This window comes from Streptomyces sp. NPDC048288, from assembly GCF_043201555.1.
Lineage (GTDB): Bacteria > Actinomycetota > Actinomycetes > Streptomycetales > Streptomycetaceae > Streptomyces.
Genome location: NZ_JBICZD010000006.1, coordinates 1 through 57671, shown reverse-complemented (window position 1 = coordinate 57671; position 57671 = coordinate 1). Strand labels below are relative to the sequence as shown.

General features: G+C 70.7%; 31 protein-coding genes and 1 tRNA gene (1 of these 32 running past the window's edge). 19 read left to right on the top strand and 13 right to left on the bottom strand.

What is annotated here, in order from left to right; all coding sequences use genetic code 11:
• Positions 1-1855, bottom strand: the 5' portion of a protein-coding gene (locus tag ACGFZS_RS22240; protein ID WP_393796998.1) for a molybdopterin oxidoreductase family protein. The gene continues 65 nt to the left of window position 1, outside the view; only the first 1855 of its 1920 coding nucleotides appear in the window; its start codon is at positions 1853-1855; its stop codon lies off the left edge, out of view.
• A gap of 17 nt (positions 1856-1872) precedes the next feature.
• Positions 1873-2844: a 2-dehydropantoate 2-reductase gene (locus ACGFZS_RS22235; protein ID WP_393796612.1), complete on the bottom strand. Its 972-nt coding sequence runs from the start codon at positions 2842-2844 to the stop codon at positions 1873-1875.
• Positions 2845-3055: 211 nt separating this feature from the next.
• Between ACGFZS_RS22235 and ACGFZS_RS22230 the strand changes: the two genes are divergently transcribed.
• From ACGFZS_RS22230 to ACGFZS_RS22215, 4 genes are all read left to right on the top strand, one after another.
• A complete protein-coding gene (locus ACGFZS_RS22230; protein WP_393796611.1) occupies positions 3056-4390 on the top strand; it encodes an OFA family MFS transporter in 1335 nt (444 codons plus the stop codon).
• Complete coding sequence (locus tag ACGFZS_RS22225; protein ID WP_355717584.1) at positions 4359-4493, top strand: hypothetical protein; 135 nt, start codon at positions 4359-4361, stop codon at positions 4491-4493. Before ACGFZS_RS22230 ends, ACGFZS_RS22225 begins: the two co-directional genes overlap by 32 nt.
• 147 nt (positions 4494-4640) lie before the next feature.
• Positions 4641-5588, top strand: coding sequence for a beta-ketoacyl-ACP synthase III (locus ACGFZS_RS22220; RefSeq protein WP_393796610.1), 948 nt, complete (start codon positions 4641-4643; stop codon positions 5586-5588).
• A gap of 149 nt (positions 5589-5737) precedes the next feature.
• Positions 5738-6415 (top strand): GntR family transcriptional regulator, encoded by a 678-nt coding sequence (locus ACGFZS_RS22215; protein ID WP_393796609.1) that lies wholly within the window; start codon positions 5738-5740, stop codon positions 6413-6415.
• A gap of 7 nt (positions 6416-6422) precedes the next feature.
• Here ACGFZS_RS22215 and ACGFZS_RS22210 read toward each other — a convergent pair whose 3' ends face one another.
• The 6 genes from ACGFZS_RS22210 to ACGFZS_RS22185 form a co-directional block, all read right to left on the bottom strand.
• Positions 6423-6806: a VOC family protein gene (locus ACGFZS_RS22210; RefSeq protein WP_393796608.1), complete on the bottom strand. Its 384-nt coding sequence runs from the start codon at positions 6804-6806 to the stop codon at positions 6423-6425.
• Positions 6807-6934: 128 nt separating this feature from the next.
• The gene (locus ACGFZS_RS22205) at positions 6935-8338 is read right to left on the bottom strand and encodes an OFA family MFS transporter (RefSeq protein WP_393796607.1); all 1404 of its coding nucleotides are present in this window, start codon (positions 8336-8338) and stop codon (positions 6935-6937) included.
• Position 8339: 1 nt separating this feature from the next.
• Positions 8340-9728 (bottom strand): OFA family MFS transporter, encoded by a 1389-nt coding sequence (locus ACGFZS_RS22200; protein WP_393796606.1) that lies wholly within the window; start codon positions 9726-9728, stop codon positions 8340-8342.
• Positions 9729-9853: 125 nt separating this feature from the next.
• Positions 9854-12013 carry an acetate--CoA ligase family protein gene (locus ACGFZS_RS22195; RefSeq protein WP_393796605.1) on the bottom strand — a complete coding sequence of 720 codons (2160 nt, stop codon included), beginning with the start codon at positions 12011-12013 and terminating at the stop codon, positions 9854-9856.
• A 4-nt stretch (positions 12014-12017) separates the two neighbouring features.
• Positions 12018-13250 (bottom strand): formyl-CoA transferase, encoded by a 1233-nt coding sequence (gene frc / locus ACGFZS_RS22190; protein WP_362590531.1) that lies wholly within the window; start codon positions 13248-13250, stop codon positions 12018-12020.
• A gap of 12 nt (positions 13251-13262) precedes the next feature.
• Positions 13263-14945, bottom strand: coding sequence for a thiamine pyrophosphate-binding protein (locus ACGFZS_RS22185; RefSeq protein WP_393796604.1), 1683 nt, complete (start codon positions 14943-14945; stop codon positions 13263-13265).
• Between the two features lie 144 nt (positions 14946-15089).
• Here ACGFZS_RS22185 and sucC point away from each other — a divergent pair, with 144 nt between their 5' ends.
• Genes sucC through ACGFZS_RS22170 form a run of 3 tightly spaced genes read left to right on the top strand, consistent with a single transcriptional unit; the run spans position 15090 to position 18654 of the window.
• Positions 15090-16220, top strand: coding sequence for an ADP-forming succinate--CoA ligase subunit beta (sucC, locus tag ACGFZS_RS22180; protein ID WP_393796603.1), 1131 nt, complete (start codon positions 15090-15092; stop codon positions 16218-16220).
• Between the two features lie 11 nt (positions 16221-16231).
• A complete protein-coding gene (gene sucD / locus ACGFZS_RS22175; protein WP_362653294.1) occupies positions 16232-17116 on the top strand; it encodes a succinate--CoA ligase subunit alpha in 885 nt (294 codons plus the stop codon).
• Positions 17117-17118: 2 nt separating this feature from the next.
• Entirely contained in the window at positions 17119-18654 is a 1536-nt protein-coding gene (locus ACGFZS_RS22170) for an aldehyde dehydrogenase family protein (protein ID WP_393796602.1), read from the top strand.
• On the opposite strand, the gene ACGFZS_RS22165 is transcribed toward ACGFZS_RS22170, so the two are convergent.
• Positions 18644-19201 (bottom strand): hypothetical protein, encoded by a 558-nt coding sequence (locus tag ACGFZS_RS22165; RefSeq protein ID WP_393796601.1) that lies wholly within the window; start codon positions 19199-19201, stop codon positions 18644-18646. The genes ACGFZS_RS22170 and ACGFZS_RS22165 overlap by 11 nt on opposite strands.
• A 125-nt stretch (positions 19202-19326) precedes the next feature.
• Between ACGFZS_RS22165 and ACGFZS_RS22160 the strand changes: the two genes are divergently transcribed.
• Positions 19327-19411: transfer RNA gene (locus tag ACGFZS_RS22160), tRNA-Leu, on the top strand.
• A gap of 68 nt (positions 19412-19479) precedes the next feature.
• Here ACGFZS_RS22160 and ACGFZS_RS22155 read toward each other — a convergent pair.
• Both ACGFZS_RS22155 and ACGFZS_RS22150 read right to left on the bottom strand, forming a co-directional pair.
• Positions 19480-20247 (bottom strand): class I SAM-dependent methyltransferase, encoded by a 768-nt coding sequence (locus tag ACGFZS_RS22155; RefSeq protein WP_393796997.1) that lies wholly within the window; start codon positions 20245-20247, stop codon positions 19480-19482.
• A gap of 78 nt (positions 20248-20325) precedes the next feature.
• Positions 20326-21159 carry a PIG-L family deacetylase gene (locus ACGFZS_RS22150; RefSeq protein ID WP_393796600.1) on the bottom strand — a complete coding sequence of 278 codons (834 nt, stop codon included), beginning with the start codon at positions 21157-21159 and terminating at the stop codon, positions 20326-20328.
• Between the two features lie 285 nt (positions 21160-21444).
• On the opposite strand from ACGFZS_RS22150, the gene ACGFZS_RS22145 reads away from it, so the two are divergent.
• From ACGFZS_RS22145 to ACGFZS_RS22125, 5 genes are all read left to right on the top strand, one after another.
• Positions 21445-25002, top strand: a complete 3558-nt coding sequence (locus ACGFZS_RS22145; RefSeq protein ID WP_393796599.1) for a choice-of-anchor D domain-containing protein — start codon at positions 21445-21447, stop codon at positions 25000-25002.
• A 56-nt stretch (positions 25003-25058) separates the two neighbouring features.
• Positions 25059-25673, top strand: coding sequence for a class I SAM-dependent methyltransferase (locus tag ACGFZS_RS22140; protein WP_393796598.1), 615 nt, complete (start codon positions 25059-25061; stop codon positions 25671-25673).
• Between the two features lie 125 nt (positions 25674-25798).
• Complete coding sequence (locus ACGFZS_RS22135) at positions 25799-26785, top strand: hypothetical protein (protein WP_393796597.1); 987 nt, start codon at positions 25799-25801, stop codon at positions 26783-26785.
• A gap of 85 nt (positions 26786-26870) precedes the next feature.
• The gene (locus tag ACGFZS_RS22130) at positions 26871-28721 is read left to right on the top strand and encodes an HSP90 family protein (protein ID WP_393796596.1); all 1851 of its coding nucleotides are present in this window, start codon (positions 26871-26873) and stop codon (positions 28719-28721) included.
• Between the two features lie 2 nt (positions 28722-28723).
• Positions 28724-31729 carry a hypothetical protein gene (locus ACGFZS_RS22125; protein ID WP_393796595.1) on the top strand — a complete coding sequence of 1002 codons (3006 nt, stop codon included), beginning with the start codon at positions 28724-28726 and terminating at the stop codon, positions 31727-31729.
• Positions 31730-31762: 33 nt separating this feature from the next.
• On the opposite strand, the gene ACGFZS_RS22120 is transcribed toward ACGFZS_RS22125, so the two are convergent.
• Entirely contained in the window at positions 31763-32974 is a 1212-nt protein-coding gene (locus ACGFZS_RS22120) for a cytochrome P450 (RefSeq protein WP_393796594.1), read from the bottom strand.
• A gap of 124 nt (positions 32975-33098) precedes the next feature.
• Between ACGFZS_RS22120 and ACGFZS_RS22115 the strand changes: the two genes are divergently transcribed.
• Positions 33099-33752, top strand: a complete 654-nt coding sequence (locus tag ACGFZS_RS22115; protein WP_393796593.1) for a TetR/AcrR family transcriptional regulator — start codon at positions 33099-33101, stop codon at positions 33750-33752.
• 331 nt (positions 33753-34083) lie between these two features.
• Complete coding sequence (locus tag ACGFZS_RS22110) at positions 34084-37392, top strand: GH92 family glycosyl hydrolase (protein ID WP_393796592.1); 3309 nt, start codon at positions 34084-34086, stop codon at positions 37390-37392.
• A gap of 72 nt (positions 37393-37464) precedes the next feature.
• On the opposite strand, the gene ACGFZS_RS22105 is transcribed toward ACGFZS_RS22110, so the two are convergent.
• Positions 37465-39198, bottom strand: a complete 1734-nt coding sequence (locus ACGFZS_RS22105; protein WP_393796591.1) for a carbohydrate binding domain-containing protein — start codon at positions 39196-39198, stop codon at positions 37465-37467.
• 224 nt (positions 39199-39422) lie between these two features.
• Here ACGFZS_RS22105 and ACGFZS_RS22100 point away from each other — a divergent pair, with 224 nt between their 5' ends.
• The 4 genes from ACGFZS_RS22100 to ACGFZS_RS22085 all read left to right on the top strand — a co-directional run.
• The gene (locus ACGFZS_RS22100; RefSeq protein WP_393796590.1) at positions 39423-40076 is read left to right on the top strand and encodes a response regulator transcription factor; all 654 of its coding nucleotides are present in this window, start codon (positions 39423-39425) and stop codon (positions 40074-40076) included.
• A 158-nt stretch (positions 40077-40234) separates the two neighbouring features.
• Positions 40235-40888 (top strand): response regulator transcription factor, encoded by a 654-nt coding sequence (locus tag ACGFZS_RS22095; RefSeq protein WP_393796589.1) that lies wholly within the window; start codon positions 40235-40237, stop codon positions 40886-40888.
• Between the two features lies 1 nt (position 40889).
• The gene (locus ACGFZS_RS22090) at positions 40890-42218 is read left to right on the top strand and encodes a sensor histidine kinase (RefSeq protein ID WP_393796588.1); all 1329 of its coding nucleotides are present in this window, start codon (positions 40890-40892) and stop codon (positions 42216-42218) included.
• A 220-nt stretch (positions 42219-42438) separates the two neighbouring features.
• Positions 42439-57671, top strand: a 15233-nt coding sequence (locus tag ACGFZS_RS22085; RefSeq protein ID WP_393796587.1) for an amino acid adenylation domain-containing protein, incomplete at its 3' end; no start/stop codon positions are given.

Below are 57671 nucleotides of genomic sequence, written 5' to 3'. Positions count from 1 at the left end.
TCCCCGCGATCGGGCAGTTCGCCTCGATCGTCAGCTGGTTGGTGTCCACCTCGTCGGGAAAGTGCATGGTCATGAAGGCGAGACCGGGACGCAGCGCCGTGTCGATCCAGACCGGGGCCACCACCGCGCCCCGCCGCGAGGACACCTGGACCTCCTCGCCGACGGCCACCCCGTACCGCTCGGCGTCCTCCGGGCACAGCTCGACGTACTCGCCGCGGCGCAGCGGGGAGGCGTAACCGCCGCTCTGCACACCGGTGTTGTAGGAGTCGAGGCGACGGCCGGTGGTGAGCCGGATGGGGTACTCCTCGTCGGTGAGGTCGACCGGCGGATCGTGCTGGACCAGCCCGAAGGGGGCCGGCCTCCCGCGCCTCGCCGGGTCCTTCTCCCACAACCGGCCGTGCAGATAGGTCGGTTCGAGCCGGTCGGTGCTGGGACAGGGCCACTGGATGCCCTGGTGCTCGGCCAGCCGGTCGTACGTCATCCCGAAGTGGTCCGGGGAGACCGACCGCAGCTCGTTCCAGACGGCCTCCGCGTCGGCGTACTTCCAGTCGTGGCCGAGCCGGGCGGCCAGCTCGCAGAGGATGTCGATGTCCTCGCGGGCCTCGCCGGGCGGGGTGACGGCCCGGCGCACCCGCTGGACCCGCCGCTCGCTGTTGGTGGTCGTGCCCTCGGTCTCCGCCCAGCCCGCGGTGGCCGGGAGCACCACGTCCGCCAGCTCGGCCGTCCTCGTCAGGAAGATGTCCTGCACGACGAGGAAGTCCAGGGCCCGCAGCCGTCGTACGGCCTGCTCGCTGTCGGCCTCCGACTGGGCCGGGTTCTCGCCGATGCAGTAGACCGCCCTGAGCGAGCCCTCCTCCATCGCCTCGAACATCTCGGTGAGGTTCAGCCCGTAGTGCGGCTGGATCACCGTGTTCCAGGCCGACTCGAACTTCAGCCGGGTGCCGGGGTCGAGGATGTCCTGGAAGCCGGGCAGGCGGTTGGGGATGGCGCCCATGTCGCCGCCGCCCTGCACGTTGTTCTGGCCGCGCAGCGGCTGCAGCCCGGCGCCCCAGCGGCCCACCTGACCGGTGAGCAGGGAGAGGTTGATCAGGGCGCGGACGTTGTCGGTGCCGTTGTGGTGCTCGGTGATGCCGAGGGTCCAGCACAGCTGGGCGCGCTCGGCGCGGGCGTAGGCGTGCGCCAACTCCCGTATCGCCCGGGCCGGTACGCCCGTCACCTTCTCCGCGAGCGAGAGCGTCCAGGGTTCGACGAGCGCCCGGTACTCCTCGAAGCCGGTCGTCGCCCGCTCGATGAACGCCTCGTTGGCGAGCCCCGCGTGGATGATCTCCCGGCCGATCGCGTGCGCCATCGGGATGTCCGTGCCGACGTTCAGCCCGAGCCAGCTCTCCGCCCACTCGGCGGTGGAGGTGCGGCGCGGGTCGACGGCGTACATCCGGGTGCCGTTCCTGATCCCCTTCAGCACGTGCTGGAAGAAGATCGGGTGCGCGAAGCGGGCGTTGGAGCCCCACATCACGATGACGTCGGTCTGCTCGATCTCCTCGTACGAGGAGGTACCGCCGCCGGAGCCGAAGGCGGCGCTCAGGCCCGCCACGCTCGGGGCGTGGCAGGTCCGGTTGCAGGAGTCGACGTTGTTGGTGCCCATCACCACCCGGGCGAACTTCTGGGCCACGTAGTTCATCTCGTTGGTGGCGCGGGCGCAGGAGAACATCCCGAACGCGTCGCGATTGCGCTCCAGACCGCGGGCCGCCCGGTCCAGGGCCTCCTCCCAGGTCGCCTGCCGGAAGGGCTCGTCACGGGAGTCCCGGACCAGGGGGTGGGTCAGCCGGGTGTAGGTCTTCTGCTGCCGTTTCCTCATGCGGCGCTCCTCGACGGTCATGCGGCGCTCCTCAGCGCGAGCAGGTCCGAGATGGCGTGCACGGTGCGCAGGGTGGGCACCTCCACGCCGGTGATCTCCGCCAGTTCGACGACGGCCGCGAGCAGGACGTCGAGTTCCAGCGGCTTGCCGCGCTCCAGGTCCTGGAGCGTGGAGGTGCGGTGGTCGCCGACCTTCTCGGCGCCCGCGAGCCGGCGTTCTATGGAGACCCCGACCTCGCAGCCGAGTGCCTCGGCGACGTCCAGCGTCTCGCGCATCATGATCTCGATGACCCGGCGGGTGCCGCCGTGCAGGCACATCTGCCGCATGGTGGCCCGGGCCAGGGCGCTGATCGGGTTGAAGGAGATGTTGCCGAGCAGCTTGAGCCAGATGTCGTTGCGCAGGTCCGGCTCCACCGGGCACTTCAGCCCGCCGGTCTGCATCGCCTCGCTCAGCCGCAGACAGCGCTGGGAGACGCTGCGGTCGGGCTCGCCGACGGAGAACCGGGTGCCCTCCAAGTGCCTTACCACGCCCGGGGCTTCGAGCTCGGTGGCCGCGTAGACCACACAGCCGACGGCGCGTTCGGGGGCGAGGACGGCGCTGACGGTGCCGCCCGGGTCGACGCTCTCCACGCGGTGGCCGTCGTGGGGGCCGCCGTGCCGGTGGAAGTACCACCAGGGGATGCCGTTCTGGGCGGCGACCACCGCCGTGCGCTCGGACAGCAGCGGCTCGATCAGCGGCCCGCACGCCGCGTACGAGTTCGCCTTCAGGCCGAGGAAGACATAGTCGACCGGGCCGACCTCGGCCGGGTCGTCGGTGGCGTGGGCGTGCGCGGTGAAGTCTCCGCGCGGGCTCAGCACCCGTACTCCGTACTGCCTCATGGCCGCCAGATGGGGTCCACGGGCGATGAGATGCACATCGGCGCCCGCGCGGTGGAGCGCGGCACCGACGTAGGCGCCGATCGCACCGGCGCCGAGGACTGCGACTTTCACGGAACGCTCCGTTCGGTTTGAGGGATACCGCGGAGGTGGTCGGCGGAGAAGGCTGACCGAATCGTGTCGACGAAATATTGTCTACAGTATGGGGTCGTGGCCGACAAGGGTTCCGGCAGCGACCGTTCGGCGCATTCTGGATACCGCTCACCGCATACGATCGAGTCGTCGGGTTCTCAACCACCTGACGTGGCCCTACCGTTCGGGACTCATGAGCAGCCCCCCTGTCGCACCGCCGGGCTGGAGCCGTTGGCTCGTCCCGCCCGCCGCCCTCTCCGTCCATCTCTCCATCGGCCAGGCCTACGCCTGGAGTGTGTTCAAGCCGTCGCTCGAATCCGCGCTGAACCTGAGCGGCACCCAGAGCGCGCTGCCCTTCCAGCTCGCGATCGTGATGCTCGGTCTGTCCGCCGCGTTCGGCGGCACCCTCGTCGAGCGCAACGGACCGCGCTGGGCCATGACGGTGGCCCTGATCTGCTTCTCCACCGGCTTCCTGATCTCCGCCCTCGGCGCCGAGACCAAGCAGTACTGGCTGATCGTCCTGGGCTACGGCTTCGTCGGCGGCATCGGCCTCGGCATCGGGTACATCTCGCCGGTCTCCACATTGATCAAGTGGTTCCCGGACCGGCCCGGCATGGCCACCGGCATCGCGATCATGGGCTTCGGCGGCGGCGCGCTGATCGCCTCGCCCTGGTCCGCGCAGATGCTCTCGTCCTTCGGCAGTGACAACGATGGCATCGCGCTCGCCTTCCTGGTGCACGGGCTGTCGTACGCCGTCTTCATGACCCTCGGCGTGCTGCTGATCCGCGTCCCGCGGACCGAGAAGCCGGTCGCCGACGCGCCGAGCGCCTTCGAGGGCGTGCAGGTCTCCGCGAACAGCGCGATCCGCACCCCGCAGTTCTGGTGCCTGTGGGTCGTGCTCTGCATGAACGTGACCGCGGGCATCGGCATCCTGGAGAAGGCCGCCCCGATGATCACGGACTTCTTCGCCGACAGCTCGACCCCGGTCACGGTGTCCGCGGCGGCCGGGTTCGTGGCGCTGCTGTCCGCCGCCAACATGGCGGGCCGGATCGGCTGGTCCTCCACCTCCGACCTGATCGGCCGCAAGAACATCTACCGGGTGTACCTGGGCGTGGGCGCCCTGATGTACCTGCTCATCGCGCTCTTCGGCGACTCCTCCAAGCCGCTGTTCATCCTCTGCGCGCTGGTGATCCTCTCCTTCTACGGCGGCGGTTTCGCGACCGTCCCCGCCTATCTGAAGGACCTCTTCGGCACCTACCAGGTCGGCGCCATCCACGGCCGGCTGCTCACCGCCTGGTCGCTGGCCGGCGTGCTCGGCCCGCTGATCGTCAACTGGATCGCCGACCACCAGAAGGACGCCGGCAAGCACGGCGCCGACCTGTACACCCTGTCCTTCTCCATCATGATCGGCCTGCTCGTCGTCGGCTTCATAGCCAACGAACTCGTCCGGCCGGTCGACGCCCGCCACCACATTCCAGCGCCGAGGGAGGCCGCCGATGTCGAACGAGAGCAGCCCGCCCAGTCCTGACCGCCGCTGGCTGATCGCGCTCGCCTGGGTCTGGGTGGGCGCGCCCTTCGCCTACGGGGTGTACGAACTCGTACAGAAAGCGACACAGCTGTTCAACGGGTGAACCGGGAGCATGCTCGGGCGTCCGAGGGTCTGCAAGAAGCCGACAACTCGGACGCCCGTTTCCTGTGGCCTTACGTGCCGTCGTACCCGTGAGTCACTGAACAGACTGGTGGGCCCAGACCGAGGCAACGAGGGGGCTCCACCACCCATGAACGGCTCGCGCATCGCCGCCGTCGGCCACTACCAGCCCGCCAGGGTACTCACCAACGAGGACCTGGCGGACATGGTCGACACCAGTGACGAGTGGATCCGCAGCCGGGTGGGCATCCGCACCCGGCACATCGCCGGACCCGACGAACCCGTGGACGAGCTTGCCGCGCACGCCGCCGCCAAGGCCCTCGCCGCGGCCGGTCTCACCCCCGCGGACATCGACCTGGTCCTGGTCGCCACCTCCACCGCGATCGACCGCTCCCCGAACACCGCCGCCCGGGTCGCCGCCCGGCTCGGCATCCCGGGGCCCGCCGCGATAGACGTCAACGTGGTCTGCGCCGGCTTCACCCACGCGCTCGCCACCGCCGACCACACGGTCCGGGCGGGCGCCGCCACCCGGGCCCTGGTCATCGGCGCCGACAAGATGTCCGAGGTCACGGACTGGACCGACCGCACGACCTGCGTCCTGGTCGGCGACGGGGCGGGCGCGGCCGTGGTCGAGGCCTGCGGGCCGGGCGAGGAGCCCGGGATCGGACCGGTCCTGTGGGGTTCCGTCCCCGAGATGAGCCACGCCGTACGGATCGAGGGCACCCCGCCCCGGTTCGCGCAGGAGGGGCAGAGCGTCTACCGCTGGGCCACCACCCAGCTGCCGCCCATCGCGCGGCGCGCGTGCGAGAAGGCGGGCGTGGACCCCGTCGACCTCGCGGCGGTCGTCCTGCACCAGGCCAACCTGCGGATCATCGAGCCGCTCGCGGCGAAGATCGGCGCGGTCAACGCCGTCATCGCGCGGGACGTCACCGAATCCGGCAACACCTCGGCCGCGAGCATCCCGCTGGCCCTCTCCAAGCTGGTCGAGCAGGGGCGGATCTCCGGCGGCGACCCGGTGCTGCTGTTCGGCTTCGGCGGCAACCTGTCGTACGCCGGACAGGTCGTGCGCTGCCCCTGAGGTCCGCCGAGGTCTCCGGAGGGGCGCACACGCCGATGTGATGCGCCCAACTCCCGCCCCGCCTGGCCTTTGTGCACCGTAGACTGTAGACGAAAGACAATCGATACTGGGATGGACTCTCTGCGCGTCTGACGAGGAGGGGGAGACCGATGTTGTCTGCCGGACTGCCGCAGGGCGCGGTGCCGAAGCTGGAACGCCCCGGCCCGCTCCGCGACCGCGTGTACGAGGCACTGCTGGAGCTCATCACCACGCGTGCCCTCCAGCCCGGCCAGCACCTCGTCGAGAGCGAACTCGCCGGGCACCTCGGAGTCTCCCGCCAGCCGGTCCGCGAGGCACTGCAGCGCCTGAACACCGAGGGCTGGGTGGACCTCCGGCCCGCGCAGGGCGCCTTCGTCCACGAGCCGACGGAGGAGGAGGCCGACCAACTCCTCACCGTCCGCACCCTGCTGGAGGCGGAGGCGGCCCGGCTCGCGGCGGCCAACGCGAACAGCGCCGGAGTGGCCGCCCTGGAATCCCTCTGCGCCGAGGGCGAGAGGGCCGTCGCCGCGGACGACGTGGACGGCGCCGTCGCCCTGAACGCCGCCTTCCACACCAAGATCATGACCCTCGCCGGCAACACCGTCCTCGCCGAACTCGCCGCCCAGGTCGACCGCCGCGTCCGCTGGTACTACACCCCGGTGGCCCGCCAACGCGGCCACCAGTCCTGGATCGAACACCGCGAACTCATCGCCGCGATCACCGCCCGGGACGAGCAACTGGCGACCACCCTGATGCGCGAACACACCGAGCACACGCGGCGGTCGTACCACGAGCGGGCGACGTCCTGACGGACCGCTACCCGTCGTCGCGGCACAGGCAGAAGGGGTGTCCGGCGGGGTCGAACAGTACGCGCACGTGGTCCTGCGGCTGGTCCGGTGCGAGGGAGGCGCCCAGGGCGACGGCCTCGGTGACCGCCTCGTCCAGGTCGGCGACCTGGAAGTCGAGGTGCATCATCGTGCGCTGCGCGCCGTCCGTCGGCGGCCAGGTGGGCGGCCGATATCCGGGGGCCTCCTGGAAGACGATGTACACGGCTCCCTGGGGCGGGGCGAGGACGGCCGTCCCGGGCTCCTCGTGGACGATCGGCCACTCCAGCAGTTCCGCGTAGAAGCGGGCCAGGAGGCCAGGGTCCGGTGCTTCCAGAGCCGTTCCCCACCACATGCCGCTTGTCCGGGATCGCATGGTTGAACCTATCGCGGCGGGCCGCTGCCCGGGGCGGGAGCGGGCAGGCCGACGAGCCCTGGGGCAGCGGTGCCCCCAGGGCCCGTCGGACGCCGGACGCGGACGGTACGAGACGACCCCGGGGGCCGTCAGGTCACCGCCTGCGGTTGCGCCGTCACCACCTTCGTGCCGGTGCCTGTCTCGCGGCCCGGCTGGCGGAGGAGGAGGGCGACGCCCGCCGCGAGCATCGAGATGCCGCCGGCGAGGGCGTAGGCGCCGTTGTAGCCCCAGGCGCCGACGACCATGGAGCCGAGGCCGCCGCCGAAGAGGCCGCTGATGAGTTTGCCGCTGTAGACGAGGCCGTAGTTGGTGGCGTTGTAGTTCTCGCCGAAGTAGTCCGGGGTGAGGGCGGCGAAGAGCGGGTAGAAGGCGCCGCCGCCGAAGCCGGAGAGGAAGGCGAAGAAGAGGAACAGCCACTCGCTCTTGATGTCACCGGCCCAGATCACGCCGAACTGGGCGAGACCGAGGACGACGATGACGAAGACGAGGGTCGGTTTGCGGCCGAGGCGGTCGGAGAGCCAGCCGACCACGCCGCGGCCGATGCCGTTGATGACCGCCATCACGCCCATGGAGGAGGCCGCGACCAGGGGGCCGAAGCCGACGTCCTTCGCGAAGTCCACCTGGAAGGAGATGCCGAAGATCGAGACGCCGGCCGTCATGACGATCGCGATCCACATCAGCGGGAGCATGCCGGTGCGGATCGCCTCCTTCGGGGTGAACTGCCGTACCGCCGGGGGGTTCTTGGCGAGGGCCGTCGCGGTCCTGGTGCCGCCCGTGTGGGTGAGCGGGTCGATGTCGGCCGGCCACCAGTTCTTCGGCGGGTCCTTGAAGAAGAACGCGGTGACCAGGACGACGACCATCACGTAGGCGCCGATCAGGTCCAGGACGCGGTGGTAGTTGGCCGTGTCGAAGGCGTAGTTGAAGATGAAGATGAAGGGGAGCGAGCCGTAGGCGAAGCCGCCGTTCACGAAACCCGTGCGGGCGCCCCGGCGTTCGGGGAACCACTTGCCGACCATGTTGATGCAGGTCGCGTAGACGAGGCCGGAGCCGAGGCCGCCGATCACACCGAAACCTATGATCGCCAGCCAGATCTCGCTGATGTGGGAGAGGGCCAGGAAGCCGATCAGGCACATCACGGAGCCGGTGTACATGGCGCGACGGGCGGTCAGGATGCCCTTCTCGCGCAGCCAGCCCGCCGGGAAGGCGATGCCGGCCTGGAAGAACACCCAGACGCTCAGGATCCAGAAGGTGTTGGACTGCGTCCAGCCGTGCGCGTGGGACAGGGTGTCCTCCGCGGAGCCGTACGCGTACTCGAAGACGCTGATGGCCATCATGGCGATCCAGGGCAGGTACACCATGATGTTGCGGGAGTGGCCGAGGATGTCCCGGTCGGTCTCGCCGATCCGGTAGACGCGGCCGCGGGCGTCCGTGACCTCGCGGTACGGGCGCCGTCCGGCACCGGTGCTGTTCGTGGCTACAGGGTCTGCCGTCATGTCACGCCATCTCCTCGCCGAGCGGCTGCGGGTTGGGGACGATGCGCCGGGCGCTGGGCCTGCCCGGTGCCTTGAGGAAGAGGGCCAGCACTGCGGAGGCCAGGCCGACGGAGCCCGCGAGCACGAACGCGCCGTCGTAGTCCCACTCGCCGACGACGACCGCGCCCAGACCGGAGCCCACCAGGCCGGAGATCAGCTTGGAGCTGTAGACCATCCCGTAGTTGGTGGCGTTGTTGTTCTCACCGAAGTAGTCCGCCGTCATGGCCGCGAAGAGCGGGAAGATCGCCCCGCCGCCGAAGCCGGAGACCATGGAGCAGAACAGGAAGAACGGCATGCTGCCCATCTGGCCGGAGACCAGCACGCCGAACTGTGCCGTGCCGAGCACGATGCAGACGATGATGAGCGTGTTGCGGCGGCCGTAGCGGTCGGAGATCCAGCCGATGACGCCGCGGCCGGTGCCGTTGACGATGGCCTTCAACGACATCGCCGTGGCGACGATCCCGCCCGCGAAGCCCATGTCCTTGCCGAACGGCACCTGGAAGGCGATGCCGAAGATGTTGATTCCGGCCGTGCAGAGCAGACAGAACCACATCATCCACAGGACCGGGGTACGGGCGGCCTCCTTCGGGGTGTACTGCTTGATCGCCGGCGGGTTCTTCTCCAACGCCCGCCGTATCTTGGGATCCTGAGTAACCGTCAGCGGATCGACGTGCGGCGGCCACCAGTTCTTCGGCGGGTCCTTGAAGAACCAGCCGGCCGACGCCACCACCAGGCACAGCCCGATGCCGACCGAGGAGAGGAGCACCTTGTAGTTGCTCAGGTCGAGGACCGAGGTGAAGAGGAAGACGAAGGGCACGGACCCGTAGGCGAAACCACCGTTCACGAAGCCGGTCTTGCCGCCCTTGCGCTCCGGATACCACTTGCCGACCATGTTCACGCAGGTCGCGTAGACGAGACCGGCGCCGATACCGCTGCACATGCCGAAGCCGAAGTAGGCGACGACCACGTTCGGTGCGAACGCCAGCGACACATAGCCCAGCAGCGTGCCGACCGCGCCGATCAGCATGGCCGTCCGCGCGGGGAGCCGTCCGCTCTCCCGCAGCTGCCCGGCCGGGAAGGCCACGGCCGCCTGGAAGAACACCCAGACGCCCATCAGCCAGAAGATGTGCCCGCTGCTCCACAGATGCGCCTCGTGGAGCGTGTCCTCCGCCGACGTGAACGCGTACTCGGCGGAGCTGATGCCCATCATGCCCACCCAGGGCAGGATGACCATCCACTTGCGTGTGCGGCCCATGAGATCGACATCGCGTTCGCCGATCCGGTACGTGCGGCCATTGCGGTCCGTCACCTCCCTGAAAGGGACGGACGTCGATAGATCGATGGATGACATGTCTGCTCAGCACCCCTTGCGTCGAAAGTTCTGGCCAGCGCCCCCTGTCCAATGCCTTTCGTGCGCGCACGGGTCCCGGGGCCGGCCGACGACGCGCTCGCCGGCCGGCCCCTTCCTCGGCTACGTCATGACGCGCCCCCCAGCAGTCCGCTCCCCAACAGCCCGGCCGCCCGCGCCCAGCGGTACTTGGCGCCGAGCACGGCCACCGGCCGTTCGGTCGTGTACGGGTACGCCACGACCCCCCGCTCGTACAGGTACTGGCAGGCCTCCTCGACCTCGACGTCCCCCGCGAGCGAGGCGACGACCGGCTTCTCGATGCCCCGCTCCCGGAACTCCGCGACCACGCGGGCCGTCAGTTCGGCGAAGACCATCGGCGGGGTGACGATGGTGTGCCAGTAGCCGAGGACCAGCGCGTGGATCCGCGGGTCCTCAAGACCGAGCCGGATCGTCGCCTCGTACGTCGACGGCGGCTCGCCGCCCGTGATGTCCACCGGATTGCCGGCGGCGCCGAACGGCGGGATGAAGCGGCGGAACGCCTCGTCCAGGTCCGGCGGTATCTCCATCAGGGTCAGCCCGTTGTCGGTGATCGCGTCGGAGAGGAGCACGCCACTGCCGCCGGCGCCGGTGATGATCACGACGTTGTCGCCCTGCGGGGCCGGCAGCACCGGCAGGCCGCGCGCGTACTCCAGCATGTCGTTCAGGCCGGGCGCGCGGATCACGCCCGCCTGCCGCAGGATGTCGTCGTACACCGCGTCGTCGCCCGCGAGCGCGCCCGTGTGCGAACCGGCCGCCTTGGCACCGGCCGCCGTACGGCCCGCCTTGAGGACCACGACCGGCTTCTTCGGTACGGTCGCCCGCGCGGCCTCCACGAAGGCGCGGCCGTCCTTCAGGTCCTCCAGGTGCATCGCGATGCACTCGGTGTGCGGGTCCTCGCCGAACCAGGTCAGCAGGTCGTCCTCGTCCAGGTCCGACTTGTTGCCGAGCCCGACGATCGCCGACACACCCGTCTTCGTGGTCCGGGCGAAGCCGAGGATGGCCATGCCGATCCCGCCCGACTGGGACGTCAGCGCCACCCCGCCCTTCACGTCGTACGGCGTGCAGAACGTGGCGCACAGGTCCTGCCAGGTGGAGTAGTAGCCGTAGATGTTCGGGCCGAGGAGGCGGATGCCGTACCGCTCGCCGATGGCGACGATCTCGGCCTGGAGCTCCTCCTCGCCGGTCTCCGCGAAACCGGACGGGATCAGGACGGCGTTGGGGATCCTCTTCCGGCCCACCTCCTCCAGCGCCGCCGCGACGAACTTGGCGGGAATGGCGAAGACGGCCACATCCACCTCACCGGGAACGTCCGTGACACTCTTGTACGCCTTGCGGCCCAGAATGTCATCGGCCTTGGGATTCACCGGATGGATCTCCCCGGCGAAGCCGCCGTCCACGAGGTTGCGCATCACCGAATTGCCGATCTTGCCCTGCTCGTTGGAGGCACCGATCACGGCGACCGAGCGGGGCTGCATCAGCCGGCGCATGGACTCCAGGATCTCCTCGCGCGTGTACTTCCTGCGCTCCGGCGGCTGCTTCTCCGCGAGGATGATGCGGATGTCGGCGGCGATGGCGCCCTCCGGCGTGGCGATCACCGGGTTGAGGTCCACCTCGGCGATCTCCGGGAAGTCCGCGACCAGTTGGGAGACCCGGCGGATCTGCTCGGCGACCGCCCAGCGGTCCACCCCGGCCTGCCCGCGCACCCCGCGCAGCACCTCGGCCGCCTTGATCGAGTCCAGCATCGACAGCGCCTCGTCGGCGGAGACGGGCGCGAGCCGGAAGGTCACGTCCTTCAGCACCTCGACCAGCACCCCGCCGAGCCCGAACGCGACGACCTTCCCGAAGGTCGGGTCGGTGACCGCGCCGACGATCACCTCCGTGCCCTTCGGCAGCAACTCCTGCACCTGGACGCCCTCGATGCGGGCATCCGCGTCGTAGCCGCGCGCGTTCTCGATGATCCGGTGGAAGGCCGCGCGCACGTCCGCCGCGCCCTCGACGCCCACGATCACCCCGCCCGCGTCGGTCTTGTGCAGGATGTCCGGCGAGACGATCTTCATGACGACCGGTCCGCCGAAGCGCGCCGCGTACGCCACCGCCTCGTCGACGTCGGTCGCCACCTCCTCGCCCGGTACGGCGATCCCGTACGCGTCGGCGATCACCTTGCCCTCGGGCGCGGTGAGTGCGGTACGGCCCTCGGCCCGCACGGAGTCGAGGAGCGCGCGGACCCGCAGCTCCCGGTCCTCTGCCATCACGTCAGATCACTCCGTTCGACTTGAGCAGGCGCAACTCTTCGTCGCCGAGACCGAGTTCGCCGATGTAGACGGCTTCGTTGTGCTCGCCGAGCAGGGGCGAACTGGTGACGTCGACCGGGGAGTCGGAGAGCTTGAGCGGGCTGCCGACGGTGACGAACTCGCCGCGCTCGGGGTGCGGGACGGTCACCACCATCTCGTTGGCGACCAGCGACTCGTCCTCGATGATCTCCTTGGTGGAGAGGATCGGCCCGCACGGGATGTTGTGGGCGTTGAGCTGCTCCAGCACCTCCCACTTGGGGAGCGTCGAGGACCACTCCTCGATCAGCTGGAACATCTTGCCGAGCTTGGGGAGGCGGGACTCCGGGGTCGCCCACTCGGGGTCGTCCGCCAGCTCGGGCCGGCCGATCAGCTGCGTGATCGGCTGCCACCCGACGGGCTGCACGATCACGTACACGTAGTCGTTCGGGCCGCCCGGCGCGCACTGGACCGCCCAGCCGGGCTGGCCGCCGCCGGAGGCGTTGCCGGAGCGGGGCACCTCGTCGCCGAAGTCCTCGTTCGGGTACTCGGCGAGCCGGCCGTGGGCGAGCCGCTGCTGGTCGCGGAGCTTCACCCGGCAGAGGTTGAGCACGGCGTGCTGCATGGCGACGTTGACGCGCTGGCCGCGCCCGGTGTGCTCGCGCTGGAAGAGTGCCGCCAGTATTCCGGCTACTGTATGCACTCCGGTGCCCGAGTCGCCGATCTGTGCGCCCGTGGCCAGCGGCGGGCCGTCCTCGAAGCCGGTGGTCGACATCGACCCGCCCATCGCCTGGGCGACGACCTCGTACGCCTTGAAGTTGGTGTACGGGCCGTCCCCGAACCCCTTGATGGAGGCGTAGACGATCCGGGGGTTGATCTCCTTGATGCGGTCCCAGGTGAACCCCATCCGGTCGACCGCGCCGGGACCGAAGTTCTCCACCATCACGTCCGAGCGCCGGATCAGCTCGGTCAGGAGCTCCTTGCCGCGCTCGGTCTTGGTGTTGAGGGTGATGCTCCGCTTGTTGCAGTTGAGCATCGTGAAGTAGAGGGAGTCGACGTCCGGGAGGTCGCGCAGCTGCTTGCGCGTGATGTCACCGGACGGCGCCTCCAGCTTGACCACGTCCGCGCCGAGCCAGGCGAGCAGCTGGGTGGCGGAGGGGCCGGACTGGACATGGGTCATGTCGAGGACGCGAATGCCCTCAAGTGCCTTGGTGGTCATGGGCGTTCCACCTCACTTGTACATGGTCTGGTTCATGGTTCCGGGGGCGTACGCGTCCGGGTCGACCCAGACGTTGATCAGCGACGGCTTGCCCGACTCCCGGGCCCGGCGCAGCGCGGGGCCGATGTCGGCGGGGTCGCGGACCTCCTCGCCGTAACCGCCCAGCATCTGGGCGAACTTGTCGTAGTGGACGTCCCCGAGGGTGTTGCCGACCCGCTCGCGCTCCTTGCCGTACTTGGCGGCCTGGCCGTAACGGATCTGGTTCATCGAGGAGTTGTTGCCGACGATCCCGACGAACGGGAGGTCGTAGCGGACCAGGGTCTCGAAGTCCCAGCCGGTGAGCGAGAAGGCGCCGTCCCCGAAGAGGGCGACCACCTCCTTGTCGGGGCGGGCCTGCTTGGCGGCGAGCACGAAGGGGACACCGACGCCGAGGGTGCCGAGCGGACCGGGGTCCATCCAGTGCCCCGGCGATTTCGGCTGCACGACCTGCCCGGAGAAGGTGACGATGTCGCCGCCGTCGCCGATGTAGATGGAGTCCTCGGTGAGGAAGTCGTTGATCTCGCTGACCAGGCGGTACGGGTGGATGGGGGAGGCGTCCGACCGCAGGCTCGGCAACCGCTTCTCCAGCGCGGTCTGTTCGGCGGCGCGCAGCTCGTCCAGCCACTCCTTGCGCCGGGAGGCCCCGCCGTTCACCCGGCCCGAGGCGGCCTCCGTCACGGACTTCAGGACCAGGCCCGCGTCCCCGACGATCCCGAGGTCGATGTCCCGGTTCTTGCCGACCGTGCGGTAGTCGAGGTCGATCTGCACGACGGTCGCTTCCGGGGAGAGCCGCTTGCCGTAGCCCATGCGGAAGTCGAAGGGGGTGCCGACGATCACGATGACGTCGGCGTTGGAGAAGGCGTACCGGCGGGAGAGCTGGAAGTGGTGCGGGTCGCCGGGCGGCAGGGTGCCGCGTCCCGCGCCGTTCATGTACGCCGGAATGTTGAGGGTGCGGACCAACTCGATGGCGTCCGCGGTGCCCCGGGTCGTCCAGACCTGGCTGCCGAGCAGGATGGCCGGCTTCTCGGCGTGCACGAGCAGGTCGGCGAGCTTCTCGATCGCCTCGGGGTCGCCGGCCGAGCGGGTGGCGGCACGGTAGGCGCCCGCCTTGGGGATGCGGGCCTTCGCGGCCGGGACCTTGGCGTCGAGGACGTCGCGGGGTATCTCCAGGAAGGAAGGTCCTGGCGCGCCGTGGTAGCACTCGCGGAACGCCATGGAGACCATGTCGGCGGCGCGCGCGGTGTCCGGGACGGCGGCGGCGAACTTGGTGATCGGCGTCATCATGTCGACGTGCGGCAGGTCCTGCAGGGACCCCATCTTGTGCTGGCTGAGCGCCCCTTGGCCGCCGATCAGCAGCATCGGGGACTCCGCGCGGAAGGCGTTGGCGACTCCGGTGACCGCGTCGGTCGTACCCGGCCCGGCGGTGACGACCGCACAGCCCGGCCTGCCGGTGATGCGCGCGTAGCCGTCGGCGGCGTGGGCGGCCACCTGCTCGTGGCGGACGTCGACGACTTCTATGCCCTCGTCGACGCAGCCGTCGTAGATGTCGATGATGTGGCCGCCGCACAGGGTGTAGATGCGGTCGACCCCCTCGGCCTTCAGCGCCTTGGCAACGAGATGACCACCGGAAATCACGTCCTGGGTGTCGTCGGGCATGGCGAAGTCCTGTCCCTTCGTAGGGGGTTGGAACGCTCTCGCGGTACATTGCATACAGTCGACGAATACTGTATGAACCTTGTTATCCCGCATCCGGTGGGTGGTGTCCAGGGGGCGTGCGGCACTTTCGAGACAGGAGCCGAAATGGACCTGTACGAGCACCAGGCAAGGGAACTCTTCGAAGATCACGGCATCGTGGTGCCGAGGGCCGAGGTCACCGACTCGCCCAAGGAAGCCCGCGAGATCGCCCGCCGACTCGGCGGCAGGGTCGTCGTGAAGGCGCAGGTCAAGACCGGTGGCCGGGGAAAGGCGGGCGGGGTGAAGCTCGCCGCCGACCCGGCCGCGGCGGAACTCACGGCACGTCAGATTCTCGGCATGGACATCAAGGGGCACACGGTCGGCAAGGTGATGCTGGCCCAACCCGTCGCGATCGAGAGCGAGTTCTACGTCTCGTACGTCCTCGACCGGGCGGCCGGCGGCTTCCTCGCCATCGCCTCCGCGGAGGGCGGCATGGAGATCGAGGAGGTGGCCGCGACCCGGCCGGAGGCGGTGGCCCGGGTCCACGTCGACCCCGCGGTCGGCGTGACCTCCGCCAAGGCCCAGGAGATCGCCACAGCCGCCGGACTGCCGCCGCAGACCGTCGACGTCCTCGTACGGCTCTGGCAGGTGCTGGTCCGCGAGGACGCCGTGCTCGTTGAGGTGAACCCGCTCGTGCGCACCGAAGAGGGCCGGATCCTGGCCCTCGACGGCAAGGTCACCCTTGACGACAACGCCCGCTTCCGGCAGTCACGTTGGGGCGCGGAGGAGGGCGAGCACCACGACCCGCTGGAGGCGGCGGCCGCAGCGAAGGGACTCAACTACGTCAAACTCGACGGCGAGGTCGGCATCATCGGCAACGGCGCGGGCCTGGTCATGTCCACCCTGGACGTGGTCGCCGGCTGCGGCGCACGGCCCGCCAACTTCCTGGACATCGGCGGCGGAGCCTCCGCCCGGATCATGGCCGACGGGCTGTCGGTGATCCTCTCCGACCCGTCCGTGAAGTCGGTCTTCGTCAACGTCTTCGGCGGGATCACCGCCTGCGACGCGGTCGCCGACGGCATCGTCCAGGCCCTGGAGAGCGTCCGCTTGACCAAGCCACTGGTGGTCCGCCTCGACGGCAACAACGCGGCCCGCGGCCGGGCGATCCTCGACGACCGCGCGCATCCCCTGGTCGAACAGGCCACCACCATGGACGGCGCCGCCCGCCGCGCCGCCGAACTCGCCCACACCGCCTGAGGAGCCGGGACATGGCGATCTATCTCACCCAGGAGAGCAAGGTCCTCGTCCAGGGCATGACCGGCGGCGAGGGCATGAAGCACACCCGGCGGATGCTGGCCGCCGGGACCGACGTCGTCGGCGGGGTCAACCCGCGCAAGGCCGGGCAGAGCGTCGACTTCGACGACCGTGCCGTCCCGGTCTACGGCACCGTCGCCGAGGGCATGGCCGCGACCGGCGCCGACGTCACCGTCGTCTTCGTGCCGCCCGCCTTCGCCAAGGCGGCGGTGCTGGAGGCCGCCGACGCCGGGATCGGCCTCGCGGTCGTGATCACCGAGGGCATCCCGGTCCACGACTCGGTGGCCTTCACCGCGTACGCCCGGCGCAACGGCACCCGGATCATCGGACCCAACTGCCCCGGCCTGATCACCCCCGGCCAGGCCAACGCGGGCATCATCCCGGCCGACATCACCAAACCCGGCCGCATCGGACTCGTCTCCAAGTCCGGCACGCTGACCTACCAACTCATGTACGAGCTGCGGGACATCGGCTTCTCCACCTGCGTGGGCATCGGCGGCGACCCGGTCGTCGGGACGAGCCACATCGACTGCCTGGCCGCCTTCCAGGAAGACCCCGACACCGAACTCGTCGTCCTCATCGGGGAGATCGGCGGCGACGCGGAGGAACGGGCCGCCGCCTACATCCGGGACCACGTCACCAAGCCGGTCGTCGGCTACATCGCCGGGTTCACCGCGCCCGAGGGCCGCACCATGGGCCACGCGGGCGCCATCGTCTCCGGCTCGGCCGGCACCGCCCGGGCCAAGCAGGAGGCGCTGGAGGCGGTCGGGGTGCGGGTGGGGAGCACACCGACCGAGACCGCCCGGCTGGTCCTCGAACTCCTCGAGACGGGGGGCTGACCATGGACCTCGTCCGCAAGCCCGGCACCGGCTGGGACGACGCCTGGGCGCGCTGTCTCGACCGCGCCCCCGAGGCCTTCCGGGACGACCGGGTCCTCAACCTCTGGGCGGGCACCTGGCGGCCCGACGGCCGTCCGCTGCCCGCGAGCAGCCCCGTCGACGGCAGCCCGATCGCCGGCGCCCCACGCCTGGACCGGGACACCGCGCGCCGGGCCGTCCGCGCCTGCCTCGACCAGCACCGCGCCTGGCGGTACGTCTCGCTGGAAGAGCGCCGGGCCCGAGTGGCCGCCACCCTCGACGCCCTGACCGAACACCGCGAACTCCTCGCCCTCCTCCTCGTCTGGGAGATCGGCAAGCCCTGGCGGCTCGCCCAGGCGGACGTGGACCGGGCGATCGACGGGGTCCGCTGGTACGTCGACGGCATCGGGCCGATGCTCGCCGGGCGGGCCCCGCTGGACGGGCCCGTGTCCAACATCGCCAGCTGGAACTACCCGATGAGCGTGCTCGTTCACGCGGTACTGGTCCAGGCTCTCGCGGGCAACGCGGTGGTGGCGAAGACCCCGACCGACGGCGGGGTCGCCTGCCTCACCCTGGCCTGCGCGCTGGCCGCCCGGGAGGGCCTGCCCGTGACGCTGCTCAGCGGCAGCGGGGGCGAGCTGTCGGAGGCGCTGGTGCGGGCGCCCGAGATCGGCTGCGTCTCCTTCGTCGGCGGCCGGGACACGGGGGCCGCGGTGGCCACCGCCGTCGCCGACCTCGGCAAACGGCACGTCCTCGAACAGGAGGGACTCAACACCTGGGGCATCTGGAACTTCACCGACTGGGAGGCGTTCACCGCCGTCGTCCCCAAGCTCTTCGACTACGGCAAACAGCGCTGCACCGCCTACCCGCGCTTCGTCGTCCAGCGCGAGCTGTTCGACGAGTTCCTCACGGCCTACCTCCCGGCGGTGCGCGGACTGCGGGTCGGCCACCCCCTGGCGGTCGCCGACCCCGCCGACCCGCTGCCCGAACTGGACTTCGGGCCCGTCATCAACGCGGCCAAGGCCAAGGACCTGACCGACCAGGTGGCCGAGGCCGTCGACCGCGGTGCCGTCCCGCTGCACCGCGGCAGCGTGGCCGACGCGCGCTTCCTGCCCGGCCAGGACACATCGTCGTACGTCCACCCGGTCACCCTCCTCAACCCGCCCCCCTCCTCCCCGCTCCACCACGCGGAACCCTTCGGCCCGGTCGACACGATCGTCCTGGTCGACACCGAGGCCGAACTGCTGGCCGCCATGAACGCCTCCAACGGCGCGCTGGTCGCCACCCTCTCCACCGACGACGAGGCCACCTTCGCGCGCCTCGCCCCGCAGATCCGCGCCTTCAAGGTCGGCCACGGCAAACCACGCTCCCGCGGCGACCGCGACGAGCTCTTCGGCGGCTTCGGCGCGTCCTGGCGGGGCGCCTTCGTCGGCGGGGAACTACTCGTACGGGCGGTGACCAACGGGCCGGCGGGGGAACGGCTGCCGGGGAACTTCCCGGAGTACCAGCTCATGCCATGACGGCGGTGAGCACAGGCGCGACGACCTCCTCGGCGAGCCTGCGCACCACGCCCTGCGGATAGGGGCGCGGCAGGCTCAGCACGACGTGGTTCATGCCCGCGCGAACCAGGCCGAGGACCGTGGCCCGGGTCGCCGCCGGGCCGTCGTACGACACCAGGACCTGGACCGAGCGGACGATCTCCGCCAGCTCCCGGCCCAGTCCGGCGCAGTGCGCGTCCAGCACCCTGGCCCGCCCGGCGACGAACCCCACACTGTTGTGCGGCGGCCCGGGCACGTTCCAGACGTCGGCGTGCTCGGCGGCCAGCCGCAGCAGCCGGGGACCACAGCCGCCGATCAGCATGAGCGTCGCCCTGCTCGACGGTCTGGAACGGCGCGGACTGGTCGTCCGCCGGCGCAGCTCGCAGGGCTGGCGGCGCAACATCGTCGAGCTGACGGAGACCGGGCGTGAGCGGATGGCGCGGGCCGAGGAGACGGCCGCGACCCTCGTCTGCGCCCTGCCGTCCGTGCCCTGCGCGCGCTGCCGCCCGTCCGGTAACGGCCGGGTCACGGGTGGTGACACCTCGCCGACCTGCGGATACACCGACGGAAACGCAGGTGAAGGGCGCTCCGAAAGCTTGGTATTGTTGTCCATGTCGCCGCGGGGAACACCCCCGGTCAGGCGGCAGACACCTGGTCCGGGTGGCGGAATGGCAGACGCGCTAGCTTGAGGTGCTAGTGCCCTTTATCGGGCGTGGGGGTTCAAGTCCCCCCTCGGACACAGATCATCACACTCCTCATGCGGGTCGAGCTGAGCCTCGGCCCGCATGAGGTGTTGTGCGGCCGGGGTCAGCCCTGGTGGTGGGCCGTGTAGACAGTCGCGGTCATCGGTGCGGTGACGGGGCCGGTGCCGAGGTGGTCCGTCATTTTCCGGGTGACGGAGAGCGAGAGGGCCTGGGCGTCTTCGCTGGCCTGGACGGCGGCGCTGACCGGTGTGCCGGTGAGGAATCCGGTGGCGACGGAGGCGGCCGACTCCGCGACGCCTTCGAGGGTGACCTCCTCGGCGGTGGCGAGGGCCAGCCCGGCGGCCGCCAGGTCTGCGGCGACCACGGCCGGATCGGCGTAGCCGTGGGGCACGTCCGGCAGGAACGTGGGCGCTCCGTCGGGCATGGACCCCTCCAGGGCGGCCTGGAAGGCGGCCCCGAAACCGTGCGTGGCCAGCGGGCCCCAGCTGTTGAACAGGAACCGCCCCCGCGGGGCCAGGACCCTGCGCACCTCGGCGTAGGCGGCGGGTCTGTCGGGGAAGAACATCACCCCGAACTGGCACAGGACGAGGTCGAAGCCGCCGTCCTCGAACGGCAGCTCCTGGGCGTCGGCCTGCCGCCAGGCCGCGCGTGGCTCCCGTGCCGATCCGGCGATGACCATCGCTTCGTTGAGATCGGTCGCCGTCACCGAGGCCGTGGGCACCGCGTCGAGCAGGGCCGAGGTCAGCGCCCCGGTCCCGGCGGCGAGTTCGAGGACCGTCCGGGGCCGCAGCGCTGCCGCCCTGGCCGCCAGATCGGCGGCGAAGGGACGGAAGAAGACCGGCACCAGGTGACGGTCGTAGGCCTCGGGCATGGACCGTGTCCACCGCCGGTTCGCATCGTCTGCGGTCACCCGACAGACACTAGCCCCGCGCGGGGTCCGGCGGGCGGATCAGCGCAGTCCGGCGAAGAGGTCGTTCTCGGGCACGGCCGCGCCGGTGGTGTCCCGGACCCGGACGAAGGTCTCGACACCCATCAGCTCGGTGAACCTCTCCCGGCCCATCTTGAGGAAGAAGATGTTCTCGCCCTGGCTGGCGTGCGCGGCCAGCGCGTCGAACTTCTGGCCGCCGAACGCGGTGGTGTCCACCCAGGTGCTGATCTCCTCGTCGGGAAGCCCGATCTCCGCCAGCGCGGCGGCCTCCTCGGGGTCCGGCTCCGGTACGTCCGCACCGAACTCGCGCATGGTCTCCCCGAACCGCTGCATCATCGAGCGGGGTGCCGTCGTCCAGTAGACCTTGGGTGTCGGCTCGGTCATCTCCAGCGCCGCCATCGTGATGCGGTTGGCCTGGATGTGGTCGGGGTGGCCGTAGAAGCCGTTCTCGTCATAGGTGACGACCACATCGGGGCGGTAGCGCCGCAGGAGTTCCGCGAGCCGGGCGGCGCCCTCCGCCACGGGGGTCCGCCAGAAGGATCCGGGAGCGTCGTTGGCCGGCCAGCCCATCATTCCGGAATCCGCGTAGTCCAGCGTCTCCAGATGGCTGATCTTGAGGACTTCGCAGCTGGCCTCCAGTTCCTGGCGCCGCATGGAGGCGACGGCCGCCGGATCGTGCCCGGGGTCGCCCGGCTTCACGCCCCCGGGTCCGTCACCGCAACCGCCGTCGGTACAGGTCACGAGGACCGTGCGGATGCCCTCCGCCGCATACCGTGCGAGGACACCGCCCGTCCCGGTGGCCTCGTCGTCGGGGTGGGCGTGTACCGCCATGAGCGTCAAGGGGCGGTCATTCATCAAAGAGTCCTCCTGTGTACAACGGCCTGGGTCCCAGGGCCGGGGGCCGAGTCCGGGACGGGCTCCCCCGGCCGGTGCAACAGCGCCGGGCGGACGGGCTGTTCCCGTCGTACAGAGGAACACCCTCACGGGGCCGAGCAATCAATAAATTGCAATGTGTCGTTCAGGTCTTGCGTGCTCTGATCGAGGATATTACGGTCCCTTCGCGTCTTCACTCCCGCCTCCCGCCCCTCCCTGGTGGCGTCAGTGGGATGTTTCCGGCATTTTTCGCGAAAGGAGTGGTAAGTGCTCCCCTCCATCCGAGATCTGAGACGAACCCTGGTCTGGGCGGTCAGCAGCGCGATGCTGGCCGTGGTCGGCGTCTTCACGCTGGCCGTCGCACCCGCGGTGGCGGCGGCCGCCACCGGCGGCAGCGGCGCGAGCCTGCCGTACGTCGAGGTGCAGGCGGAGAACTCCGCCACCAACGGCACCACCATCGGCCCGAGTTACACCCAGGGCCAGCTGGCCGACGAGGCCTCGTACCGCAAGGCGACGACGCTGCAGGGCACCGGCCAGTACGTCACGTTCACCACGCCGGTGGCGACCAACTCGATCAACTTCCGGTACAGCATCCCCGACACCTCGGGCGGCTCGGCCTACACCGCCGCGCTGTCCCTCTACATCAACGGCGTCAAGCAGCCCGACTTCACCCTGACCAACGCCTACAGCTGGTACTACGGCAGCTACCCGTTCACCAACACCCCTGGCAGCAACCCGCACCACTTCTACGACGAGGCCCACCGCCTGTTCGCCACCACCTATCCGGCGGGCACCACCTTCAAGCTGCAGGTCGACTCCGGCGACAACGCCTCCTCCTACACGATCGACTTCGCCGACTTCGAGCAGGTCGGCGCCGCCCTGACGGCCCCGGCGGGCGCGGTGTCGGTGACCGGCAAGGGCGCCGACGCGACCGGCGCCACCGACGCGACCGGCGCGTTCAACGCCGCGATCAGCGCGGCGGGCCCCGGCGGCACCGTGTGGATCCCGCCGGGCACCTACAACATCCCCGGCCACATCAGCGTCAACAACGTCACGATCGCCGGCGCCGGCATGTGGTACTCGACCGTCACCGGCACGGCCCCCGGCTTCTACGGCAACTCCGCGCCCTCCGCGAGCACGGGCGTGCACCTGCGGAACTTCGCGATCTTCGGCGATGTGCGGGAGCGCGACGACAGCGCCCAGGTCAACGGCATCGGCGGCGCGATGAGCAACTCGACCGTCTCCAGTGTCTGGATCGACCACATGAAGGTCGGCGCCTGGATGGACGGGCCGATGGACGGGCTGACGTTCAGCGGTGTGCGCATCCGGGACACCACCGCGGACGGCATCAACTTCCACGGCGCCGTCACCAACTCCAAGGTGACCGACAGCGACATCCGCAACACCGGCGACGACGGAATCGCCACCTGGGCGGACTCCGGTATCGGCGCCGACGCCAACGACACGATCTCCGACAACACGGTCTCCCTGCAGATCCTCGCCAACGGCATCGCGATCTACGGCGGCCACGACAACACCGTCAGCGGCAACCGCGTGGTGGACTCCGGCATCACCCAGGGCGGCGGCATCCACGTGGGGCAGCGCTTCTCGTCGACGCCGGTCGGCACCACCACCATCTCCGGCAACACCCTGGTCCGCGACGGCAGCCTCGACCCGAACTGGCAGTTCGGCGTGGGCGCGTTGTGGTTCGACGGCAGCCAGGGCGCGATCACCGGCCCGGTCAACGTGAGCAACACGCTGATCCAGCAGAGTCCGTACGAGGCCGTCCAGTGGGTCGAGGGCACCATCAGCGGCGTCAGCCTCACCGACGTGACCATCGCCGGCACCGGCACCTTCGCCCTGCAGGAACAGACCGGCGGCGCCGCGAAGTTCACCAACGTCACGGCCACCGGCGTCGGTTACTCCTCGCCGGTGTACAGCTGCTCGGCCGGGAGCTTCACGGTGACCGACGGCGGCGGCAACTCCGGTATCGGCGGCACCCCGTACTGCGGAGGGTGGCCGGCCCCGGTCTACCCGCCCTACCCCTCCGAAGGGGTGACGGCCACTCCCGGCGCCCTCAACTTCGGTTCGGTACCGACCGGTTCGACCAGCGACGCGCAGACCGTGACCGTCTCCAACCCGACCGGCAGCGCCGCGTCCGTCTCCTCGGTCTCCACCAGCGGCGACTACTCCCAGACCAACACCTGCGGCTCGTCGATACCGGCGAACGGCTCGTGCACCGTCAGCGTGAAGTTCGCGCCGACGGCGACCGGCAGCCGGAGCGGCACCCTGACCGTCACCGCGGGCGGGATCACCGACACCGTCGCCCTCTCCGGCACCGGCACCGCGCCCGGACCGGTGCTGAACACCGACCCGGCGAGCCTGTCCTTCGCCGCCACGGTGGTCGGCTCCTCGGCCACCGCGCAGACGGTCAAGGTGACGAACTCCGGCACCACGGCGGCGACCGTCTCGGGCGTCTCGGCGACCGGTGACTTCAGCCAGACCAACAACTGCGCCACCCTCGCGGTCGGCGCCTCCTGCACGGTGACCGTCGGGTTCAGGCCCACCACGGGCGGCTCGCGCACCGGCAACCTGACCGTCACCAGCAACGCCAACAACAGCCCGACCGTCGTCACCCTGGCCGGCAGCGGCATCGACAGCACCACGAACATCGCCGCCGGACGGCCGGCCACGGCGAGTTCCAGCACCGGCCCGTACGTCGCCTCGAACCTCACCGACCCGGACGCCGCCACCTACTGGGAGGGCACGAACGGTTCGTTCCCGCAGTGGGCCCAGGTCGACCTCGGCCAGAACTACGGCGTCGGCAAGGTGGTGCTCAAGCTCCCGCCGGCGACGGCGTGGTCGGCCCGCACCCAGACACTGTCGGTGCAGGGATCCACGGACGGCTCCAGCTTCTCCACGATCAAGGCGTCGGCCGGCTACACCTTCGACCCGAACGCCAACGGCAACACCGTGACCATCACCTTCAGCGCCACCACGGCGCGCTATGTCCGGGTCGACATCACCGCCAACACGGGCTGGAACGCAGCCCAGTTGTCGGACTTCGAGGTGTTCCCCAGCGGCGGGGGCTCCTCGCCGGCGACCCTGTCGGCGAACCCGACGTCACTGTCGTATCCCACCCAGGCGCTCAACACCGCCAGCGGTGCGCAGACGGTCACGGTGACCAACACCGGGACCGCGGCCGCGACCGTCTCCGGTGTCACCGTCACCGGCGACTTCGCGCAGACCAACACCTGCGGGACGTCGATCGCGGCGGGGGCCTCCTGCACGGTCGCCGTCACCTTCACCCCCACCGCTTCCGGCACCCGCACCGGCGATCTGAGCATCGCCGGCAACGCGTCGAACGGCACGACCACGGTCGCGCTGAGCGGCACCGGCGCCGGCACGGTGAGCAGGAACCTGGCGGCGGGCGCGGCCACCACCGAGTCCAGCCACACCGACGTGTACCCGTCGTCCAACGTGACGGACGGCAACCAGGGCACCTACTGGGAGAGCGCCGGCAACGCCTTCCCGCAGTGGGTCCAGGTCGACCTCGGCTCCGCGCAGAGCGTGAGCCGTGTCGTCCTCCAGCTCCCCGCGACCTGGGGCGCCCGCAGCCAGACGCTGTCCCTGTCCGGCAGCACCGACGGCTCCTCCTTCAGCACCGTCAAGCCGTCGGCCGCGTACACCTTCGACCCCACCACCAACAACACGGTCACCCTCACGTTCACCGCGACCACCCAGCGGTACCTCCGGGTGAACATCACGGCGAACAACGGCTGGCCGGCCGGCCAGGTCTCGGAGTTCCAGGTGTTCGGTGCCTGAGCACTGACGCCTGCCGCGTCCTGGAGCGGCCCCCGGCCCCACCTATAGTTCGTCGCATGAGTCGCTGGCATGAGCTGACCGGGGGGACGTCCGGGCGGGAGTACGCGGCACGGTTCGCGGCCGTGGCCCGTGGTGGCAAGGACGTGCACGGAGAGGCGCGGTTCTGCGCGGCGCTGGTGCCCGCCGGGGCCCGGGTGCTGGACGCCGGATGCGGTACCGGACGGGTCATGATCCGGCTCGCGGAGCTCGGATACGACTGCGTCGGGGTGGATCTCGACGCGTCGATGCTGGCGGTGGCGCGGGAGCAGGCGCCGGAACTGCCCTGGTTCCAGGCCGATCTGGCCGCGTTCGAGCCCGGCCGGCTCGGGATCGCGGCGGACTTCGATCTCGTGGTGGCCGCGGGCAACATCCTCCCGCTGCTCGCGGCCGGCACCGAGGCCACGGTGGTCCGGCGCCTGGCCGCCGTGCTGCGGCCGGGCGGTCTGCTGGTCGCCGGGTTCGGCCTGGACGAGGCCCATCTTCCGGTCCCGCCGAGCATCACCCTGCCGGAGTACGACGACTGCTGCGCGGCGGCCGGCCTCACCCTCGTCGACCGCTTCGCCACCTGGGACGCCGACCCCTACGAAGGCGGCGGCTACGCCGTCAGCGTCCACCGCGGCCCGACCGCTTGATCATCCCCTCGCGCGGGACCGGGACGGCCGCCGTGCACCGCCGGTGAAAATCCCGTGGAAGCGGTGTCGGTGGCGCCGCTTATGCTGCACCGGAATGATCACGCGGAACCTGGGGAGGGCGCGGCATGTTCGACAAGCTGTTCGGCAGGGGCGGGGGCAGACCGGCGGCCGATCCGCATGCGCTACCCGCTCCGCGCAAGCTCAGAAACGGGCTGTACACGCTGCACGCGCTCGGGGACACCCGGGTGTCCGCGCTGCTGGAGGCCGCCACCGCGGGCGACTGGGAGCTGGTGAAGGCGGCGCTCGCCCCCTTCGACCTCGGCCGGGACGACCGGGTCCTCGGTGAGCTGGCCGACCTGGACGGGGTGCAGGAGTGGATCGGCGCGGCCGTCGAGGAGGACGCGGAGCACCGGGCGACCGCCCTGCTGATATCCGGGGCGCGCCACATCAGCTGGGGCTGGGAGGCACGCACCCGCGCACGCGCCGTGGACGTCTCCCGGGAGCAGTGGCGGGTCTTCCGCGAACGGCTCGGCATCGCCGAGGAACAGCTGCTGCGGGCGGCCGAGTCGCGGCCGGAGTGGGTCACGCCGTGGCGCCGCCTGCTCACCTCCGGGCGCGGCATGTCGCTGGGCCCCGCCGTCAACGAGACGCGGCTCGCCGCCGCCCTGCGCCGCGACCCGCTGGACCTGGCGACCCACATCGAGTGGCTGTCGCAGTTGCAGCCCCGGTGGGGCGGCGAGCCCGGTGAGGCCCTGGCGTTCGCCCGGGAGGCGTTCGCCGGAGCGCCCGACGGCCATCGCCTCGGCTGTGTCGTCGCCATGGCCCATATCGAGGAGTGGGTGGAGTCGGACGGCGGCACCAGCCTCGACACGCCCGGCACCCAGGAGGAGCTGAGGGAAGCGGCCAGGCGCAGCATCCTGCACCCCGCCTACGAGCGGAGCCCCGGCTGGCAGCAGGACTTCAACATCTTCGCCATGGCCCTCGGGCTGTCCGCCGAGGGCATCGTCGCCCGGCGGGTCTTCCACGAGCTGGCCGGCGCCTACACACCATGGCCCTGGCAGTACATGGCGAATCCGGAGAAGGCGTACGCCCGCCACCGGCGCACCGCCTGACCCCCGCCACCGGCGCACCGCCTCACCCCGCCACCCTGCCTGGCACCCCGCCCGTCACCTCGAACACCCCACCCCGGACTGCCCGATGACTCTGCCCGACACCCCTCAGAACCCGGCCGCCGGCGCCGACCGCACCTTCCAGGTGGACCTGCGCGGCCTCGTCGACCTCCTCTCCCACCACCTGTACTCCAGCCCCCGCGTCTACCTGCGCGAACTCCTGCAGAACGCCGTGGACGCGTTGACCGCCCGGCACACCCTCGAACCGGGCGCCGCCGCCGACGCGTTCGGTATCCGCCTGTACGCCGACGGCTCCGTCGTCCGGGTGGAGGACGACGGCGTCGGACTCACCGAGGCCGACGTCCACACCTTCCTCGCCACGATCGGCCGCAGCAGCAAGCGCACCGAGAACATCGCCGAGCAACGCGCCGACTTCATCGGCCAGTTCGGCATCGGCCTGCTCTCCTGCTTCCTGGTCGCCGACGAGATCCACGTCGTCAGCCGCTCCGCCCGTACGCCCGACGCCCCCGCCGTGGAGTGGCGGGGACGCGGCGACGGCAGCTACACCGTCCGCACCCTGCCCGCCGCCGCCCGCCCCCGGCCCGGCACCACCGTCACGCTGACGCCCCGCGCCGACGCGGGCGAGTGGACCCGGCCGGTCCAAGTACAGGCGCTCGCCCGGCACTTCGGCTCCCTGCTGCGCCACCCGGTGACCTTCGACGACGGCGCGGGCGGCCCCGGCGCGGCCGTCAACCCCGAGCCCGCGCCCTGGGCGCGGACGTATCCCACACCGGGCGCCCGGTCCCGGGCGCTGGCCGCGTACGGCGAGGAGATCTTCGGCTTCACGCCGTTGGACACCATCGACCTGGACCTGCCGGCCGTGGGCCTGAAGGGCATCGCCTGCGTGCTCCCCGAGGCGGTGCCCGCCGGACGCCGGCACGGCCACCGCGTGCACGTCAAGGGCATGCTGCTGTCCGAGCGGGCCGAGGAGATCCTGCCCGAGTGGGCGTTCTTCGTCCGCTGCGTCCTGGACGCCGAGAGCCTGCGCCCGACGGCGTCCCGGGAGTCCCTGTACGAGGACGACACCCTCGCCGCCGTCCGCGACGCCCTCGCCGAACGGCTGCGCGCCTGGATCGCCCGGACCGCCGCCAGCGACCCCGACCTCCTCGGCCGCTTCCTGCAGACCCACCACCTGGCCGTGAAGTCGCTGGCCGTGCACGACGACGAGATCCTGCGGATGCTGCTGCCGTGGCTGCCGTTCGAGACCACCGACGGACACGCCACCCTCGACGAGTTCGCGCGCGCCCACCGCACCGTGCTCGTGACCGCCAGCGTGGAGGAGTTCCGGCAGGTGGCCGCCATCGCCGCGGCCGCCGGGCTGGGCGTCGTCAACGGCGGCTACACCTACGACCGTGAACTGGTCCACCGGCTGCCGGAGATCAGGCCGGAGGTCAGCGTCGCCGACCTCGACCCGGCCACGCTCACCGCCCACCTCGACCCCGTCGACCGGGAGACGGAACTGGCCGCCGCGGCCTACCTCGCCCTGGCCCGCGACGCCCTCGCCGTCTTCGACTGCGACGTGGCGCTGCGCACCTTCCAGCCCGCCTCCGCGCCCGCCCTCCTCCTCGACAGCCGCGAGGCCCGGCACGAGCGCACCCGCTCCCAACTCGCCCGTGAGCAGCAGGGCGGCGTGTGGGGCGACATCCTCGGCCATCTGCGCCAGGAGGCCCCGCGGGCCCAGCTGATCCTCAACCAGCTCAACCCGCTGGTCCGCACCGCCGTCACCATCGACGAACCCGAACTGGCCCGCACCAGCGCCGAAGCCCTCTACGGGCAGGCCGCGCTGCTCTCCCGGCGCCCGCTCCGGCCCGCCGAGTCGAGCCTCATCAACCGCTCCTTCCTCGACCTCCTCGCCCACGCCCTCCGCAAGGACAGCTGACGATGCCGACCGCACCCCACCCCCAGGACACGGACGAGCTGTACGAGGCGCTCCGGGAGAACGACCGGCGCCCCTACGGCCGTACCCGCACCGTCACCGCCGAGGAACTGGTCGACGCCGCCGAGCAGTTCGCGGAGCCCCGCCCGCTCGTGCACGCGCTCCTCGCACTCCAGAAGGCGTACAACTACGGCTCCGAACCGCGGAAGTCCCCCGTCGTCTTCGCCCGCGTGCTCACCCTCTTCGACGAGCAGCCCGACGTCTTCGACGAGCGGCTGCGGCACACGCTGTTCTGGCGGTTCAAGTGGGTCGCGGCCGCCCTGGTCGCCCTGCCCGAGATGCCCCTGGCCAGCCTGCGCCAGTGGCTGACCGAGATGCGTGACCGGTACGAGAAGGCCGGCCTCGGACTCCAGCCCTACTACGGGGAGGCGTACCGCCTCGCCGCCCACGTCGGCGAGGACACCGACCTGGCCTTCGAGCTGTGGGCGGGACGCACCCGTACCCGGCTCAGCGACTGCGAGGCCTGCGAGATCTGCGTGCGCGCCGTCCACCACCTCGCGGCGGGCGACGACGAACGGGCACTGCGCACCTGGGAGCCCGTCCTGGCCGGGAAGGAGTCCTGCCAGGAGGAGCCCGCCCGCTCCGTCTCGTACGCGCTGCTGCCGCTGCTGCGCGCCGGCCGCACCGACCGGGCCCGCGAGCTGCACCTCACCGGGTACCGCGCCTGCCGCCGCAACCCCGCGATGTCCGGCGAGGTCGGCCGGCACCTGGAGTTCTGCGCGCTCACCGGCAACGAGGCACGCGGCCTGGAACTCCTCGCGGAGAACCGGAATTTGTTCGACGACGTCGACTCGCCGCTGGACGAACTCGCCTTCCTCACCGGCGTGGAGGTCCTCCTGCGGCGCGTCGAAGCCCTCGGCCACGGCGACCTGCCCGCCGCCGGATACCCGGGCCGCACCTGGACGGTGGCCGGCCTGTGCGCCGAGGTGCGCGGCCGGGCCGACGACCTCGCCGCCCGCTTCGACGCCCGCAACGCGACCACGACCCACACCGACCGCCGCCGGGCCCGCCTCGACCGCGCCCCCCTCCTGGACACCCTCGAACTGACCCTGCGCGCCCGCGCCCTCGACGACGTGGCCCCGGCGCCCGCCGTCCCCACCGCCGCCCGCACCACCACCGCCGTCCCCGAGTCGCTGCCCGAACTCATCGTCCAGGCACGAGAGTTGGAGGAACAGGGACATCCGGACGCGGAGGCCTGCTGGGCACGGCTGCGCACGCTCGTCGCCGCCCCCGGCTACACCCACCCCGACGACCCGGCCGTGGGACCGCTCGTACGACTGCGCGCGGACCTGCTGGAGGACGAGGCCGGCCGGGCGGGCGAGAAGGAGAAGTTCGACGAGGCGGCCGCCCTCTACGAGACGGCGGCGGGCCTGTACGACGAGGCCGCGCAGCCGGGGCACGCGGTGTTCGTCCGCGCCTGTGCCCTGTTCGCCGCGGCGCAGGCCGCCCCGGAGGACGCGCGGGAGGGCGCCGACGAAGCCGAGGCGAGGACGACCGCGCTGACCGACGCCCACGCGTCGATGGTCCGCCTCCACGAGACGGCCACCGGCCTCGCTCCGCACCAGGAGGCCCGGCTGCTGCGCCTGCGGGCGACCACGCTCGGCCTGCGGTTCCAGACGTCGCACGACGGGGAGCACGCCGCGCCCGTCCTCGCCGAGGCGGACCTGCTGCACGCGTTCGCCGTCCGGCACGACGTCACCGGGCAGATCTCCGGAGCCCTGCTGCTGCGGGCCGGCACCCTCGCCCTCTCCGGCGACCTGCCCGCCGCGGTCACCGCGAGCGACGCCCTCCTCGACCGGCTCAGGACCCACGGCCCCGCCTGGCACCTGCCGCACGCGCTCGGACTGCGGGGGCGGATCCGGCTGGGCCTCAGGGACGCGCAGGCGGCCCACGACGATCTGGCCGAGGCCCTCCGCCTGGCCGCCGAATGGCCCGCCAACACGGTGGCCACCGCCCGCCTGCACACCGATCTGGCCCAGACCTGCATGCGGCTGGGCCGCCCCGACGAGGCGCTGCGGCACCTGACCCGCTCCGCGGAGCTGGAGCTGCGCCACGGCAGCCGCTTCGACGCGTTCTGCACCTACAGCAACGCGGCCCAGCTCACCCTCGACCTGGGCCGCGTCGAGGACTGCATCGCCCTGCTCGACTCGGTGCTGGCCGAACCGGACGTCACCACCGGGGAACTGGACGACCGGCTCGTCGCCCAGCTGCGCCTGGCCCGCGCCCGCGCACTGCACGCGGGGGAGGACCTCAAGGCAGCCACGGCGGAGTACGCCGCCCTCGCGGCCGAGTCGGCCGGCTGGGACGACGACCCCGGCAGCCACGCCATGATCGCCGCGGAGACCGCCATGCTCCTCGCCGAGTCCGGCGAGTTCGGCCCGGCCCGCGAGGCCGCCGACCAGGCCCTCGCCGCGCACGCCCGGGAGCCGCGCTACGAGCAGCTCAGCAGCTGCCTGCGCGAACTCGCCCGCCTCCGGACCCAGCAGCAGGGCGCCGAGGGCCTGGCCGACGCGCTCGCCCTGCTCGCCGACGCGGGCCGGATCGCCGACGAGGCCCGCGCCGCGGGATACCGGGCCCGTGGCCGCGACCTGGACAGCGCCCTCGCCTACGAGCACGGGCGGGTCAACGCCTACGCCAAGGAGTACGAGACCTCCCTGACCGCCCTGGACAAGGCGCTCACCCTCCTCGGCGAACCCGAACCCGAACCCGAACCCGAACCCGAACCCGAACCCGAACCCGCACCCGAATCCGACTCCCACGACCGGGACCACGTCGGCGAATGGGCCGAGTGCGTCCGGCTCGCGGCCGTCGTGGAGGGCCTCTACCTGGAACGCCCCGAGCCCGCCCTCGCCCGCCTGGACGGAGCGGTCGCCCGGCTCACCGCCCTGGGCCACCCCGAGGAGACCGAGCCGCTGACCACCCTGGCGGCCCGCCTGCGCGACGAGGCGTGACCCGGCGGGCGTGGCGCGGCCCGGGCGGTGCCCTCACCAGGTCACGGGCAGCTCGCTGACCCCGCCGGTGAGGGTGGTGCGCACCTGCAGGTCGTCGACGTCCTTGGCCAGCCGCAGCCCGGGCAGGCGCTCGGCCAGGGCGGCGAACACGATGCGCAGCTCCGTACGGGCCAGGCTCGCCCCGATGCAGAAGTGCGGGCCGTGGCCGAATCCGAGGTGGTTGCGTTCCGGACGGTCGGGGTCGAAGGTCTCGGCGTCGGTGTAGACGGACGTGTCGCGGTTGGCCGAGTTGATCGAGAGGATCACGGCGTCGCCGCTGCGGATGGTGACCCCGGCGACGTCGACGTCGGTGTGGGCGTAGCGCAGCAGACCGAGGTCGCCGGGTGCGCCGAGCCGCATGATCTCCTCGACGGTGGCGTTGACCCGGCCGGCCGGGTCGGCGGTCAGCGCCCGCCACTGGTCGGGGCGGGTGAGCAGGAAGAGCGTGCCCAGCCCGATGCGGTTGACGGTGGTCTCGTGGCCGGCGAACAGCAGCCCGACGCAGAGCCTGATCATCTCGGAGTAGTCGAAGTCCGCGTCGGCGCTCTGGGCGCGTACCAGGTCGGAGATGACGTCCTCGCCCATCCTCGCCCGTTTGGCCTCGGCGAGGGTGACCATGTAGTCGTTGAACTCCTCCCGGGCCCGTTCGGCCTCGTCGCCGATGGCGTAGTCGGCCATGCGCGCCGACAGCGAGGCGAAGTGGTCGCGGTCGGACTCGGGCACGCCGAGCAGCCGGCAGATGACGGCGACCGGCACCGGGAAGGCCAGTCCGGCGTGCAGGTCGACCACCCCGTCGGGGGCGGCGGCCCGCTCGGCGAGCAGGTGGTCGATACAGCCGTCCACCAGTTGTCGTACATGATCGGAGAGCATCACCATGCGGCGGGCGGAGAAGGCCGGGGTCAGCAGCCGGCGCATCCGGGTGTGGTCGGCCTCCTCGGTGGCGTAGTCGCCCGAGGGGCCCTCCTGCACCGCGGCGCTGGTGATCCGGGAGGCCCGCTCCGGCTCGGGATGGGAGCGGCCGAGCCGCTTGTCGCCGAGGAGGTCGCGGACCTCCTCGAAGCGGGTGACCAGCCAGGCCGGATCCCCGGCCGGAGTGGTGACCGGCGTGATCGGCGCCTGGCGGCGCAGCACCTCGTACAGGGGTGCGAGATCGAGCACGTTCGGCCGTGCGAAGGGTAGTCGGGAACGCTCGGCGGCACCGTTCATGGTCCTCCTCCTGGACCTCGGAACGCGATCTTCCGGCATTTCGACCGTAACACTTTATTGTCAGTGGCTGCCAATAATGTTTCCGGCCAGTCGCCGCGTGGCGTCGGCGTGCTTGGATCGCCCGATGAAGGACGCGACGGTGGACAGTGGCCCGATAGCGCCCCGCCGGGGCCGGCCCCCGGTGAGCGACCGGGAACGGCAGCGGCAGCGCCTGGACATCTCCCGCCAGGCGGTCCGGCTGTTCGCCGCGCAGGGCGTGGCGGCCACCTCCGGCGAGCAGATCGCGCGGGCGGCCGGCGTCTCCGAACGCACCCTGTGGCGCTATTTCGCCGGCAAGGAGAACTGTGCGGAGCCGCTGCTCACCCAGTCGATCGCGGCCTTCCAGGCGGTGCTGCGCGCCTGGCCGGCCGGCCTCGGCCTGACCGAGCACCTGCGCGCCGCCTACCGGCCGACACCCGACGCGCTGTCCGGCGGGGACACCGAGGCGGTGCTCACCGTGATCCGGATGACTCACGACGAACCCGCGCTGCGGGCCGCCTACCTGGTGCTGCGGGAGCGCGCGGAGGAGACGTTCACCGAGGTGCTCGCCGAACGCGCGGGCACCGCCGCCGACCTGCCGGAGATCCGGATGCGGGCCGCCACCGTCAGCGCCGTGCTCAAAGTGGCCACCGACGACCTGGCGCGGGCCGTGGCCCGGGAGGGTGTCACCCCCGAGGTGCTGCGCGCACACCGCGAACAGCTCGCCGACGCGCTCGGCCGGGTCACCCGGGGGCTGTAGTGCCGTTCTCCGAGCGGTCGTAACTACCGCAAGGACTACGGCCGTTGTGCCCGGCGCGCAGCCGTCCGTGAACTTCGCGCTCAGAAAGTCCTGTTGGCCTCGTTGACACGCCACAAGCACAGGCGTTTCACTCAACACTCGTGCATGGCAACGTTGTCAGGCCGTGGGAGCGGCCCGATGCGCTGCCGCCCGTCGCCGGCGTTCCGGTGTGTCCCGGCGCGCCGACACCTGATGTGCGAAGCACGAACTGCTGCGGAGGCAACCGATGGTGAGACCCCGACGTTCAGCCGCACGACCCCCCACTGGAACAGGAATCCGCGGGCTCCTGGCCGTGGCCTGCGTCCTGGGCCTGGCAGCCCTGCCGCTCTCGGCGGCCGGCAGCGCCCAGGCCGCGAGCACCGCGAGGCCGGCCCTGGTGACGGATCCCGCGTCCCTCGTCAACCCCCTCATCGGCACCTCCGGTGCCGTGGACACCTTCCCCGGCCCCGACATGCCGGCCGGCATGGTGCAGTGGGGCCCCGACACCACACCGCACCGCCCCGACGGCGGCGGCTACGAGTACGCCGACAGCAAGCTCTCCGGCTTCAGCCTCACCCATGTCTCCGGCCCCGGCTGCCCGGTCGCGGGCGACCTGCCCGTCCTGCCGGTGACCGGCGCGCTCTCGGGCAACCTCGGCAGCACGTCCGTCGGCTTCGCCCACGCCGACGAGCAGGCCGCCCTCGGGTCCTACAAGGTCACCGACGCCAACGGGGTCAGCACCGAGCTGACCGACACCACCCGCGCCGGACTGGGCACCTTCACCTTCCCGGCCGGGCAGCAGGCGAACCTGCTGTTCAAGCTCAGCGGCGGCGCCACCCAGGTGGACGGCACCCGGGTCCAGGTGGTCAACAGCAAGGAGATCAGCGGCGCGATCGACAGCGGCCACTTCTGCGGCGCGAGCAACCGCTACACCCTGCACTTCGACGTCAAGTTCGACCGGCCGTTCACCGCGAGCGGCACCTGGGTCGGCGGCACCATCACCCCCGACGCGAAGTCGCTGAAGGCGGGCAAGGTCAGCCCGGCCCCGCGCAAGTCCACGGCGAAGCCGCTGAAGGAGAAGCACTTCACCGTCCCGGCGAAGCCCGCCCCGACCGTCCACACGAGCGGTGCCGCGTCCCGGCTGTCCAACCTGTCCAAGGCCGCCCAGCCGCCCACCACCGGCGCGAACGGCATGTACCTCACCTTCGACACCGCCACGAACCCCACGGTCACGGCGAAGGTCGGCATCTCGTACACGAGTGACGCGGGCGCGGCGGCCAACCTCGGCGCCGAGATCAGGAACTGGAACATCGGCGCCGTCGAGAAGGCCAACCACGACGCCTGGAACGCGGTGCTGAAGAAGATCCAGGTCGGCGGCGGAACCACCGACCAGCAGACGCAGTTCTACACCGCGCTCTACCACGCCCTGCTGCACCCGAACGTCTTCTCCGACGCCAACGGCCAGTACATGGGCATGGACAACCAGATCCACCAGCTGGCCAAGGGACAGCGGGCCCAGTACGCCAACTACTCGGGCTGGGACACCTACCGCTCCCAGACCCAGCTGATGGCGATGGTCGAGCCGAAGGTCACCAGCGACGTCGTCACCTCGATGCTCAACGGCTACGACCAGACCGGCCTGCTGCCCAAGTGGGCCTCGAACAACGGCGAGAGCTATGTGATGGTCGGCGACCCGGCCGCCGGCATCATCACCGACGCCTACGCCTTCGGCGCGACGGACTTCGACACCGCCAAGGCCCTCGCCGCCCTCCAGCACGAGGCCACCGTCCCCAACAACGACCGCCCCGGCGAGTCCGTGCGGGACGCCAAGGGCTACCTCCCGCTCGACGAGAACGACTACAACTGCTGCAACTTCTACGGCCCGGTCTCCACCCAACTGGAGTACGACAGCGCCGACTACGCCCTCGCCGCCTTCGCCAAGTCGCTCGGAAAGACGGACGTCTACACGAAGTTCGCCACCCGCGCCCAGGACTGGATGAACGTCTTCAACCCGCAGACCGGCTACCTCCAGGCCAAGAACAAGGACGGCCAGTTCGCGGGCGGCTTCACCCCCGGCACCTCCAACGGCTTCGTGGAGGGCACCTCCGCCCAGTACACCCCCATGGTCCCCTTCAACCTGCGGCAGCTCATCCAGGCCCGCGGCGGCGCCCAGGCGTACTCGTCCTACCTGGACAGCCTCCTCGACGACATCACCCACCCCGGCAACACCGACGCAGACCTGAGCAACGAGCCCAGCGTGGAGATCCCCTGGGAGTACGACTACACGGGCCAGCCGTGGAAGACCCAGGCGGCCGTCCGCGAGGCCCAGCAGGACCTGTACTTCAACGCCCCGGTCGGCTCCTTCGGCAACGACGACCTGGGCGCCATGAGCTCCTGGTACGTCTGGTCCGCACTCGGCATGTACCCGGAGACCCCGGGCACGGACACCCTGGTGCTCGGCAGCCCGGCGTTCCCGGCGGCCCAGGTGACCCTCGACGGCGGAAAGACGGTACGGATCGGCGCACCGCAGGCCGCGCCCGACGCGCCGTACGTGCAGTCGCTGAACGTCAAGGGCAAGGCGTGGAACGCCTCCTGGCTGACGTACCGGCAGTTCAAGGGCGCGGGCACGCTCGACTACACGCTCGGCACCCGCCCGAACACCTCCTGGGCGTCCGGCCCTTCGGCCGCACCGCCCTCGGACACCACGGGCGGCGGCCGGATACTGGCCGCGACCGGTCCGTCCAGCGACGGCCTGGTCCTCCAGCCCGGTGCGAGCGGTGACGGCACCCTCGACCTGACCAACCTCGGCAGCAAGGCCGTCACGGTCGACTGGACGGCGACGGCGCCCTCCGGCGTCACCCTGGACACGGCGTCCGGCTCGCTGACGGTGCCCGCCTCGGGCAGCGCCGAGACCAAGGTCCACGTCACGGCCGGCCCGGACGAGGGCACCTACCAGGTCACCTTCGCCCTCACCGACCACGGCACCGGTGCGGCACTGTCCCCGGCGGTGCTGCGCGTGGCCGTCGCCAACCCCGGCGCGCTGTGGCCGTACGCCACCAACGAGGGCATCTACCCCGACGGCGCCACCTACTCGGGCGGCTTCGACGGCGGCGGCTGGGCCTTCTCCCAGAACGCCCTGGCGGCGGCCGGCGTCACCGGCGGCTCCACCCTCACCGTCGACGGCGTCTCCTACACCTGGCCGACGGCGACGTCCGGCCGGCTCGACAACGTGGAGATGACCGGCCAGACCCTCCCGATGCCGGCCGGCACCTCGGGGGCGTCGCTGGGGCTGCTGGGCGCCGCGGTCAACGCGCCCACCGACGGCAGCGGGGTGTCGGGCACGCTCACCGTCACCTACACCGACGGCACCACCACGCAGGCGACGGTCGGCTTTTCGGACTGGACGCTCAACGGCGGACCGAGCAAGCCGCTGCCGGCCGACACCACGGCCGTCACCACCGCCTACCGGAACACCGGGAGCGGAGGCCGGGACGGCGTGAAGACCTACGTCTTCGCGACGAAGGTCCCGCTGGATCCGTCCAAGCAGGTGGCGTCGGTGACGCTGCCGGTGACCGGCTCCACGGGCACCGACCACCTCTTCGCCTACGGCTTCGGGCAGTAACAGCCCCACAGACAGGGCCGGTTCCCGGGCGCACGCCCCGGAACCGGCCCTGTTCCATGCCCACGCGGTGCGTCAGCTCAGACTGAAGTCGTCGGCGTAGACGGCGGACTGGCCGTACCAGCCGTGGACGAAGACGGTGACCGCTCCGCTGCTGCCGGTGGTGAAACTGACCGACAGCTGGTTCCAGCTGCCGCTGTTCGACCAGGTGCTCGCGCTGGCGCCGCCGGAGACCCCGATGTACGCGTACGGTCCCTGTACCCAACCGGAGAGCGTGTACGTGTGGTTGGGGGAGAGGGTGACCGTCTGGTCGCACTCGCCGGTGCTGCTCGAAGTCGGCGCGACCTGCAGGCTGTGGCTGCCGCCGTGGACCGGGGTCGAGACCACCGCGCTGCCGCTCGCGCAGGTCCAGGGGCTCAGAGTGCCGGTCTCGAAGCCCGCGTTGGTCAGCGAGCCCCCGCCGCCCCCACCGCCACTGGTGGTGACGGTGAGCGTGTACGTCGCGCTGTGGCTGCCGCTCGCGGCGGTGCCGGTGACGGTGATCGGGTAGGAGCCCGCGGCCACGGACGAGCCGACCGTCGCCGTCAGCGTCGCACTGCTCCCGGAGGTCACGGACGCGGGGCTGAAGGAGACGCTGACGCCCGAGGGCGCGCCGGAGGCGGAGAGGCCGACGGACTCGGCGCTGCCGGAGGCGACGGCCGTGGCGACGGTCGCGGTCGCCGAACCGCCCTGGGCGACCGAGGCGGAACCCGGCGACAGGGACAGGGAGAAGTCGGTGGTGGTGCCGCCCCCGCCGCCCGAGCTGCCCTCGTAGGGCACGAACGCGTCGGTGAACGCGAGGCTGTTCTGGCTGATCTCACTGCAGGTGGACAGCGAGTTGGCGCTGCCGCTGCACGGCTGGTCCCGGTTGGCCGACCAGAACGACAGCCGCCCGACACCGTTCTGCGCGGCGAAGGACTCGACCGTCTGGGCGTCCGCGAGGGTGAAGGTGGACCCGTCGTCGTTCTTGCCGATCATCGGGGTGATGCCGAGGTTGGCGTAGGTGTAACCCGAGTCGACGGACTGCATCTGCGCCAGCGTTGCCTTGGCCGCGGAGACCGCGCCCTGGCCCATCTCGGTGCCGGTGCCCGCGTAGTAGTCCATGGCCATGATGTTGACCACGTCGATCTTGATGCCCGCGGTCTTGGCGGCCTTCAGGATGTTGACGCCGTCGTTGGTCAGCCCGCTGGTCAGCACCGGCAGGGTCATGGAGAACCGGAGGTTCGGGTTGGACGCCTTGAGGTCCTTCATCGCCTGCATCTGGCGGGCCGCGGCGGCGGTGTCGGCGATCGCGGCGCCCTCGACGTCGAAGTCCAGCTGGGTGACGCCGTAGTCGTCGATGATGGCCTGGTACCCGGCGTCGATGCTGCTCTGCGTGGCGCACGTCCAGGCGAGCGGCTCACCGCTCGCCCCGCCCGAGGAGATGATGACGGAGGCGCCCTCGGACTTCGCCCGGGCGATCTCGGGGTCGGTGTAGGAGTCGTTGCCGACGGGGAGCGTGTCGCCCCAGATCTGGTTGCAGCCGACACCGAGGACGAAGGCCGCCGTGTAGGCCTTCAGCCCGTGCCCGGTGATGGCGGTGTCCAGCAGTCCTTCCTGACTGTTCGACATGTCGACGTAGGGGGCAACGGAGTAGACGCTGCCGGCCGCCGCGTTGCCGGCGGGGGCCAGCGCGACGGTGACGCCGGTGGCCGCGAGGGCGAGAGCGCACGCGGAGGCGGCGAGTCTTGCCGGCCTCGGCAGTCTTGCCGGGAATCTTGCCAGGTGCATGACATAACCCCTTTCGGGGGCCCGGGGTGCGAAGAAGGGGCAGGTGAAGAAGGTCGCGAGGGCTTTGGTATATACCAAACAACCGGCCGGAGTCTCCGTCAAGAGGACTAGACCAAGTGTTTACGTGCGGCGGAATGGCCAACTCCGGGCGGCTGGAAGACTGTTACCGGCCACCCGCGGGCGCTGTTACCGCCGTGTGATCCGCCGGCTGCCAAGGTGGGGACATGCGCGTACTGATCGTGGAGGACCACAGGGATCTCGCGGAGAGCCTTGCGCGGGGGCTGCGCCGGCACGCCATGGACGTCGAACTCGCCCACGACGGCGAGCAGGGGCTCACCCGGGCCGCCAGCGGCGCGTACGACGTCGTCGTCCTGGACCGCGACCTGCCGCTCGTGCACGGCGACGACATCTGCCGTGCCCTCGTCCAGCAGGGCTGCCCGTCCCGGGTCCTGATGCTCACCGCCTCCGGCACCCTCGCCGACCGGGTCGAGGGCCTCGGTCTCGGCGCCGACGACTACCTGGCGAAGCCCTTCTCCTTCGCCGAGTTGATCGCCCGAGTCCAGGCCCTCGACAGACGCGACCAGCCCGCCGTACCCCCGGTCCTCACCCGCGGCGACATCGAACTCGACCCCGCCCGCCGCACCGCGCTCCGCGCCGGACGCAGCCTGGACCTGTCACCCAAGGAGATGGCCGTCCTGGAGGTCCTGCTCGCCGCCGCCGGTGCCGTCGTCTCCGCCGAGGAACTCCTGGAACGCGCCTGGGACCGGGACGCCGACCCGTTCAGCAACACCGTCAAGGTCACCGTCAGCAGGCTGCGCCGCAAGCTCGGGGATCCGCCCGTCATCGAGACACTGCCGCACGTCGGCTACCGGATCTGAAGGCCGCCGCAGGGTACGGGCCGCACGGTGTGGGCCGTAAGGCGCCGCGCGTTGTTGCGGGGCGGGGGACGGTACGCGAGCCTGTGAACGGAGTAACCCGGATGTGACCCGGGGTGGGGGACCCTGCCGTCGGTGACCCGTGTTTCGTAGGGGGAGCAATGAGAGTACTGGTGGTGGAGGACCACACGGAGCTCGCGGATTCGATCACGAGAGTGCTGCGCCGCGAGGGCCTCGCCGTCGACACCGCCTACGGCGGCCGGACCGCGCTCGACCTCATCCTGGAGGTCGACTACGACGTGGTCATCCTCGACCGCGACCTCCCCGACGTGCACGGCGACGAGGTCTGCGCCGAACTCGCCACCGAGGGCGTCCGCACCAAGGTGCTCATGCTCACCGCCTCCGCCTCCATCGCCGACCGCGTCGAGGGCCTCGGTCTCGGCGCCGACGACTACCTCGCCAAGCCGTTCGCCTGGGCCGAACTCCTCGCCCGCACCCGCACCCTCGGCCGCCGCGCCCACCCCGTGCGGGAACCCGTCCTCGCCCGCGGCTCCCTCCTGCTCGACCCCGCCCGCCGTACCGCCAGTCACGCCGGCACCCAACTTCCCCTCACCGCGAAGGAGTTCGGCGTGCTCGCCTACCTGCTCGGTGCCGAGGGCCGGACCGTCCCGGCCGACGAGCTGCTCGCCAAGGTGTGGGACGAAGTCACCGACCCCAGCACCACCACCGTCAAGGCCACGGTCAACCGGCTCCGGACCAAACTCGTCGACCGCTCCGTGATCCAGACCGTGCCCGGAGAGGGCTACCGGATCTGACATGGCGACAACCCTGCCGACCCGTGTCCGAGTTCGCGCCCATGCCTGGCTGAGCGGCCCCGGCGCCGCCCGGGTGCGAGCCCTGGTCCGCCACCTCACGCCCCGCCGGGTCCGGGTCCGCTTCGCCATGCTCTTCGGGCTGCTGTTCATCGCCTCCGGCGCGGTCCTGCTCGGCATCACCTACCTGCTCGTCAACCGCCCCACCCACAACGTCGTCACCGCCGTACACGACGAAGGGATGCCGGGAGACGGTTCGCCACCGGGGACCGTCATCCAGCCCGGCCCGGGCTCCGGGTCCCCGCAGGACCTCACCGCGTGGCTCAACGACCAACTGCGCAGGCAGACCGAGCATCTGCACGATGCCCAGATGCACGACCTCCTCGTGCAGTCCGGCACCGCCCTCGCCATCATGGCGGCGATCTCCATCGTGCTCAGCTGGCTCCTGGCCCGGCGCGTGCTCCGGCCCATGCGCACCCTCAACGCCGGCATCGCCCGGATCTCCGCCAGCAACGTGCACGAGCGCCTCGCCGTCGCGGGCCCCCGCGACGAGATCAGCGAACTCGCCGACAGCATCGACGGGCTCCTCGCCAGGCTCGAAGCAGCCCTGGAGTCCCACAAGCGCTTCGTCGCCAACGCCGCCCACGAGCTGCGCACCCCACTCACGGTGGAACGCGCCCTCCTGGAGGAGTCCCTCCTCGACCGCGACGCCACCGCCGAGTCGTTCCGCGAGAACTTCGAGCGCCTGCTGCGGATCAGCACCCACCAGGGAGCCTTGCTGGAATCCCTCCTCACCCTGGCCGTCAGCGAACGGGGCGTGGAACGGACCGAGCCCGTCGACCTGGCCGAGATCAACGAGTCCGTGCTGCTCACCCAAGTCCCGGAGACCCTGCGGAACGGCGTACGGATCGAGGACCACACCGAGCCGACGCCGGTCGCCGGAGACACCGCGCTCCTGGAGCGGCTGGTCGCGAACCTCGTCCACAACGCGGCCTACTACAACGTTCCCGACGGGACCGTGGACATCACCGTGCGGCGCCACGACCGGCGCGCCGTCCTCACGGTCTCCAACACCGGCCCCGAGGTTCCCAAGGACCGGGTCGACCAGCTCTTCGAACCGTTCCAGCGCATGTACCGCACCGCCGGCGACGGCCACCACGGCCTCGGCCTGTCGATCGTCCGCGCCATCGCCGCCGCCCACGACGCCACCCTCACCGCCCGCGCCAGGCCGGGCGGCGGGCTCGTCGTCGAGGTCTCCTTTCCCCTCCTTGTCAAGGCCGGGGAGCGATACGAGGGTTGGTCACAGCCGCGCACGGCCACCGCGTCCAAGTGACCAGAACGGCGGGTTGGACGACACCGTCCGATAGGTATTGTTCTGATGGACCGGCCCCGGTCGTGAACGGGCTCTGACGACGTTTCACCGGGCTTTTCGGTCCACGGGTGGAGATTCCCAGGAGCTTCCCGAGCGGAAGCTCTTTGCCTTGCGTTTCCTGCGAAATGGTGCATTGGGCAGCTGCATGCCCATGGAGAGGGAATAGGGGTTAGGCCTAGACATGAGCGAGCGAATCGGTGGCAGCTTTTCCCTGTCCGACAGCCAGGAGGGAATCTGGCACGCGCAGCGCCTGGGAGGCCCTGGCGCGCTCTACAGCGTCGGGCAGGCCGTCGAGATCACAGGCGCGCTGGACGTGCCCGCCTTCGAGGCCGCGCTGCGCCGGACGGTCGAGGAGACCGAGATCCTGGGCGTGCGATTCGCCGAGGACGCGGTCGGCAGCGCACGCGCCGTACCGCACCCCGCTCGGCGATGGTCGCTGCGCATCGAGGAGCCGGACGGGGGCGGCGGCGACCCGCGGGCGTGGATGGAAACCCGGATGCGCGAGGAACTCGCCGGCGTGGAAGATCCGTGCGGAGAGCAGCTGTTCTCGTTCGTACTCTTCCGTCTCGATTCCCATCGGTACTGCTGGTTCCAGGGCTATAACCACCTGCTGCTCGACGGATATGCATGCACACTGATGGCTCGCCGGGTCGCCGAGATCTATTCGGCCCTCGTCGTGGGCGCGGTATATCCGGAGGCCGAGTTCGTTTCCCTGACCGAGGCACTTGACGAGGAGACGAGGTACCGGAACTCGCCCGAATTCACCGACGACCGACGATATCTGCGCGACCGATTCTCCGACCGGCCGGAATTGGCCGAGGTTCCGCGCCTTTCCGGTGTCTCCGGATTCCTCCAGGAGCCCGGGGCCGAGGCCGGAGCGGTGCTGCGCGAGACAGGCAGCTTCGCACCCGCCGCGACGGACGCGCTGCGCTCCGCGGCGGACAGCGTCGGCCTGCGGACGTCCCGGCTGCTCGCCGCCGCCTCCGGCGCCTTCGTGAGCGGCATGACGGGTTCGGCCGAAGCACTGCTCAGCCTGCCCATGACCGGGCGCGTGGGTGAGACGGACCTGCGGGCCCGCCTCACCCGGGCGAACATGCTGCCCCTACGGTTCCCGGTCCCGGCCGGGGCGAGCCTCCTCGACCTAGCCTGGGCGGCCGACGGGGCCCTCGGTGAACTGCTCCACCACCAGCGGTACCGGGGCGAGCACCTGCGCCGGGACCTGGGCTGGCCGGAGGGCGACCGCCGGCACTTCGGGCCCTACCTGAACATCCTGCCGCCGACAGGGGAGTTGGCCTTCGGCGACTGCCGAGGCGTCGCACGGGACGTGTCGACCCGACTGGTCGAGGACTTCGGGGTGCTGATCGACCGGACGGGCTCCGGGACCGAGATCACCGTCGAGGCGAACGCGGCGCTCTACGACCGGGCATGGGTGCGGGGGGTTCTGCGCTCGCTGGTCGGATTCGTCACGCGGACGGTCGAGAACCCGACGGCGCCGGTGCGGCGGATCGGAGTGGCGGGGGACGACGAACGTGCCCTGATGATGAGCGGGTGGAGCGGTACGGCGCGGGATGTGGACGCGTCGGCGGTGGTGGAGCGGTTCCGTGGGTGGGCGGTGCGGACGCCGGGTGCGACGGCGTTGTGGTTCCGGCAGCAGGCCGTGTCCTATGGGGAGTTGGATGCGTGGTCGGATGCGTTGGCGCGGGGTCTGGTGGCGCGTGGTGTGGGGCGTGAGTCGCGGGTGGGGCTGTGTTTGCCGCGTGGGGCCGAGATGGTGGCCGCGATTCTGGCGGTGTGGAAGGCGGGCGGGGCGTACGTTCCGTTGGATCCGGAGTATCCGTCGGATCGGCTGGCGTTCATGGTGGCCGACAGTGGTGCGGAGTTGGTGCTGGTCGCGGCGGAGACCGTGGACCGGTTGTCGGCTGATGTGGAGTCGGTGCTGCTGGGCGAGGTGGGGACCGACTCGGGGGTGCTGCCGGAGGTCGCCTCCGATCAACTGGCGTACGTCATCTATACGTCGGGGTCGTCGGGGCGTCCGAAGGGTGTGGCGGTGGAGCATGCCTCCGTGGCCAACCTTGCCTCGGCGATGGGTCCCGTCCTTGGTGTGGGGCCGGGACTTACGGGGTTGCAGTTCGCGTCGTTCAGTTTTGATGCGGCGGTGCTGGATGTGGCGGTGACGCTGGCTGCTGGGGGCACGCTGGCGATTGCCTCTTCCGAGGAGCGGCAGGATCCGTCCGCTCTCGCCGCGATGGTCGATGCGGCCGGTGTGGTCACGGCGAGTGTGGTGCCGTCGTTGCTGGGGGTGCTGGAGCCGGGTTCGGTTTCGGGGGTGGGGAACTGGGTGCTGGGTGCGGAGCGGTTGGAGGCCGGTCTCGCGGCGAAGTGGCGTGCGGGTGCCCGGGTGTGGAACACGTACGGGCCCACCGAGGCCACCGTCATCACCACCGCCGTCCTGTTGGAGGAAGGCATCACCGGCGAGGATGTCCCGCCGGCCATTGGCTGCCCGCTGCCCAACGTCCGCACCTACGTCCTGGATGCGTTCTTGCGGCCTGTTCCGGTGGGTGTGGCAGGGGAGTTGTATATCGCGGGTTTGGGTCTGGCCCGTGGATATGTCGGTCGTGCGGATCTGACTGCGGAACGGTTTGTCGCGTGCCCGTTCGGTGATGGCGGGCGGATGTATCGCAGTGGGGATCTGGCCCGGTGGACTTCGGATGGGCAGTTGGAGTTCGTGGGGCGTGCGGATGCGCAGGTGAAGATCCGCGGGTTCCGGGTGGAGCTCGGTGAGGTCGAGGCCGTCCTCGCGGGTCATCCGCTGGTTGAGCGGGCCGTGGTGGTGGTTCGTGACGGCCGGTTGGTCGGATACATCGTTGGGGGCGCGGGCGGCGAGGACGTACGGGAGTTCGCGGCTGCCCGGCTGCCGGAGTACATGGTTCCGTCGGTGGTCGTCGTGCTGGACGTGTTCCCGTTGACCGTCAACGGGAAGATCGACCGAGCCGCGCTGCCGGTCCCGGAGGCTGCGCTGAGCGCAGGTCGGGCTGCGGCGACGCCCGCCGAGGAGGCGTTCTGCGCCCTGTTCGCCGAGGTGTTGGGGCTGGACGAGGTCGGGGTCGGAGATAGCTTCTTCGCGCTGGGCGGCGACTCCATCACAGCGATGCTGCTGGTGTCGCGGTCCCGCCGTGAGGGTCTGGTCGTGGGCGCCCGCCAGGTGCACGAGCTGCGGACACCGGCGCAGTTGGCCGCTGTGGCGACGTCGCTCGACGACATGGCGGACGGCACGCGCCCGGCGGATTCCGCCGTCGGCGAGATACCGCTGACGCCGGTGATGCACGAGGTGCTGGACCGGGTCGGTGCCGAGCGCGTTCGCGCCGTCGTGCAGTCGATGGCGGTCGAGGCGCCGGCTGGACTGGACGAGACGGCGCTGCGCGACGCGATGGCAGCCCTGATGAAGCGTCATGAAATGTTGCGGGCACGGTTGTCGGCGGACGCCGGGGTGTTGGTGGTGCCCGGAGCGGATGCGGTGGATGTGTCCGGGCTGGTGGCTCGGGTGGATGTGGTCGGGGTTGATCCGGCGGTTGTGGTGGGGGAGCAGGTTGAGGCGGCTGTGGGGCGGTTGGATCCTGCGGCCGGGGTGATGGTGCAGGTGGTGTGGCTGGATGCCGGGCCGGATGTGGCGGGCCGACTGGTCGTGGTGGCCAACCACCTGGTCGTAGACACGGTGTCCTGGCAGGTGCTCCTGCCGGATCTGTGGTCCGCGTATGCGGCCCTCACCGAGGGACGGTCTGTGGAGTTGGATCTGGTTCCGGTGTCGTTCCGGGCGTGGGCGCGGGAGTTGGCGGTGGAGGCGGTTCGGCCTGAGCGGGTGGCTGAGCTGGCTGCATGGCGGGCGGTGGTGGAGGGTGAAGGTCCGGATGCGCTGTTGACGGATGTTCCGTTGGATCCGCTGGTGGATGTGGGTGGGACGGTTCGTGAGGTGGCGGTGACCGTTTCGGTGGAGGTGACGGAGGCGCTGTTGGCGGGGGTGCCGGCGGCGTTCCATGCCGGGGTGGATGAGGTGCTGTTGGCCGGGCTGGCCGGGGCGGTTGGTGAGTGGGCTGGGTCTGACGGGTTCCTGGTGGATGTCGAGGGTCACGGCCGGTTGTCGTTGTCCGAGGGGATGGATCTGTCGCGGACGGTGGGGTGGTTCACGTCCTCGCATCCCGTAAGGCTGAGCGTGGCTGCCGATGGTGGTGTGTCGGTGCTCGGGGTGAAGGAGCAGGTGCGGGCGGTACCCGGGGACGGCCTCGGCTACGGCCTCCTGCGATACGTCAATCCGGACACCGCTGGGGAGTTGGCGGGACTGCCGTCGGCACAGGTCGGCTTCAACTATCTCGGTCGTGTGGGCACTGGCGACGGCTTTGGGGCGGGGAGTGCGCCGCAGGCTCCGGTGATGCATGCCCTGGAGTTGCTGGGGTTGGTGCGGGAGTCGGCGGAGGGTCCGGTGCTGGAGCTGCGGTTGGCGTTCCCACTGCGGTTGTTGGGTGTGGGTCGGGCGCGGGGATTGGTGGAGGCGTGGGTTGATGGGTTGACGGGTCTGGTTGCGGATGTGTGTGCGGGGGCGGGTGGTCATTCGCCGTCCGATTTTCCGCTGGTGGCGTTGGACCAGGCCGGGGTGGAGGAGATCGAGGCGGTGGTTCCGGGGCTGGTGGAGGTGCTGCCGATCGCTCCGCTTCAGGAGGGTCTGCTGTTCCACTCGCTGTTTGACGAAGACGGTGTGGATGTCTATGTCGAGCAGTTGGTTGTGGGGCTTGATGGTGAGGTGGACGGTGGCCTGCTGCGGGCGTCGTGGCAGGTGTTGGTGGATCGGCATGCGGCGTTGCGGGCTGGGTTTGTGCAGGTTGGGGGTGTTGCGGGTGCGGTGCAGGTGGTGGTTGAGGGGGTTGTACTGCCGTGGCGTGAGGTGGATGTGACGGGTCTGGGTGACGATGCGGCGGATCGGGTGGGTGTCGAGGAGCGGTCGGCGCGGTTCGATCTAGCGGCGCCGCCGTTGCTGCGGGTGGCGCTGGTGCGGGTCGGTGAGCGTCGTTTCCAGATGGTGGTGACGCTGCATCACCTGTTGTTGGATGGTTGGTCGCTTCCGTTGGTGATGCGGGAGTTGTGGGCGATTTACGCGGCTGGTGGTCGGGCGGTCGGACTGGGTGTGCCGGTGTCGGCCCGGCCGTACTGGGCGTGGTTGGCCGGTCGGGATGTGTCGGTGGCGCTGGAGGCGTGGCGGGCTGAGTTGGCGCCGGTCGAGGAGCCGACACTTGTCGCGCCTACCGAGCCGAGGGCGACGGCGTCCGTCGTCCTGGACCGAGTGACCGACCACGCGAGTGTCGAACTCGTGAACGGCCTGGAGCGGGTTGCGCGTGGTGCCGGTGTGACGCTCAACACCGTGGTGCAGCTGGCTTGGGGGTTGGTGCTGGGGCAGTTGACGGGTCGTCGTGAGGTGGTGTTCGGGGCGACGGTGGCCGGGCGTCCGGCGGAGCTTCCGGGGATGGAGGCGATGCTCGGTCTGTTCATCAACACGCTGCCGGTACGCGTCGATCTGGATGCGGCCCGGTCGGTGAGTGAGGTGCTGGGGGCGCTTCAGGCGCGGCAGTCGGCGTTACTGGACCACCAGCATGTCGGGCTGAGCGAAGTACAGCGGACCGCCGGCCCCGGCGCCACCTTCGACACCCTGCTGGCCTTCGAGAACTACCCGGGCGACCTGGACGCCCAACCCCTCGGCGACGGTCTCACCGTCACGGCCACCGAGCTCCGCGAGTCGACCAACTTCGCGCTGGCGCTAGGGGTTACGCCAGAAGACGGCCTCGCAATCCGTCTCGACTACCGGGCTGACGTGTTCAGGCGCCGGAGCGCCCTGCGGATGGCCCGCCGCCTGGTCCGGGTGTTGGAGCAGATCGCGGCCGATCGGCAACTACGTCTCAGCGACATTGAGTTGTTGGACGAGTCCGAGCGGGCCGCGGTGGTGGAGGAGTGGAACGCCACCGCCCGTCCGACGGAGCCCGGCACGGTGCTGGAGCGGTTCCGTGGGTGGGCGGTGCGGACGCCGGGTGCGACGGCGTTGTGGTTCCGGCAGCAGGCTGTGTCCTATGGGGAGTTGGATGCGCGGTCGGATGCGTTGGCGCGGGGTCTGGTGGCGCGTGGTGTGGGGCGTGAGTCGCGGGTGGGGCTGTGTCTGCCGCGTGGGGCCGAGATGGTCGTGGCCATGCTGGCGGTGTGGAAGGCGGGCGGGGCGTACGTTCCGCTGGATCCGGAGTATCCGTCCGACCGGCTGGCGTTCATGGTGGCTGACAGCGGCGCCGAATGGGTGTTGGTGACACCCGAGACGGCGGATCGGCTGTCGGAGGGCGTCGACACGGTGCGGCTCGACGAGTTGGAGATCGAGTTCGGCGAGGGGCCGGACAGCGCCGTGGATCCGGGCCAACTGGCGTATGTCATCTATACGTCGGGGTCGTCGGGTCGTCCGAAGGGTGTGGCGGTGGCGCATGCCTCCGTGGCGAATCTGGCGTCGGCCATGCGTCCGGTGCTCGGTGTGGATGCCGGGGTGGCGGCGTTGCAGTTCGCGTCGTTCAGTTTCGATGCGGCGGTGCTGGACGTGGCGGTGACGCTGGCTGCCGGGGGCACGTTGGCGATTGCCTCGGCGGAGGAGCGGCAGGATCCGTCTGCTCTCGCCGTGATGGTCGAGGCGGCCGGTGTGGTCGCGGCGAGTGTGGTGCCGTCGTTGCTGGGGGTGCTGGAGCCGGGTTCGGTTTCGGGGGTGGGGAACTGGGTGCTGGGTGCGGAGCGGTTGGAGGCCGGTCTCGCGGCGAAGTGGCGTGCGGGTGCCCGGGTGTGGAACACGTACGGGCCCACCGAGGCCACCGTCATCACCACCGCCGTCCTGTTGGAGGAAGGCATCACCGGCGAGGATGCCCCGCCGGCCATTGGCTGCCCGCTGCCCAACGTCCGCACCTACGTCCTGGACGCGTTCCTACGGCCCGTCCCCGACGGCGTAACGGGTGAGCTCTACGTTGCCGGATCCGGCCTGGCTCGCGGTTACATCAACCGGCCCGACCTGACGGCCGAGCGGTTCGTGGCCTGCCCCTTCGATGACGGCGGACGGATGTATCGGACGGGGGACCTGGCTCGCTGGACCGCCGACGGGCAGTTGGAGTTCGTGGGGCGTGCGGACGCGCAGGTGAAGATCCGCGGGTTCCGCGTGGAGCTCGGTGAGGTCGAGACCGTCCTCGCGGGTCATCCGCTGGTCGAGCGGGCCGCCGTGGTGGCCCGTGACGGTCGGTTGGTCGGATACGCCCTCGGCGACGTGGAAGCCGAGGCGCTGCGGGAGTTGGCCGCCTCTCGTCTGCCGGAGTACATGGTCCCGTCGGTGGTCGTCGTCCTGGACGCGTTCCCGTTGACCGTCAACGGGAAGATCGACCGGTACGCCTTGCCTGCCCCCGACCTCGCGTCCGCCGATACGCGTGCCCCGTCGACCGAGGCAGAGGAGGTGTTCTGCGCCCTGTTCGCCGAGGTGTTGGGGCTGGAGGAGGCCGGGGTCGGGGACAGCTTCTTCGCGCTGGGCGGCGACTCGATCATGTCGATGCAACTCGCGTCCCGGGCCCGTTCCGCGGGCTGGACCGTGTCGCCGCGCCAGATCTTCGAGGAGAAGACGCCCGAGCGGCTGGCACAGGTGGCCGTGGCCTCTTCCGGCACGGGGAGCGCACGGCGCTCGGACACCGGCGTCGGTGAGGTGCCGCTGACCCCGGTGATGCGCGAGCTGCTGGACCGGGTCGGCCCGGAGCGGGTAGGCCGGATCGTCCAGCCGGGTGTGCTGACGGTGCCCCCGGGGCTGGATCGCGAGGCGCTCGTTGATGCCGTGCAGGCCGTGGTGAACCGTCATGAGGTTCTGCGGGCACGGTTGTTGGTGGAGTCCGGGGTGTTGGTGGTGCCGGAGAGCCCCGCGGTGTCGGTTGACGGGCTGGTGGCTCGGGTGGATGTGGTCGGGGTTGATCCGGCGGTTGTGGTGGGGGAGCAGGTTGAGGCGGCTGTGGGGCGGTTGGATCCTGCGGCCGGGGTGATGGTGCAGGTGGTGTGGCTGGACGCGGGTCCGGATGTGGTGGGCCGACTGGTCGTGGTGGCCAACCACCTGGTCATAGACACGGTCTCGTGGCAGATCCTGCTGCCTGATCTTGAGCGGGCCCTCACGATGCTCGTCGAGGGACGGTCTGTGGAGTTGGATCCGGTTCCGGTGTCGTTCCGGGCGTGGGCGCGGGAGTTGGCGGTGGAGGCGGTTCGGCCGGAGCGGGTGGCTGAGCTGGCTGCATGGCGGGCGGTGGTGGAGGGTGAAGGTCCGGATGCGCTGTTGACGGATGTTCCGTTGGATCCGCTGGTGGATGTGGGTGCGACGGTTCGCGAGGTGGCGGTGGCCGTTTCGGTGGAGGTGACGGAGGCGCTGTTGGCGGCGGTGCCGGCGGCGTTCCATGCAGGGGTGGACGAGGTGCTGTTGGCCGGCCTGGCCGCGGCGGTCGGTGAGTGGGCCGGGTCTGACGGGTTCCTGGTGGACGTCGAGGGGCACGGGCGAGAGCCGTTGCCGGGTATCCCGGATCTGTCGCGGACGGTGGGCTGGTTCACGTCCTCGCATCCCGTAAGGCTGAGCGCGGCTGTCGATGGTGGTGTGTCGGTGCTCGGGGTGAAGGAGCAGGTGCGGGCCGTGCCCGGGGACGGCCTCGGCTACGGGCTGCTCCGCTGGCTGAACCCGGACACCGTGGACGAGTTGGCGGTTCTGCCGCCGGCGCAGGTCGGCTTCAACTACCTCGGTCGCGTGGGTTCTGCTGAGGGTTTCGGGGCCGGTGGCGCGTCCGATGCTCCGGTGATGCACGCGGTGGAACTGTTGGGGTTGGTGCGGGAGTCGGCGGAAGGTCCGGTGCTGGAACTGCGGTTGGCGTACCCGGAGCGGTTGTTGGGTGTGGGTCGGGCGCGGGGATTGGTGGAGGCGTGGGTTGATGCGCTGACGGGTCTGGTCGCGGATGTGTGTGCGGGGGCGGGTGGTCATTCGCCGTCCGATTTCCCGCTGGTGGCGTTGGACCAGGCCGGGGTGGAGGAGATCGAGGCGGTGGTTCCGGGGCTGGTGGAGGTGCTGCCGATCGCTCCGCTTCAGGAGGGTCTGCTGTTCCACTCGCTGTTTGACGAAGACGGTGTGGATGTTTATGTCGAGCAGTTGGTTGTGGGGCTTGATGGTGAGGTGGACGGTGGCCTGCTGCGGGCGTCGTGGCAGGTGTTGGTGGATCGGCATGCGGCGTTGCGGGCTGGGTTTGTGCAGGTTGGGGGTGTTGCGGGTGCGGTGCAGGTGGTGGTTGAGGGGGCCGTACTGCCGTGGCGTGAGGTGGATGTGACGGGTCTGGGTGACGATGCGGCGGATCGGGTGGGTGTCGAGGAGCGGTCGGCGCGGTTCGATCTAGCGGCGCCGCCGTTGCTGCGGGTGGCGCTGGTGCGCGTTGGCGACCGTCGGAACCAGATGGTGGTGACGCTGCATCACCTGCTCCTCGACGGTTGGTCGCTCCCGTTGGTGATGCGGGAGTTGTGGGCGATCTATGCGGCCGGTGGTCGGGCGGTCGGACTGGGTGTGCCGGTGTCGGCCCGGCCGTACTGGGCGTGGTTGGCCGGTCGGGATGTGTCGGTGGCGCTGGAGGCGTGGCGGGCTGAGTTGGCGCCGGTCGAGGAGCCGACACTCGTCGCGCCCACTGTCGCCGGGACGGACGCCGTGTTGGCTCGGTCGGTCACGTTCGAGGTGCGGGAGGGGCTGGCCGACGGCCTGGAGCGGGTTGCGCGTGGTGCCGGTGTGACGCTCAACACCGTGGTGCAGCTGGCCTGGGGGTTGGTACTGGGGCAGTTGACGGGTCGTCGTGAGGTGGTGTTCGGGGCGACGGTGGCCGGGCGTCCGGCGGAGCTTCCGGGGATGGAGGCGATGCTCGGTCTGTTCATCAACACGCTGCCGGTACGCGTCGATCTGGACGCGGCCCGGTCGGTGAGTGAGGTGCTGGGGGCGCTTCAGGCGCGGCAGTCGGCGTTGCTGGACCACCAGCATGTCGGGCTGAGCGAAGTACAGCGGACCGCCGGCCCCGGCGCCACCTTCGACACGCTCCTGGCCTTCGAGAACTACCCGGGCGATCCGGCGGCACAGCCGTCAGTGGCGGGCCTGACGATTTCAGGCGTCGCGTCGCGCGAGTCGACGAGCTTCGCGCTGGCACTGGGCGTCCGGCCTGAGGAGGGGCTGACGCTACGGCTTGACTATCGCCCGGACGCCTTCGACGGCGGCGCCGCCCGGACCCTGATCGATCGCGTGGTGCGCGCGTTGGAGCGGCTCGCGGCGGATCCGGAGGTCCGGCTCGCCGAGCTTGAGCTGTTGGACGAGTCCGAGCGGGCAGCGGTGGTGGAGGAGTGGAACGCCACCGCCCGTCCGACGGAGCCCGGCACGGTCCTCGACCGGTTCCGACGGTGGGCCGTGGAAACTCCGGACGCGACGGCCGTCCGGTCCGGCGACCAGTCGCTGTCGTACGCCGAGTTGAACGTGCGCTCGGACGCTGTCGCTCGCGGTTTGGTGGCGCGGGGTGTGGGGCGTGAGTCGCGGGTGGGGCTGTGTCTGCCGCGCGGAACCGAGATGGTGACCGCGGTCCTGGCGGTGTGGAAGGCCGGCGGGGCGTACGTTCCGTTGGATCCGGAGTATCCGTCCGACCGGCTGGCGTTCATGGTGGCCGACAGTGGTGCGGAGTTGGTGCTGGTCGCGGAGGAGACCGCGGACCGGCTGTCGGCCGAGGTGGAGACTGTTCTGCCCGCGGAGCTGGAGACCGAGTTCGGCGAGGGGCCGGACAGCGCCGTGGATCCGGGCCAACTGGCCTACGTGATCTATACGTCGGGGTCGTCGGGTCGTCCGAAGGGCGTGGCGGTGGAGCATGCCTCCGTGGCCAACCTCGCCTCGGCGATGGGTCCCGTCCTTGGTGTGGGACCGGGGCTTACGGCGTTGCAGTTCGCGTCGTTCAGTTTCGATGCGGCGGTGCTGGATGTGGCGGTGACGCTGGCTGCTGGGGGCACGCTGGCGATCGCTACGACGGAGGAGCGGCAGGATGCCGGTGCTCTGGCGGCCATGGTCGATGCGGCCGGTGTGGTCGCGGCGAGTGTGGTGCCGTCGTTGCTGGGGGTGCTGGAGCCGGGTTCGGTTCCAGGGGTGGGGAACTGGGTCTTGGGCGCGGAGCGGTTGGAGGCCGGTCTCGCGGCCAGGTGGCGTGAAGGCGCCCGCGTGTGGAACACCTACGGCCCGACGGAGGCCACCGTCATTACCACTGCCGTCCTGTTGGAGGAGGGCATCACGGGTGATGACGCGCCGCCGGCGATCGGCTGCCCGTTGCCGAATGTGCGTACCTATGTGCTGGATGGGTTCTTGCGGCCTGTTCCGGTGGGTGTGGCGGGTGAGTTGTATATCGCGGGTTTGGGTCTGGCCCGTGGTTATGTCGGTCGTGCGGATCTGACGGCGGAACGGTTTGTCGCGTGTCCGTTCGGTGATGGTGGCGGGCGGATGTATCGCAGTGGGGATCTGGCCCGGTGGACTTCGGATGGGCAGTTGGAGTTCGTGGGGCGTGCGGATGGGCAGGTGAAGATCCGCGGGTTCCGGGTGGAGCTCGGTGAGGTCGAGGCTGTCCTTGCCGCGCACGCGCGGGTCGAGCGGGCCGTGGTGGTGGTTCGTGACGGCCGCTTGATCGGCTACACCGTCGGTGACGTGGACGGCGAGGACGTACGGGTCTTCGCGGCCGCCCGGCTGCCGGAGTACATGGTTCCGTCGGTGGTCGTCGTGCTGGACGTGTTCCCGTTGACCGTCAACGGGAAGATCGACCGAGCCGCGCTGCTGGTCCCGGAGGCTGCGCTGAGCGCAGGTCGGGCTGCGGCGACGCCCGCCGAGGAGGCGTTTTGCGCCCTGTTCGCCGAGGTATTGGGGCTGGACGAGGTCGGGGTCGGAGACGGGTTCTTCGCGCTGGGCGGCGATTCGATCATGTCGATGCAGCTCGCCTCGCGGGCTCGTCGTTCCGGTTGGGTGGTGACCCCCCGGCAGATCTTCGAGGAGAAGACCCCGGAGCGGCTGGCACTGGTGGCGGCTGAGACCGAGGAAGCGACCACGAAGGTCATGGACACGGGTGTCGGTGAGGTGCCGCTGACCCCGGTGATGCACGAGCTGCTGGACCGGGTCGGCCCGGAGGCTGTACGGCAGATCGTCCAGCCGGCGGTCATGGCGGCGCCGGCGGGACTTGACCTTGAGGTGCTTGTCGCCGCCCTGGACGCGGTGATGACGCGTCATGAAATGTTGCGGGCACGGTTGTTGGTGGAGTCCGGGGTGTTGGTGGTGCCCGGAGCGGATGCGGTGAATGTGTCCGGGCTGGTGGCTCGGGTGGATGTGGTCGGGGTTGATCCGGCGGTTGTGGTGGGGGAGCAGGTTGAGGCGGCTGTGGGGCGGTTGGATCCTGCGGTCGGGGTGATGGTGCAGGTGGTGTGGCTGGACGCGGGTCCGGATGTGGTGGGCCGACTGGTCGTGGTGGCCAACCACCTGGTCGTCGACACGGTCTCGTGGCAGATCCTGCTGCCTGATCTTGAGCGGGCCCTCACGATGCTCGTCGAGGGACGGTCTGTGGAGTTGGATCTGGTTCCGGTGTCGTTCCGGGCGTGGGCGCGGGAGTTGGCGGTGGAGGCGGTTCGGCCGGAGCGGGTGGCTGAGCTGGCTGCATGGCGGGCGGTGGTGGAGGGTGAAGGTCCGGATGCGCTGTTGACGGATGTTCCGTTGGATCCGCTGGTGGATGTGGGTGCGACGGTTCGCGAGGTGGCGGTGACCGTCCCGACGGAAGTGACGTCTGCCCTGTTGGCGGCGGTGCCGGCGGCGTTCCATGCCGGGGTGGATGAGGTGCTGTTGGCCGGCCTGGCCGGGGCGGTCGGCGAGTGGGCCGGGTCTGACGGGTTCCTGGTGGACGTCGAGGGGCACGGGCGAGAGCCGTTGCCGGGTATCCCGGATCTGTCGCGGACGGTGGGCTGGTTCACGTCCTCGCATCCCGTACGGCTGAGCGCCGGTGCCGATGGTGGTGTGTCGGTGCTCGGGGTGAAGGAGCAGGTGCGGGCGGTGCCCGGGGACGGCCTCGGCTACGGCCTCCTGCGGTACGTCAATCCGGAGACCACCGACGAGTTGGCGGGGTTGCCCTCGGCGCAGGTCGGCTTCAACTACCTCGGGCGCGTAGGGACGGGCGAGGGCTTCCGGGCGGGAGGTGCGCCCGATGCTCCGGTGATGCACGCGGTGGAACTGCTCGGATCGGTACGCGAGCTGGCAGACGGCCCAGTGTTGGAACTGGTGCTGGCCTGGCCGGAACGGTTGATGGAGGCCGACCGGGCACGCGCGCTGCTGGAGGCGTGGGCGGAGGCACTGTCAGCACTGATGGCGCAGGTCCGCGACGGGGCCGGCGGCCATTCCCCCTCTGACTTCTCGCTGGTTTCCCTCTCTCAGGAGGGTGTGGAGGAGCTGGAGTCGGCGGTGTCCGGTCTGGAGGATGTGTGGTCGCTGTCCCCGCTCCAGGAGGGTCTGCTGTTCCACGCGTCTCTCGATGACGGCGCTGGGGCGGATGTGTATGCAGGTCAGCGTGCGCTTGCTCTGGACGGGCCTTTGGACGCTGGTCGGTTGCGGGCGTCGTGGGATGTGGTGGTGGGGCGGCATGCGATTTTGCGTGCGGGGTTCCATCGGCTGGTGTCGGGTGAGGCGGTGCAGGTCGTCGCGCGGGAGGTGGAACTGCCGTGGCATGAGGTCGACTTGAGTGGTCTGTCGGAGGCTGATGCGGAGGCTGAGGCGGCCCGGTTGTCCGGGGAGGAGTTGTCGGCCGGGTTTGAACTCGGGCGGGCTCCGCTGCTGCGGTTGCTGCTGTTCCGCCTGGGCGAGCGGCGTCATCGGCTGGTGTTGACGACCCATCACATCGTGCTCGACGGCTGGTCGTTGCCGATCCTCCTGAACGAGCTGCAGACGGTGTACCGGGCGGGCGGCGGCGCCCAGGCGTTGCCTGCGGTCCGGTCGTACCGGGATTACCTGTCGTGGCTCGGTCGTCAGGATCGGGAGGCTGCGCGGGTTGCGTGGCGGGAGGAGTTGGCGGGGGCGGAGGAGCCGACGCTGGTTGCTCCGGTGGATCCGGCTCGGCTGCCGATGCGGCCGGAAGCGGTGCGTGTCGAGTGCGGCGCCGGGCTGACACGGGCGCTGGAGGAGCTGACGCGGGAGCGCGGGTTCACCATGGCGACGGTGGTGCAGGGTGCGTGGGCTCTGGTGCTGGCTCGTCTGTCGGGGCGCCGGGATGTGGTGTTCGGGACGACGGTTGCCGGGCGGCCGGCGGATCTGCCGGGTGCGGAGTCGTTGATCGGGCTGTTCATCAACACCCTTCCGGTACGGGTCCAGACGGATGGCAGGGAATCCGTACTCGAACTGCTGGACCGACTGCAGCGCCGCCAACTCGGCGTGATGGGCCACCAGCATCTCGGGCTGGCGGAGATCAAGCAGGTTGCCGGGCCGGGGGCGGAGTTCGACACGCTCGTCGTCTACGAGAACTATCCGCAGTCCGCCGAGGCGATGCCGGATGACCCCGACGCTCTTGTCATTCGGCCGGGTGGCCGGACGCGGGATGCCAGTCACTATCCGTTGGGGTTGATTGTCGCGCCGGGTGAGCGGATGGAGTTGCAGCTGGATCATCGGCCGGACCTGTTCGACCGGGCGCAGGCTGATGAGGTGTTGGCGGCGTTGGTGCGGGTGTTGGAGCAGTTCGCCGAGGACCCGGAGATGCCTCTCGGCCGACTTGGGTTGTTGGGCGGGGCGCGGTTGGAGCGTGTGACGCGGGACTGGCAGGACGTGTCCTCTGAGGTGCCTTGCGGGACGTTGCCTGAGCTGCTTGCGGAGCAGGTGCGGCGGACGCCGGACGCGCCGGCGCTTGAGTCGGGTGAACGCGGGCTGACGTATGCGGAGTTGGAGGCTGAGGCGGGTCGGCTGGCGCGGTATCTGATTGCTGCGGGGGTGGGTCCGGAGCGGCGGGTTGCTGTGGTGGCTGAGCGGTCGGTGGGCACGGTGGTGGCGTTGCTGGCGGTCTCGATGGCGGGCGGGGCCTTCGTCCCGCTGGACCCGGGGCATCCCGCCGAGCGCCTGGCCCTGGTGTTGGAGGACGCGGATCCGGTCGTGGTGCTGTGCACGCAGGCGGGCCGTGCGGTGTTGCCCGAGGCGAACCAGGCCGGGGCGATTGCCTTGGACGATCCGGAGGTGTCCGCTGTCGTGGCGGGCTGTGTGCCGGGTCGGGTGGTGGATGCGGAGCGGATTGTGTCGTTGGGGGTGGCGAATGCGGCGTATGTGATCCATACCTCGGGTTC

Coding starts and splice junctions, on each gene's coding strand:
- ACGFZS_RS22230 (WP_393796611.1), top strand. CDS start 3,056: ATGAGCAGCCCCCCTGTCGCACCGCCGGGCTGGAGCCGTTGGCTCGTC.
- ACGFZS_RS22225 (WP_355717584.1), top strand. CDS start 4,359: ATGTCGAACGAGAGCAGCCCGCCCAGTCCTGACCGCCGCTGGCTGATC.
- ACGFZS_RS22220 (WP_393796610.1), top strand. CDS start 4,641: ATGAACGGCTCGCGCATCGCCGCCGTCGGCCACTACCAGCCCGCCAGG.
- ACGFZS_RS22215 (WP_393796609.1), top strand. CDS start 5,738: ATGTTGTCTGCCGGACTGCCGCAGGGCGCGGTGCCGAAGCTGGAACGC.
- ACGFZS_RS22210 (WP_393796608.1), bottom strand. CDS start 6,806: ATGCGATCCCGGACAAGCGGCATGTGGTGGGGAACGGCTCTGGAAGCA.
- ACGFZS_RS22205 (WP_393796607.1), bottom strand. CDS start 8,338: ATGACGGCAGACCCTGTAGCCACGAACAGCACCGGTGCCGGACGGCGC.
- ACGFZS_RS22200 (WP_393796606.1), bottom strand. CDS start 9,728: ATGTCATCCATCGATCTATCGACGTCCGTCCCTTTCAGGGAGGTGACG.
- ACGFZS_RS22195 (WP_393796605.1), bottom strand. CDS start 12,013: ATGGCAGAGGACCGGGAGCTGCGGGTCCGCGCGCTCCTCGACTCCGTG.
- frc (WP_362590531.1), bottom strand. CDS start 13,250: ATGACCACCAAGGCACTTGAGGGCATTCGCGTCCTCGACATGACCCAT.
- ACGFZS_RS22185 (WP_393796604.1), bottom strand. CDS start 14,945: ATGCCCGACGACACCCAGGACGTGATTTCCGGTGGTCATCTCGTTGCC.
- sucC (WP_393796603.1), top strand. CDS start 15,090: ATGGACCTGTACGAGCACCAGGCAAGGGAACTCTTCGAAGATCACGGC.
- sucD (WP_362653294.1), top strand. CDS start 16,232: ATGGCGATCTATCTCACCCAGGAGAGCAAGGTCCTCGTCCAGGGCATG.
- ACGFZS_RS22170 (WP_393796602.1), top strand. CDS start 17,119: ATGGACCTCGTCCGCAAGCCCGGCACCGGCTGGGACGACGCCTGGGCG.
- ACGFZS_RS22155 (WP_393796997.1), bottom strand. CDS start 20,247: ATGCCCGAGGCCTACGACCGTCACCTGGTGCCGGTCTTCTTCCGTCCC.
- ACGFZS_RS22150 (WP_393796600.1), bottom strand. CDS start 21,159: ATGAATGACCGCCCCTTGACGCTCATGGCGGTACACGCCCACCCCGAC.
- ACGFZS_RS22140 (WP_393796598.1), top strand. CDS start 25,059: ATGAGTCGCTGGCATGAGCTGACCGGGGGGACGTCCGGGCGGGAGTAC.
- ACGFZS_RS22135 (WP_393796597.1), top strand. CDS start 25,799: ATGTTCGACAAGCTGTTCGGCAGGGGCGGGGGCAGACCGGCGGCCGAT.
- ACGFZS_RS22130 (WP_393796596.1), top strand. CDS start 26,871: ATGACTCTGCCCGACACCCCTCAGAACCCGGCCGCCGGCGCCGACCGC.
- ACGFZS_RS22125 (WP_393796595.1), top strand. CDS start 28,724: ATGCCGACCGCACCCCACCCCCAGGACACGGACGAGCTGTACGAGGCG.
- ACGFZS_RS22120 (WP_393796594.1), bottom strand. CDS start 32,974: ATGAACGGTGCCGCCGAGCGTTCCCGACTACCCTTCGCACGGCCGAAC.
- ACGFZS_RS22115 (WP_393796593.1), top strand. CDS start 33,099: ATGAAGGACGCGACGGTGGACAGTGGCCCGATAGCGCCCCGCCGGGGC.
- ACGFZS_RS22105 (WP_393796591.1), bottom strand. CDS start 39,198: ATGCACCTGGCAAGATTCCCGGCAAGACTGCCGAGGCCGGCAAGACTC.
- ACGFZS_RS22100 (WP_393796590.1), top strand. CDS start 39,423: ATGCGCGTACTGATCGTGGAGGACCACAGGGATCTCGCGGAGAGCCTT.
- ACGFZS_RS22095 (WP_393796589.1), top strand. CDS start 40,235: ATGAGAGTACTGGTGGTGGAGGACCACACGGAGCTCGCGGATTCGATC.
- ACGFZS_RS22090 (WP_393796588.1), top strand. CDS start 40,890: ATGGCGACAACCCTGCCGACCCGTGTCCGAGTTCGCGCCCATGCCTGG.